We start from the raw sequence: 53,311 nt of genomic DNA, 5'->3' as shown, positions 1-53,311 counted from the left end.
GATGTATTACTCACCCGTTCGCCACTCGCCGCCAGGTTGCCCCGCGCTGCCGTTCGACTTGCATGTGTAAAGCATGCCGCCAGCGTTCAATCTGAGCCAGGATCAAACTCTTCAGTTTAATCTCTGTTTGTTGGCATTGCTGCCACCTTGATTTCTCAAGGGTCGCTCACTCAAAATACTGACCGTCACTCATTGCTGAGCAACGTTATACTTTTTGTGAACATTTGATAATTTAAGCATTCAGCAGCTACTTACGCAGCTGCTGGCACTTCATCAAACGCCCACACTTATCGACTGTTGATTGTTAAAGATCGTATTCGGTACTGCCTTGCTGCATTCTGCGAATCGTTTTGTTCGTCAGCAGCAGAGAAGTGAGATTATGCAGTGTTTCGCTTAACTCGTCAAATCCTTTTTTGTGTCGTATCGTTCAGACACAGCTCGATGAAACTGCCGTAAAGCTTTGAATCGGCAATCGTTTTCAACGAGGGAGCGAATCATATCAAAGCCGCCATGACCCCGCAAGGCCTGCACGCGCAAATGAAACCCAACGCGTACAATGCACCCTTTGCCGTCCAGCCGATCCGCACCGCCATGACCATCCTGCTCTCCACCCTCAACGCCCGCTATGCCCACGCTTCGCTGGGCTTGCGCTACCTGCTGGCCAATATGGGCGAACTGCAGGCGCAAACGGCGCTGATGGAATTCGTCATCGGCGCGAAGACGACCGAGGTGGTAGAGCGCCTGCTGGCAAAGCAGCCGCGCATCGTCGGTTTCGGTGTCTATATATGGAACGTCGAAGAGACGACCCGGGTTGTCGCCATGCTCAAGCGCGTCGCGCCCGAGGTGACGGTGGTGCTGGGCGGTCCCGAAGTCTCGTACGAGACCGACAAGCAGGAGATCGTCCGCCTGGCCGACTACACCGTCACCGGCTGGGGCGACGTCAGCTTCCCCAAGCTGTGCGGCGAAATCCTGCACGGCCCCAAGCCACTCATGAAAGTTCACGCCGGCGTCCAGCCACCCATGGCCGACATCGTCCTGCCTTACTCTCTATATAGTAACGAGGACATCGCGCACCGCACCCTGTATGTGGAAGCCTCGCGCGGCTGTCCCTTCAAATGTGAGTTCTGCCTGTCCTCGCTGGACAAGACGGCCTGGCCCTTCAATCTCGATACCTTCCTGGCCGAGATGGAAGGCTTGTACCAGCGCGGCGCCCGCCTGTTCAAGTTTGTCGACCGCACCTTCAACCTGAACGTCAAGACCAGCCAGCGCATCATGCAGTTCTTCCTCGATAAGCTGGCTTTGAGCCCGGACGACCCCGTGTATGCCCACTTCGAACTGGTCCCCGACCACCTGCCGGAAGGGCTGAAGGCGACCATCGCCCAGTTCCCGCCGGGCGCGCTGCAGTTCGAGATCGGCATCCAGAGCTTCAATCCCGAGGTGCAGGCCCTGGTGAGCCGGCGCCAGGACAATGCCAAGGCCGCGGACAACATCCGCTGGCTGCACGAGCACTCGCACGCCCACCTGCACGTCGACCTGATCGCCGGCCTGCCGGGCGAAGACGTGGCCAGCTTCGCGCGCGGCTTCGACCACCTGGTGTCGCTCGGCCCGCACGAGATCCAGTTCGGCATCCTGAAGCGCCTGCGCGGCACCCCGATCATCCGCCACACCGAGCCTTTCGGGATGGTGTTCGATCCCTATCCGCCTTACACCGTGCTGGCCACCGACCGCATCGACTTCGCCACCATGCAGCGCCTGGTGCGCTTTGCCCGCTACTGGGACCTGGTCGCCAACTCGGGCCGCTTCGCCCACACCGTCAATATGCTGCTGGGTGAGACACCCTTCGCGAATTTCATGGCTTTCAGCGACTGGATGTACACCCGCACGGACGCCACCCACCGCATCGCCCTCGAGCGCCTGGCGAAACTGGTGCAGGAGTGGCTGCAGCTGCAGGGCATGGGCGAGGATGCGGCAAAGGCGCTGCTGGCCAGCGACTATGCCGGCAATGTCGACAAGCCGGCGGCCAAGCCAAAAGAGAAGGCAGCCGCTCCCGAGCGCCAGGTCCGCCACCTGGCCGCGTAAAGAGCACGCTGCGGCACGCCACTGCCGCGCGTGTGGCAGCCGCTGCAAATCTCTTTTACACTGCCATAATGCGGATTGAAAATGCGCCAACATTAACTATCGAACACCCCAACGCCGGCGAGTCGGTGGTGGCGCGCGGCGTATGGCAGGTGCATGCGCTGGCAAAGCGCGGTGCGCTCAAGAGCATCAACAAGACCCTGACCGGGCTGGCCGACAAATCCTCCCTGGCCTGGGACCTGTCGGCAATCGACAGCCTCGATCACATCGGCGCCCAGATGTTCTGGAGTGCCTGGGGCAAGAAGCGTCCCGGCCAACTGACCCTCGATCCGAAGCAGGAAGAGCTGTTCGCGCGCCTCGAACAGGCCAGCGACATCGAGCTGCCGCGCGTGCGCACCAGTCCTTTCAACTGGATCATCAGGCTGGGCTCGGGCGTGCTGTCCTTCTTCGAGCACATGAAGGCCGTGGTGATCCTGATCGGCCAGGTGGTCCAGGACGTCGGCCGCTTCATCCGCCATCCGATGGCGGGCCCGTGGCGCGAGATCTCCGCCAACATTTATCACTCCGGCTTCCAGGCGCTGGGCATCACCGCGCTGGTCGGCTTCCTGATCGGGATCGTGCTGTCCTACCTGTCGGCGCAGCAGCTGCGCATGTTCGGCGGCGACATCTACCTGGTCAACATCCTCGGCATGTCCATCATCCGCGAACTGGGGCCGCTGCTGGCGGCGATCCTGGTGGCGGGCCGCTCCGGCTCCTCGATCACCGCGCAGCTGGGGGTGATGCGGGTGACCGAGGAACTCGATGCGATGCTGGTGATGGGCATCTCGCACGGCTTCCGCCTGATCATGCCGAAGGTGCTCGCGCTGGCGATCGCGATGCCCTTGCTGGTGATCTGGACCGACGCCATGGCCCTGCTGGGCGGGATGATCGCGGCCAAGGTCGAACTGCACCTGGCGATGCGCTACTTCATCCAGAAACTGCCGTCGGCGGTGCCGATCGTGAATTACATGATCGGTTTGGGCAAGGGTATCGTGTTCGGCATGCTGATCGCCTTGACCGCCTGCCATTTCGGCCTGCGCATCAAGCCGAACACCGAAAGCCTGGGCCGCCTGACCACGACCTCGGTGGTCACCGCGATCACCGTCGTCATCATGGCCAATGCCGTGTTCGCGATCGTCTTTTCCAGCGTGGGGTTCAACTGATGGCCAACACGATCACCGAACCGCTGAACCTGAAACCGGACGAAAAAGTCGGACCGCCGGTGGTCCAGATCCGCAACCTGTGGACCCGCTTCGGCCGCACCGTGGTGCACCAGGACCTGAACCTCGACATCTACGCCGGCGAGATCCTGTCCATCGTCGGCGGTTCGGGCACCGGCAAGACCGTGCTGCTGCGCCAGATGCTGGGCCTCGAGCATCCGTCGAGCGGCTCGGTGACGGTGTTCGGCGAAGACGTCAGCAACGCCAGCCCGGAACAGCTGCAGCGCATGCGCAACCACTGGGGCATGCTGTTCCAGCAGGGCGCCCTGTACTCGGCGCTGACGGTGTTCGACAACATCGCCCTGCCGCTGCGCGAGCTGCGCGCCTTGCCCGAGGACGTGATCCGCGACGCCGTGCTGCTGAAGATGAACATGGTGGGCCTGGGTCCGGGCGACGCCAACAAGATGCCGTCCGACCTGTCGGGCGGGATGATCAAGCGCGCCGCGCTGGCGCGCGCCCTTGCGCTCGAACCCCAGCTATTGTTCCTGGACGAGCCCACCGCCGGCCTGGACCCCGACCTGTCGGATACCTTCGTGGAGTTGATCCAGACCCTGCACAACGAGCTGCACCTGACCGTGGTGATGGTCACGCACGACCTGGACACGCTGTTCGCGCTGTCCTCGCGCATCGCGGTGCTGGCCGAGAAGCACGTGCTGGCGGTCGGCCCCGCGTGCGACGTGCTGCGCGTGGAGCATCCATTCATCAAACAATTTTTCCTCGGCCCGCGCGGCCAGCGTGCGCTGGAAGTGCTGGAAGAACGCTACGCAGGAAAGGAATCGGAAGACTGACATGGAAAACAGATCGTATGCCCTGATGACGGGCTTCTTCACGGTCGCGCTGCTGGTGGCGGCCGTCCTGATCGGCCTTTGGCTCAACCGCGACAGCACCAAGATGCGTCCGTACGAGATCGTCACCACCCAGACCATCCCCGGCCTGAACCCGCAAGCCGCGGTGCGCTACCGCGGCCTGGAGGTCGGGCGCGTCGACGACATCGTGTTCGACCCGCGCGTGACGGGCCAGATCCTGATCAAGCTGTCGATCGCGGAAGGCGCCCCGGTCACCACCACCACCTTCGCCTCGCTCGGCTACCAGGGCGTGACCGGCATCGCCTTCATCCAGCTCGACGACGACCGCACCGGCTCGCCGCTGCTGGCCAGCGACAAGGGCCACGTGGCGCGTATCCCGCTGCGCCCCGGCCTGCTGGACCAGCTGGAAAAGCGCGGCCTGTCCATCCTCGAGAAGACCGAGCAGATCACAAATAGCCTCAACAAGATCGTCAGCGAGGAAAACGCCGAGAAGATCACGAGCGCCGTCGACAACATCAGCAAGGCGGCCCAGGCCTACGGCGAGATCCCGAAACAGCTGCAGCCCACCCTGGCGCGCATGCCCGAGCTGACCGCCAAGCTGGATCGCACCATGACCTCGGTGAACGAGCTGTCGACCAGCGCTACCACCGCGGTGCGTAATTACGACCGCCTGGCCACCAGCCTGCAGGCGCCGGGCGGTCCGATCGACCGCGCCGCCGGCGCCATCGCCTCGCTCGAAGGCGTGACCTCCGACCTCGAGATGCGCACCCTCCCGCACCTGACCGACATGACCGACGAGGCCCGCATCTCGCTGCGCGCCGTGCGCCGCACCGTGACCAATATCGGCGACCGCCCGCAGAGCATCCTGTTCGGCGCGGCCAAGGCCCAACCCGGCCCCGGCGAGCCCGGCTTCGTCCCTCCGACCAAATGAATGAGGAAACCGTGACCCTACTTAGTGCAGACCTGCTCAAGCACCGCCTCATCGCCGTCCTGGCCGCCGCCACCCTGCTGCTCACCGGCTGCGCCTCGCAGAAGGGCGAGCCCACCACCCAGTTCGACTTCGGCCCGGCCATGCCCGCGCAGGCCGCCGCCCAGGCTTCCCCGGCCGCCGCACCCATCGGCGCGATCGTCGTCACCGACCTCACCGGCTCGAGCGCCCTCGACAGCGAGCGCATGTTCTACCGCCTGAGCTATGCCGATGCCTTGCAGGCGCGTACCTATGCCAACAGCCGCTGGACCGCCAACCCGCTGCAGATGATGACCCAGCGCCTGAAGACCCGGATCTCCCAGTCCGGTGCCAAGGTGCTGTCGGAAACCGATGCATCGAACGGCATTCCCATCCTGCGCGTCGACGTCGACGAATTCATCCACAACTTCACCGGCGTGGCGCAGAGCGAAGGCCAGGTTGCGCTGCGCGCTTCGGTGTTCCAGGGCCATACGCTGGTCGACCAGCGCAGCTTCGCCCGCACCACCCAGGCCACCAGCGCCGATGCGGCAGGTGGCGCGCGTGCGCTGGCGGCCAGCACCGACGCCATCGCCGCCGACATCGTGGCCTGGCTGGGCACCCTGAACATCAATCGCCGATGACCCTGACGGAAGACGAGGCGAGGCCGCGCGCATCCCCGGTGGCGCGCGCCGCCCTGCTGGCCTACCTGCTGCTGATCGTGTATGCGAGCTGGTTCCCGTTCTCTGGCTGGCGCAGCAGCGGGCTGTCGCCCTTCGCCTTCCTGAACCTGCAGCCGCAGCGCTACTGGACCGGCTTCGACGTGATGGTCAACGTGGTCGGCTACATGCCGCTCGGCGTGCTGTTCGTGCTCGCGCTGCACCCGCTGGTGCGCGGCGTGTGGGCGGCGCTGGTGGCTGGCATGTGCGGCGTGCTGGTGTCGGGCACCATGGAGGTGGTGCAGAACTACCTGCCGACGCGCGTGCCCTCCAACCTCGACCTGGTGACGAATGCCGGCGGCTGCCTGGCCGGCGCGGTGCTCGGGCTCCTGTTCGCGCCGCTGCTGCTGAACCAGAGCCGCCTGCAGCGCCTGCGCCAGCGCTGGTTTGCCGCGCATGCGAGCCAGGGCCTGGTGCTGGTGGCGCTATGGCCGCTGGCCCAGGTCTATCCACAAGGTTACCTGTTCGGCAATGGCCAGATCCTGCCGCTGCTGTCGGAGTGGCTGTCCGAATGGCTCGACACCGACATCGACCTGGTCACCCTGATCCGCGGCAGCGCCGGCATGACGGTCGAGCAGTACTGGCTGTCCGAGATCGTGATCACGGCCTGCGGCATGACCGGCGCCGCCCTGACCCTGCTGTGCCTGGCCCGCCGCACCGCGCCCCGCCTGGGGCTGATGCTGGCCCTGGTGTTCGCGGGCGTGCTGGTGAAGACCCTGGCCAGTTCTCTGTTCTTCTCGCCGGATAACGCCCTCACCTGGGTCACGCCCGGCGCCCAGGGCGGCTTCCTGATCGGCCTGATCATGCTGGCCGGCCTGGCCTTCGCGCCCCAGGTGGCGCAGCGCCGCCTGGCGGTGGTGACGCTGGTGCTGGCGCTGATTGTCGTGAACACGATCCCGGCGAATCCGTATTTCGTCGCCACCCTGCAGGCCTGGCAGCAGGGTAAATTCCTGAACTTCAATGGCGCGGCCCAGTTCATGGGCATGGCCTGGCCCTTCTTTGCCCTCTGGTTCCTGCTGCTGCCCTCGCACCGCCTGAACCGCCAGTGATAAGGGCGTATCATTAGAGAAAATGCGCGGACAGGCGCAGACCCTATCGAGACCGACATGAGCGACGAAAAACCCTTTTACGAACACCACGTGTTCTTCTGCATGAACGTGCGCGAAGGCGAAGGCTGCCGCCCCAGCTGCGGCAAGCACGGCGCCGAGACCGCCCAGAAGCACGCCAAGAAGCGCATCAAGGAACTCGGCCTGAACGGCCAGGGCAAGGTGCGCATCAACCAGTCCGGCTGCCTGGACCGCTGCGAAGAAGGCCCGGTGGTCGTGGTCTACCCGCAGGGCACCTGGTACACCTACGTGGACACCTCGGACATCGACGAGATCATCGACCGCCACCTGCTCAAGGGCGAAGTGGTCGAGCGTTTGAAAATCTGATCTTCTTTAGTACGTAATGAACAAGCATTCGCAAAAGTTTTACCTGACCGGCCACGCCGGCAAGATGGAGTGCCAGCTGGACGAGCCGGAAGGTCCTCCGCGCGGCATCGCCCTGGTCGCCCACCCGCACCCGCTGTACGGCGGCACCATGGACAACAAGGTCGCGCAGACGCTGGCGCGCGCCTTCGTCGGCCTGGGCTACGTGACGGCCCGCTTCAACTTCCGCGGCGTCGGCGAATCCGAGGGCACGTATGACGACGGCCGCGGCGAAGTCGACGACATGCAGGTGATGTATGAGCACATGGTCGAACAATATCCCGGCCTGCCGCTCGCGCTGACCGGCTTCTCCTTCGGCACCTTCGTCCAGGCCCAGCTGCAGCAGCGCCTGGAAGCCCAGGGCCGCCCGGCCGAGCGCCTGGTGCTGGTCGGGACCGCCGCCGGCAAATGGCCGATGCCGACGGTCCCCGCGGACACCATCCTGATCCACGGCGAACTTGACGATACGATCACATTGCAGCAGGTGTTCGACTGGGCGCGCCCGCTCGACATCCCGGTGACGGTGATCCCGGGCGCCGACCATTTCTTCCACCGCAAGCTCGTTCACATTAAAAATCTTGTCGCGCAAATGTGGCGGCGTGACATTTGAGGCGATCACTGGCCTATAATGGTCTGTCTTTTTTCTAGGCAATGCTTACGGGCATTGCCTTTGCGTCATCGTCCCTCTGATTTCCTCTTGCCTCCCATGAAAAAGCTAATCGCCGCCCTGGCCGCCAGTGCCCTCCTCATCTCGGCCGCCCATGCGCAACAAGTGCCGGCCCCGCAAATCGCCGCCCGTTCCTGGACCCTGCTGGATGTAACCAGCGGCCAGATCATCGCTTCGCAGGATGCGGACACCCGCATCGAGCCGGCTTCGCTCACCAAGGTCATGACCGCCTACGTGGTCTTCGGCGCCATCCGCGACAAGAAGATCACGCTGGACCAGAAGGTCAACGTGTCGGTGCACGCCTGGAAGGTCGACGGCAGCAGCTCGAAGATGTTCATCGACCCGGCCACCCCGGTCTCGATCAACGACCTGCTGTACGGCCTGATGGTCCAGTCGGGTAACGACGCCGCGGTGGCGCTGGCCGAAGCCGTGGCCGGCGACGAAGGCACCTTCGCGCACCTGATGAACGAACAGGCCCAGCGCATGGGCATGAAGAACACCAAGTTCGCCAATCCGCACGGCCTGCCCAGCCCGGACAACTACTCGACCGCGCGCGACCTGTCGATCCTGGCCTCGCACGTGATCAAGGACTTCCCCGAGTTTTACAAGATCGACTCGGTCAAGGAATTCACCTATAACAAGATCAAGCAGCAGAACCGCAACCGCCTGCTGTGGCTCGATCCGACCGTCGACGGCATGAAGACCGGCCACACCGAAGCCTCGGGCTATTCGATGATCGCCTCGGCCCACCGCCCGAACGGCACGTCCGGCGAGCGCCGCCTGATCTCGGTGCTGTCCGGCGCCAACTCGGACGGCGCCCGCACCGCCGAAAGCCAGAAGCTGCTGAACTGGGGCTTCCAGAACTTCGACACCGTCAGGCTGTACAAGAAGGGCCAGGCGATCGCCACCCCGGAAGTGTGGAAGGGCTCGAAGTCGACCGTGAAGATCGGCTTCCCGAACGACGTGCTGGTGACCGTGCCGAAGGGCGTGGCGCAGAAGATGAAGCCCGTCCTCGAACGCAAGGACCCGCTGGTCGCCCCACTGGCCCTGAACGGCCGCGTCGGCACCCTGAAGATGATGGTCGACGGGAAGCCGCTGCTGGCGCTGCCGGTGGTGTCGCTGGAAGAGGTGTCGGAAGCGTCGATGTTCGGACGTGCTTGGGATTCGATGCGCTTGTGGATGAAGTAATCGCGTCGTAGGGTGGGCACCCCGTGCCCACCATGCGCCGGCAACATGCAACATTTGGTGGGCACAGGGGTGCCCACCCTACGTTTACAAAGGACGACTCGCCATGACCCAAGCCCTCCCCCGCGACCTGCACTGCCCCCGCATCGCCACCCGCGCGAACGGACTCGAACTGTCCCGCATCGTCGCCGGCATGTGGCGCATGGTCGAGTGGAACATGACGGTCGGGCAGCGCATCGCCCTGATCGAGCAGTGCATCGCGATGGGCGTGACCTCCTTCGACCATGCCGACATCTACGGCAATTACGGCGTCGAAGGCCAGTTCGGCGAAGCCCTGCGCGCCCAGCCTTCGCTGCGCGACCGGATCCAGTTAATCAGCAAGTGCGGCATCAAGCTGCTGTCGAATAAACGCCCGGAGCACGCGATCCAGCACTACGACACCACCGCCGCGCACATCGTCGCGTCCGCGGAGGAATCGCTGCGCCAGCTGCATACCGACCGCCTCGACCTGCTGCTGATCCACCGTCCCGATCCGCTGATGGACTTCGACGAGATCGCCGAAGCCTTCACGCGCCTGAAGCAGGCCGGCAAGGTGCTGCATGTGGGCGTGTCGAACTTCAGCCGCCACCAGTTCGAGGCGCTGAACCGCCGCGTCGAACTGGCGACGAACCAGGTCGAGTTCTCGCCGCTGCACGTGGCGCCGATGTTCGACGAGACCTTCGACGGCCTGCAGGACCTGAAAGTGGCGCCGATGATCTGGTCGCCGCTGGCCGGCGGCCGCCTGTTCACCTCGAACGAGGCCAATGCCGAGAACCTGCGCCTGGTGGTCAAGGAGATCGCCGACCGCCTGCACCAGCCTTTCGCCAGCGTGATCTTCGCCTGGATCATGCAGCTGCCCTCGAATCCGATCCCGCTGACCGGCAGCGGCCGCATCGAAGCCATCGCCGTGGCGGTGGCCGGCACGAGCTTCAGGCTGTCGCGCACCGACTGGTTCGCGATCCTGCGCGCGGCGCGCGGCCACGAAGTCGCATGACGATCCCTATCGTCGAGGGCCGCGCCCTCAGCGCGCAGCAGAAGAAGGACCTGCTGAACCGCCTGGCGCGGGTCGAAGGCCAGCTGCGCGGCATCCAGAAGCTGGTGGCGCTGGCCGACGCGCCCGCCGACTGCGACGCCGTGGCCCAGCAGATGGCGGCGGCGAGAAAAGCGCTCGACCGGTCATTCGTGCAGCTGCTGACGGCGAGTATCGTCAACCAGACCGGGAATGCGGCGGATCTGGAGGAGGCGAAAAAAAGCGCCGCTCATCTGGCGGCGCTGTTGGATAAATTTGCGTAATCAATCCTCGTAAACCTTCGGCGGCGCGATTCCGCGCCACCCGCCCTGCCACGCGATATTCAGCAGCAGCGTCGCGCTGATATACAGCACGAAGAACAGCGCGAAGAAGCGCGTCTGCAGCAGCACCAGCAGCAGCACGCACACGCCCAGCGCCACGAACACCGCTTTCGATTTCGGCTGCTTCGAGCTCGGGAAGCGGATCGTCGACACCATCAGCGCGCCCACCGCCACCATCAGCAGCATCACCAGGAAGGCGCGGGCCATGTCGGTGGCGGCCACCGGGTCGGGCCAGGCCACCACCACCGATGCCACGCAGGCCGCGCCGGCGGTGATCGGCATGCCAACGAAGTAGCGCGGGTCGGTCCGGCCCACCATCACATTGAAGCGCGCCAGGCGCAGCGCGCCGCAAGCCACGAACACGAAGCAGGCCAGACCGCCCATGCGCACCAGGGTCGGATGCTCTAGCCCCATCTGCGCGAAGCCGTAGCAGTACAGCAGCAGGCCGGGGGCGCAGCCGAAGTTCATCACGTCGGCGATCGAATCGAGCTGCACGCCGAAGTCAGACTGGGTGTTGGTGGCGCGCGCGACAAAGCCGTCGAGCGCGTCGAAGACGCCGGCCAGCACCAGCAGGATGGCCGCCAGGCGGTAGTCGTCCGGGTTGCCCACCGGGGCGTTGTCGACCGAGATGACGATGCTGCCGAAGCCGCAGGCGATCGACAGCAGGGTCACGAAACTGGGCAGGGCGAACTTGGCGCGCGCGAGGCGCTGCTGGCGGCTAGGCTTCAAATTGACGACTCGATAAAAGGAAAGAATGGCTTATTTTACATGCACTTAGGGGGGCGCATGGATCGCGGAATTAGCCTAGAATGGGAGCTCTTTGACCCCGGTATTGACGGAAGTTGGGAGTATGACATGATGAGCAAAACGCATCCTGCGAAGAGCATGATCGCCGCCTTCATCGCCGCCCTGGCGCTGGCAGCCTGCGGCGGCGGCTCGGACAGCGGCAGCGCGAGCGGCGCGAATGGCGCTACCGGCTCGACCGGCGGGTCCACCGGATTCTCGGGGCAGGACGCCTCGGCGCCGGTCCTGACCAATAACGTCGCCACCGACGGTTTCAACTGGATCAACTACCGCCGCGCCCAGGCCGGCGTCGGCGCGCTGGCGCGCAACAGCCAGCTCGACCGTTCGTCGCAGGCCCACTCGGACTACCAGCGCCTGAACAACCTGGTCACCCACGACGAGCAATCCAACCGGGCCGGCTACACCGGCGCCACGGTGGAAGCCCGTGTGCAGGCCGCCGGCTATACGCTGGTGCCCAACTACGCCTCGGGCGAGATCATCGCCGCCACCACCAACAACACCGGCTTCTACATGGCCGAGGAACTGGTCACGGCGATCTACCACCGCTTCGTGATGTTCGAGCCGCTGTTCAAGGACATGGGCACCGGCGCGGCCACCGCCACCGCCAGCTACATTTACTTCACCACGAATCTGGGCGCCACCCGCGGCTACAGCCCGGGCCTGCCCAGCCACTCCATCGTGTCCTGGCCCTTCAACGGCCAGACCGGGGTGCAGCGCAACTTCTCCAGCGACTTCGAAGAGCCGGATCCGGTCCCTGACACCAACGAGGTCGGCTACCCGATCAGCGTGCACGCGAACCTGACCGAGCCGATCGCCGTGACGAGCTTCACGGTGCGCGTGCGCGGCGCCGCCAACAGCCTGGCGACGCGCCTGCTGGTGAAGGGCCAGGATCCCAACACGACCATGGCCTCGGTGGCGGCGATCGTTCCGCTGGCCCCGCTGGCGGCCAACACCACCTACGACGTGAGCTTCAACGGTACCGTAGGCGGCGCGGCGGTCAGCAAGACCTGGTCGTTCACGACCAAATGAGCGAGTCCGCCGACCAGCCAACGGCTTCCGCGCCCCTTCTTCCCGCCATCAACCGCGCCGATGGCATCGCCCGCCTGATGGGCGATGCCGCCCTCTTCGCGCGCGTGCTGGCGCGCTTCCGCAAGGACTACCGGCACGCGACCGAGCGCATCCGCGAGACCCTGGCCGCCGGCGACATCGAGGTGGCGCAGCGCCAGGCGCATACGCTCAAGGGCGCGGCCGGGATGATCGAGGCGGTGCCGCTGCGCGAGGCGGCGCAGGCGCTGGAACAGGCGCTGCGCCGCGGCGACGGCCATCTGGCGCCGCGCCTGGCGCGGCTGGAGCATGCGCTGGAACGGGTGCTGCTCGAACTGGACACGGACGAAGACATCGCGCCGGCGGCGCCCGTGCAGCAGATAGACGGCCGCGGCGCGGTCACGGCGCAGCTGCGCGCCCTGCTCGAGGACGGCAACGGCGACGCGGTCGACCTGGTGCAGGACGCCGCCGCGAGCTTGACGAGGGAATTGGGTGAGGAACGCTACCGCAGGATCGCGGCAGCGATCGAGGTCTTCGACTTCGAAGGCGCGCTGGCCTGGCTCAGCGCGTGAATTCGGCTTCTTCGTCGAAGGCGTCGGAACAGGATTTGCCGCAGAACCGGCGCACGCTGTCCAGGGGTTTGTCGCAGTACCAACACGCGCCTTTCGGCGGCAGGCTGAGACGCGTTGGCACCGGCGTGGCGCCGGTCTTGATCGTCGCGGCGACGAGCGGCTCGACGGCCAGCCCCTTCTCCGGAAAACTTTCCTGTATCGTTTCCAAGATCACCCCCTTACCGGCTGCGCTTCAGTAACGCAAAGATTACTTTAGTGGAACACCGTGTGCATGAGAAAGCGCAAGCGCGGCTTGTCCGTTGCATGCTGATGCGCACCGAAGTCGACTCAAGTTTGCGCCGATTGCGTTACCTCCGCAATGGCGAGCCTGCGACAGTCCTGGTGACGCAACAATTACGGCACTCCACGATTCATCGAAGCGAACGATGCCGGACTTCTAGCTGCGAGAAATAATAGCAGTATTAACAACAGCTGCTTGGGGCCGTTCAATCGTGCGCGTGGCGTGCTTGCGTCAGCGCTGGGGTTCGACGGTGACGACCAGTGCGCCGGGGATGGTATCGAGGCGGGTCGGCACGAACTGCGCGCCCGCATAGCGCAGGTCTTCCGGGCGGAAGCTGTAGATCGCGACGTCGCGCACCAGCTGGTTCATGAGGACATCCGCCGCGCGTCCGAGGTCCCTGGCGCGGGCGCCCTCCATGCCCTGGATGTCGAAGCGGTCGACGTGGGCGTCGGCCATGAACACGCCGCTGCGCGCGGCGTCCACGTACAGGTGACCGGACAGGGTCATGACGCCGGCCCAGGACTGCCGCAGGAAAGGCGGCGACACCGACACGTCCATCGTCAGCGCCACGCGGTCGCTCTCCGGCAGGATCGCCAGCTGCGGGCGGGTGAGCTGGACGTCGAACAGTTCGAGCAGGCGATTCCGCAACGGGAAGCGGCGCTCCAGGCCCGCCTGCAGTCTGGATTGCGAGATCTCGACGCGGCGCGGGCCGGTGAGGCTTGCGCAGGAAGCCAGCATGGCGCCGGCTGCCGCTACCGCCATCGTCACGCCGAAACGCCGCCGTGTGATCCCCTTTTCCATGCCCGCCTCGCCCGTGAACTGTTCAGTAAATTATAAGCCCATTCCACCGGAGGCTTCGATACGCTGCCCGGTGATCCACGCGCTGCCCTCGGCCAGCAGGCTGGCGGCGGCGCCGCCGATATCGTCCGCCAGGCCGGTGCGTCCCAGCGCGGTCTGCGATACGACCCAGGCGTTGATGGCGGCATCGTCGCGCACGCGGCCGCCGCCGAAATCGGTGGCGATGGCGCCCGGCGCCAGCGTGTTCACCGAGATCCTACGGTCCGCCAATTCGCGCGCCAGGTAGCGGGTCAGCACCTCGACGCCGCCCTTGGCCGCGGCATAGGCGCCGGCGCCGGCCACCGTGAAGCGGGTCAGGCCACTGGAGATGTTCAGGATACGCCCGCCGTCATTGAGGCGCGGCGCCAGCGCCTGGGTCAGGAACAGGGCCGATTTCAGGTGGATCGCGATCATGCCGTCGAACTGCTCTTCGCTCAGCGCCATCAGCGGCACGTGCAGGCCGCTGCCGGCGTTGTTGACCAGGATGTCGAAGCGCTCGCGGCCCCATGCGGCCAGGGTGGCATCGACCTGGGCGGCGAAGCCGGCGAAGGCGCGGCTGTCGGCGACGTCCAGTTTGAAAGCAGCTGCCTTGCGTCCCAGCGCTTCGATCTCGGCGACGGTGTCCCGCGCCGCCGCTTCGTTCTGCTGGTACGTGAGGATGATATCGGCGCCGTCGCGCGCCAGGTGCAGGGCCATGCTGCGGCCCAGGCCGCGGCTGCCGCCGGTGATGATCGCGATGCGGTTCGTGGTGGTATTCATGTCAGGCTCCTTTCGTAAGAGGAGTCCAGTGTATTCTTCCACTGTGCTGCAATAAACAGCCTGAAATCGAATTGACTTTGCAGGATTTACGAAGAATTATGGCTGCATGAACGAACTCGATACGATCCAGGTCTTCCTGAAAGTGGCCGAACTCGAAAGCTTCAGCGGCGCCGCGCGCCAGCTCGGGCTGCCGAATGCAACGGTGTCCGCAGCCGTGCGCCAGCTCGAGCAGCAGCTGGGCACGCGCCTGCTGCAACGGACCACGCGCCGGGTCCAGATGACGCAGGAGGGTGAGGCCTTCCACGCGCGCAGCCGCGAAGTGCTGGATGAAGTCGAGGCCCTGCGCGGCATGTTCCGCGGCGGCGCCGATGTCCTGAGCGGCCGGCTGCGGGTCGACATGTCGGTGGCGCTGGCCAGCGAACTGGTGCTGCCGCGCCTGGGCGAATTCATGGCCAGGCACCCGCAGCTGGCAATCGACCTCGGCACCGCCGACCGCCGCGTCGACCTGATCCGCGAGGGGTATGACTGCGTACTGCGGGCAGGCGTGCTGCTTGATTCGTCCCTGGTCGCGCGGCCGCTGGGCAGCTACAAACTGGTCAACTGCGCCAGCCCGGCCTACCTGGCGCAGTATGGCACGCCGCTTCGATTGGAAGACCTCGTGCGGCACCGCCTGATTCACTACGACGCCCAGCTGGGCGGCAGCACCGCAGCCTGGGAATGGTTCGACGGCGAGCATACCCACTACGCGCCGGTGGGCAGCATGCTGACGGTGAACGGCACCGCTTCGTATAAAGCCGCCTGCCTGGCCGGCCTGGGCATCATCCAGGTGCCGGGCGCCGGCCTGCGCGAGCTGATCGAGGCCGGCAAGCTGGTCGAGGTGCTGCCGGATTACCGGCCGGCGCCGATGCCGGTGGCCTTCGTGTATCCGACGCGGCGCCATGTGCCGGCGCGCGCGGTGGCCTTCATGGACTGGGTGGCGGGCTTGCTGAAGCCTTACCTGGACTGATCACTTACCGATACAGAAGCGGCTGAAAATCACCCCCAGCAGATCGTCCGGCGTGAACTGCCCGGTAATGCTGGACAGCTGGTCCTGCGCCAGCCGCAGCTCTTCCGCGAACAGGTCCAGCGACTGGTCGTCCTGCGCCGCATGCAGGCCCGCCATGTCGAGGTGCTCGCGCGCCGCGCGCAGGGCGATCAGGTGGCGTTCGCGCGCCAGGTAGAGCGACTCGCCGGTCTGCTGCCAGCCGGCGATGCGCAGCAGTTCCGCGCGCAGCAGCTCGATGCCGATCTTCTCGTGCGCCGACAGGTAGATGTGGGCTGCATCCGCGCTCTCGTCCCTTGATGCCTTGTGGCCCGACAGGTCGATCTTGTTCCAGATGCGGACCACCGGCACGCCGGCCGGAAAGGCAGCGACGATATCTTCGTCGGCCCTGGCCGGGCCCAGGTTCGCGTCCAGCAGGTGCAGGATCACGTCGGCCTTGCCGACTTCGCCCCAGGTGCGCTCGATGCCGATGCGCTCGACCACGTCGATACCCTCGTCCAGCGCGCGGATGCCGGCGGTGTCGATGATGTTCAGCGGGATGCCCTCGACCTGGATGGTCTCGCTGACCTTGTCGCGCGTCGTGCCGGCGATCGGCGTGACGATGGCGACGTCGGCGCCGGCCAGCGCGTTCAGCAGCGAGGACTTGCCGACGTTCGGCTGGCCCACCAGCACCACGTTCAGGCCCTCGCGCAGCAGCGCGCCTTGGGCCGCCTGGCGGAACACGTGGTCCAGCGCCTCGACGATGCCGGCCAGCTGGCCGCGCGCATTCGATTTTTCGAGGAAGTCGATCTCCTCTTCCGGGAAGTCGAGCGTGGCTTCGACCAGCATGCGCAGGTTGATGGTTTTATCGACCAGCTCATGCACGACCTTCGAGAAGGCTCCCGACAGTGATGCGGAGGCCGACTTGGCGGCGGCTTCCGTGGAGGCGTCGATCAGGTCGGCTACGGCCTCGGCCTGGGCCAGGTCCAGCTTGTCGTTCAGGAAGGCGCGGCGGGTGAATTCGCCCGGCTCGGCCAGGCGCAGGCCAAAGTCCGTTCCCGCTTCCAGCACGCGCGCCAGCAGCATGCGCAGCACCACCGGGCCGCCGTGGCCCTGCAGTTCCAGCACGTCTTCGCCGGTGTAAGAGTGCGGGCCCTTGAACCAGAGGGCCAGGCCTTCGTCGATGACGGTGCCATTTGCGTCCTTGAACGGGAGGTAGGTGGCGTGGCGCGGGGCCAGCTTCTGGCCCGGGAACAGGGCATCGATCAGCGACGCCAGCGATTTGCCGGACGCGCGCACGACGCCGATGCCGCCGCGGCCGGGGGCGGTGGCGATGGCGGCGATGGGGGAGGTGTCTAGTTTCATGGACGGAGATTGTAAACGTCATTCCCGCGCAGGCGGGAATCCAAGTTCGTGGCGAACCACCAAACTTGGGTCCCCGCCTGCGCGGGGACGACTGTCTTGGGGCTAACGAATAAAAAAAACCCGCGCAACGCACGGGCTTCTTGTCATCACAGCGAAAACTGCTTACTTCGCCGGCGCATACTTCTTGGTGATCACATACTGCTGCGCCATCGAGATCAGGTTGTTCACCACCCAGTACAGCACCAGGCCGGATGGGAAGAAGATGAAGATGACCGAGAACGCGATCGGCATGAACATCATCATCTTGGCCTGCATCGGATCGGCCGGCTGCGGGTTCAGGCGGGTGGTCACGATCATCGAGATGGCGTAGATGATCGGCAGGACGTAGAACGGGTCCGGCGCGGTCAGGTCGTGAATCCACAGGATCCACGGGGCGCCGCGCATTTCGACCGCAGCCTGCAGGGTCCAGTACAGCGCCAGGAACACCGGCATCTGGATCAGGATCGGCAGGCAGCCGCCCAGCGGGTTGATCTTCTCGGTCTTGTACAGCTCCATGGTGGCCTGCTGCATCTTGACCGGGTCGGCTTTATAACGCTCGCGGATCGCCTGCATCTTCGGCGTCACGGTCTTCATCTTGGCCATGCTGCGGTAGCCGGCTGCGGACAGCGGGAAGAACAGCAGCTTGATCAGGATGGTGAAGGCGACGATGGTCCAGCCCCAGTTACCGATCATCTGGTGCAGCTGGTCCATGGTCCAGAAAATCGGCTTGGCGATGATGGTCGCCCAGCCGTAGTCGCGCACCAGTTCCAGGCCAGGGGTGACCTTCTCCAGGATCTTCTCTTCCTGCGGGCCCGAATACAGGCGGGCTTCGTTCGACACGGTGGCGCCCGGCGCCACGGTCCCCAGCGGCATCACGGTGCCGATGGCGAACAGGTTGTTACCCAGGCTCTTGGTGTAGATATCGCGCTGCATCTTGTCGGCCGGGATGAAAGCCGAGACGAAGAAGTGCTGCGAGATCGCGATCCAGCCGTCGGTGGCCTTGTTCGTGTGCTCGGCGCTGCCCTTGGCGATCTTGTCGAAGGTCAGCTTCTGGTACTTGTCCTGCGAGGTGTACAGGGTCGGACCGGTGTAGCTGCTGTTGAAGTAGGTGTCGCCTTCCGGCTTGCTGCCGTCGTGCTGCAGCTGCAGGTACAGCGACGGTGCCACCGGCACGGTGCCGATGTTGGTCACGTCATGGCGCACGCCGATCACGTAGTCGCCCTGGTGGAAGGTGAAGGTCTTGGTCAGGCGCACGCCGCCCTGCTCCGCTTCGAGCACCAGCTGGATCTGGTTACCGTTGGTGACCAGCGGCTTTGCCACGAACGGGGTGTTGTGGTTCGGCAGAGGACCGGCCGGGCCGCCGGTCAGGCCGGTCTGCGGCAGGTAGAGGCGGCCCTTGGCAGGATCAGTGTGGAACAGCAGCTGGTTCTTGGTGTTGTCGACCTTGTCGCGGTACTTCAACAGTTCCAGGCGGCGGATCACGCCGCCGGCGGTGTCGATGTCGGCCTTGTAGACGTCGGTCGTGATGGTGATGATTTTGGTCTGGATCGGGGCCGGTGCCGCGGCAGTGCCGTCGGCCGGTGCGGCGCCGGGCACGGAGGCCGGCGTGGCCGCCGGGGTCGGCATGTCGTTCACCTTCGGCTGCGCAGCCGGAGCGGTTGCGACCTTGGCCGGCTGCTGCGGCGAGAACATCGACTGTTTTCCGTTGGCCACCATCCAGTCGTTCCAGAGGACGACCAGCGAGACGGCGAACACGATCCACAGGATGGTACGTTTATTGATTTCCATTGGGTCCTATTCAGGAATGGTTGCAACCGCAAGCGGTTGTTGGGGGTGGCACAGGGTCGTTGCCGCCGGCGTTCCACGGATGGCAGCGGCAGACGCGGCGCAAGGCCAGCCAGCCGCCGCGCGCGGCGCCATGCAGCCGCACCGCTTCGATCGCGTAGTTGGAACAGCTCGGATAGAAACGGCAGCTCGGCCCGAACATCGGGGACACCAGCAACTGGTAAGCGCGCAGCAGCCAGACGAGCAGCCTGTTCATGATGGCTGCTGTCCTGGCTGGTCCGGCACATCGGGAGCCGCAGCGGGTGGCGCGGCAACGGGCGCCGGCTTGCGCGGCCGCGGCGCCTGCGACGCGAACAGGCGCGCCAGCTCGGCGTGCAGCAGCGTCTTCAGGGCCTTGTTCGTGGCTGGTCCGCTCTTGGTATTGACCGGACGAGACAAACGCACGATGCAATCGAGCGCTGGCATCGCCGTGGTGCGGAACAGTTCGCGCGTGATGCGCTTGATGGTATTGCGCGTGACCGCGCGCGGCGCGAAACGCTTGGCCGCGACGACGCCCAGCCGCGCATGCGGCAGGGTAGTCGGTCGGGTATAGAGCACGAAATGCGCGGTTTTTTGTGCAGGGCGCAAACGAAAAACGGATGAAAACTCATCCGTTTTTACGATGCGCCGAACGCGCGCGAAGTCGTGCGAACCTTCGCCTGACATTGCTTAGGCGCGGTCGAAAGGCCTGTCGTGGCTTAGACAGCCAGACGCTTGCGGCCCTTGGCGCGGCGTGCGTTCAGGACTTGACGGCCACCACGGGTAGCCATACGTGCGCGGAAGCCGTGCGTGCGCTTGCGACGGACGACGGAAGGTTGGTAAGTACGTTTCATGGTGGTCTCGCTTAAAGCAAAAAGAATGCAAAATCGGAGCCGGCCTCTTGGGAACCCCGCAAACCTGCTGCGCGTTGCATTTTTGAACTGTGATGCTCGCTGTACTGTCGTACAGCTGCGCTTCTCGTTCAAAACTGCCGCCGCTCGCAACGGTTTTCGGCGCTCCCAGAGCCAGCCATACGCCAATGACATTTCGCAGTTGTTAAGCCAGCGTCACGCCTCAGCAAAGCTTGTCGCCCATGTGCTGAGTGCCTGAGTTGGCAATGCGTGTGGGCGGGGAACCCTGAATTAGACAGCATTTTCGGCCGAGCTGTCAAGGAAGCTGTTGCGCTGCAGCGCCGCCGCCATGCCAGCCTGGCATGGTTGCTCATGTGCATCACGCTGTTGAGATTCGGTGGAAAAAACCCGCTCCGCCTGTGGATAACTTTCGAGAAGACAGTTAAAATAGAGTGTTACGCTTTAACTTGGTCGATGTATGGAAAACTTTTGGCAGGCCTGTTCCACGCAGCTGGAACTCGAGCTGACGCCGCAGCAATATACCGCGTGGATCAAACCACTGGTCGCCCTCGACTATGAGGACGGCAAGCTGCGCATCGCGGCGCCCAACCGCTTCAAGCTCGACTGGGTAAAGTCGCAGTTCGCGAACCGCATCACCGCCCTCGCCTCCGATTTCTGGGAGCGCCCGGTGGAGGTGCAGTTCGTGCTCGACTCGAGGAATCTGCCGAAGAAGCCAGACGCGGTGAGCAATCGCCAGCCGACCACCTCGACCGCCGAAATGGCGGCGGGCGCGATGGGCATCAATGCCGCCGCCGACAACACCGTGCCGGCCACGCCGGTCGTCACGCCGGACAACGTCATCGCCAACAACCCGCGCCGTGAGCAGAGCCGCGTGAATCCCGAACTGACCTTCGAGAACTTCGTGACCGGTAAGGCCAACCAGCTGGCGCGCGCCGCCGCGATCCAGGTGGCGAACAACCCGGGCGTCTCGTACAACCCGCTGTTCTTCTACGGCGGCGTCGGCCTCGGTAAGACCCACCTGATCCATGCGATCGGCAACCAGGTGATGAAGGACCAGCCGGGCGCGCGCATCCGCTACATCCACGCCGAGCAGTACGTGCGCGACGTGGTGACCGCGTATCAGCGTAAAGGTTTCGACGACTTCAAGCATTACTACCACTCGCTGGACATGCTGCTGATTGACGATATCCAGTTCTTCGGCGGCAAGAGCCGCACGCAGGAAGAGTTCTTCTATGCCTTCGAAGCCCTGATCGCTGCCAAGAAGCAGATCATCATCACTTCGGATACCTATCCGAAAGAGATCACCGGCATGGACGATCGCCTGATCTCGCGTTTCGATTCCGGCCTGACGGTGGCGATCGAGCCGCCCGAGCTGGAAATGCGCGTGGCGATCCTGATGAAGAAGGCGGAATCGGAAGGCGTGGTGCTGAACGACGACGTCGCCTTCTTCGTGGCCAAGCACCTGCGCTCCAACGTGCGCGAGCTGGAAGGCGCGCTGCGCAAGATCCTGGCTTACTCCCGTTTCCATGGCAAGGAAATCACCATCGACGTGGTGAAGGAAGCGCTGAAGGACCTGCTGTCGGTGCAGAACCGCCAGATCTCCGTGGAAAACATCCAGAAGACGGTGGCGGACTTCTTCAACATCAAGGTCGCGGACATGTATTCGAAACGCCGTCCGGCCAACATCGCCCGTCCGCGCCAGATCGCGATGTACCTGGCGAAAGAGCTGACGCAGAAGAGCCTGCCGGAAATCGGCGAGCTGTTCGGCGGCCGCGACCACACGACGGTGCTGCATGCGGTACGCAAGATCGCCGCGGACCGCCAGAAAAACGCCGAGTGCAACCACGAGTTGCACGTCCTGGAACAGACACTGAAAGGCTGAGGTTTTTCTGGTGATTTCTGGCAAAATATTGCACAGACAACATTTTTTACCTTATAAAAACTGAGGGATATTTATGCAACTGGTCAAAACCACCCGAGACACGCTTCTCCGGCCACTGCAGATCGTGAGTGGTATTGTCGAGCGTCGGCACACCATGCCGATTCTGGCCAATATCCTCATCCGCAAGAACGGCGAAAGCGTCTCTTTCCTGTCGACCGACACCGAGGTGCAAATCACGACCCTGGCCAATATCGGTTCGGGTCCTGAAGAAACCGGCACCACCGTGGCGGCCCGCAAGCTGCTCGATATCCTGCGCGCCCTGCCGGAATCGGGCGACGTCACCATGACCCTGCTGAACAAGCGCCTGACCGTCCAGAGCGGCAAGTCGCGCTTTGCGCTGCAGACCCTGGCGGCCGAGGAATTCCCGACCGTCTCGGTGGCCGACAGCTACAACGCCTCCGTCACCCTGCCGCAAAAGACGCTGAAGCACCTGTTCAATATGGTGCACTTCGCGATGGCCCAGCAGGACATCCGCTACTACCTGAACGGCCTGCTGCTGGTGCTGGACGGTAACAAGGTGATCGCGGTCGCGACCGACGGCCACCGCCTGGCCTTTGCCCAGGTGGATACCGAGCAAACCTTCGAGCGCCAGGAAGTCATCATCCCGCGCAAGACCATCATCGAACTGCAGCGCCTGCTGGAAGAAAGCGACGAGACCGTCCGCCTGGACATCGCCGCCTCGCAGGTGAAACTGACCTTCGCCGACATCGAACTGGTGTCGAAGCTGGTCGAGGGCAAGTTCCCTGACTACACCCGCGTGATCCCGAAGGGCTACAAGAACGACTTCACGATCAGCCGCGACGAACTGCTGCGCTCGCTGCAGCGCGCCGCGATCATGACCAGCGACAAGTTCAAGGGCGTGCGCTGCCTGATCGCCCCGGGCTCGATGAAGATCAGCTCGACCAATGCCGACCAGGAAGAGGCGGTGGAAGAACTGGAAATCGACTACGGCGGCGATGCGATCGACATCGGTTTCAACGTCACCTATCTGCTGGACGTGCTGAACAACCTGAAGTGCGACCAGGTGAATATCTCGCTGGGCGATTCGAATTCGTCGGCGCTGATTTCGATTCCTGAAAATGGCGACTTCAAGTATGTCGTCATGCCGATGCGTATTTAAAAAGCGCTGAATCGCCCATATATGGTCTTGTTGGGCGAAACCGCGGATCATGAGTCCGCGGTCTGATTTACCCGTTATTTGAGAAAGCTGTCATGTCCGAGAACACTCAAGCAATTTTGGAATCCTCTTCTGCCAAGGCGGACGAGTACGGCGCCTCGTCGATTCAGATCCTCGAAGGCCTGGAGGCCGTGCGAAAGCGTCCGGGCATGTACATCGGCGACACCTCGGACGGCACCGGCCTGCACCACCTGGTGTTCGAAGTGCTGGACAACTCCATCGACGAAGCCCTGGCCGGCTATTGCACCGAGATCCACGTCACGATCCACTCCGACAACTCGATCTCGATCACCGACAACGGCCGCGGCATCCCGACCGGTGTCAAGATGGACGACAAGCACGAGCCGAAGCGCTCGGCGACCGAGATCGCCCTGACGGAACTGCACGCCGGCGGCAAGTTCAACCAGAACTCGTATAAAGTTTCCGGCGGCCTGCACGGCGTGGGCGTGTCCTGCGTGAACGCACTGTCGAAGCTGCTGCGCGTGACCGTGCGCCAAAAAGGCAAGGTGCACCAGCTGGAATTCTCGCGCGGCGTGCCGATGGACCGCATCATCGAAGTCGTCGACGGCGTCGAAGTCTCGCCGATGAAGATCCTCGGCGACACCGACAAACGCGGCACCGAAGTCCACTTCTGGGCCGACGAGGAAATCTTCACCCACGTCGAGTTCCACTACGAGATCCTGAGCAAGCGTATCCGCGAACTCTCCTTCCTGAACAACGGCGTCAACATCAAGCTGACCGACCAGCGCAACGGCAAGGAAGAAATTTTCGCGTTCGAAGGCGGCACCCGAGGTTTCGTCGAGTACATCAACAAGGCCAAGAGCGTCCTGCACCCGACCGTGTTCCAGGCCACCGGCGACCGCCAGTCGGACCAGGGCACCAACATCTCGGTGGACGTGTCGATGCAATGGAACGATTCGTACAACGAGCAGGTGCTGTGCTTCACCAACAACATCCCGCAGCGCGACGGCGGCACCCACCTGACCGGCCTGCGCGCGGCGATGACGCGCGTGATCAACAAGTACATCGACGAAAACGAATTCGCCAAGAAGGCCAAGGTCGAAATCTCGGGCGACGACATGCGCGAGGGCCTGACCTGCGTGCTGTCCGTCAAAGTGCCGGAGCCGAAGTTCTCGTCGCAGACCAAGGACAAGCTCGTGTCGTCGGAAGTGCGCGGCCCGGTCGAAGAGATCGTGGCGAAAACGCTCACCGACTTCCTGAACGAAAAGCCGAACGACGCCAAGATCATCTGCGGCAAAATCGTCGAAGCAGCACGCGCCCGTGAAGCGGCCCGTAAAGCCCGCGACCTGACCCGCCGCAAGGGCGTGATGGACGGGCTGGGCTTATCGTCCAAACTGGCCGACTGCCAGGAACGCGACCCGGCGCTGGCCGAGCTGTATATCGTCGAGGGTGACTCCGCAGGCGGTTCCGCCAAACAGGGCCGTGACCGCAAGTTCCAGGCCATCCTGCCGCTGCGCGGCAAGGTGCTGAACGTGGAAAAGGCGCGCTTCGAGAAGATGCTGTCGTCGGAGCAGATCACGACCCTGATCGCGACCCTCGGCACCTCGATCGGCCCGGACGAGTTCAACGTCGACAAGCTGCGCTACCACCGCATCATCATCATGACCGACGCGGACGTCGACGGCGCCCACATCCGCACCCTGCTGCTGACGCTGTTCTACCGCCAGATGCCGCAGCTGGTCGAACGTGGCCACATCTACATTGCCCAGCCGCCGCTGTACAAGGTCAAGGCCGGCCGCGACGAGCGCTACCTGAAGGACGACGTCGAAGAAGCCAGCTACATGATGCGCGTGGCGCTGAACACCGCCGCCCTGATCCCGCAGGACGGCGCGGCGCCGATCGTCGACGGCGACCTGGGCAACCTGGTCGAGAAGTACAACCGCGCCAACGCCATCATGATGCGACTGACACGCGTGATCGACCGCGCCGCCCTGTCCGCCATCATGACCGGCGTGACGCTGGACCTGAGCAGCCAGGAAGCCGCCGAGAAATCGGCCCAGGCCATGATGGATGCCATCAAGGATCCAAGCGTGAAGGTTGGCGTGCGCTCCGACGACCTGTCGGACAAGCACGCGCTGCGCATCGAGCGCATCCACCACGGCAACGTGCAGGTGACCTCGATCGACGCGGACTTCGTGGCCAGCGCCGACTACGCCACCTTGGCCAGCTCGGCCGCCACCTTCCAGGGCCTGATGGGCGAAGGCGCCATCATCCGCCGCGGCGAAGGCGAGAAGATGAAGGAATGCGCCGTGCGCGACTTCCAGCAGGCCATGGAATGGCTGCGCGAGGAAGCGGAACGTGGCGTTTCGAAGCAGCGTTATAAAGGTCTGGGTGAGATGAATCCCGAGCAGCTGTGGGAAACCACGATGGATCCTACCGTTCGCCGCCTGCTCAAGGTGCAGATCGAGGATGCGATTGCTGCGGACCAGATCTTTACGACCTTGATGGGCGATGAGGTCGAGCCGCGTCGTAACTTTATTGAGTCGAATGCGCTGCAGGCGGGGAATATTGACGTTTGATCCCTGCTTGATCGTCGCTTGATGCGAGAAGCCAGCCTTTCGGGGCTGGCTTTTTTATTTCGCGCGCACCCGGCGCGTTTGCGCTTTCTTTTTTTTCGGCGCCGGTGCAGGTGCGGGCGTTTCGACAATGTCGGCCGTGTCGGTACCGATGTCGAACTGGTTCAGGATCTGCATGATTGTTGAATTGGCCGCGTATTTCCGCTTCAGCTGAACCAATTCTTTTCCAGTCGTAGCGCATGATCCGTGCGGTTCGCAGCCTGCACGGAGGTCGATGAGGCGCTGGACGTCGCGCGGCAGGTAGTCCTGGCCCGATACGGAGAACGGCAACAGCATCGCAAAGCAGATGAGGAATCGTTTCACGATGGATGCTCCCTTGGCTGGCGAAGCGATTATTGAAATACGAAATCGACGTGGCAATGTTGAGGAAGAACAGGACAAAAAACCCACGCTTTCTTTGTTTTATATCAATAGCTGCTCTCTGCTGTGATAGGCTATTCTGATGTTTCCGACAGCCAGCACCGGGCGCCTTCATGGCCTTTTCATCCAGACCGATCAGCGGCGCATGAGCACCGCCTTGCTGGTCGCCGTGCTGCTGCACGCCATACTGCTCAGTATCACTTTCGGCGGCCAGACCTTCGGCTTGCCCGGCTTCAAGCTGCCCTGGAAACAAAAGCGGCTCGGCGCCGATGAGCTCCAGGTCATGCTCGCGCCCTTGCCAAGGCCGCCGGCCAAAGAAGCCAATCCCGTGCTCGCCTCCGAGGACGTCTCGACGATAGGCAGCACGGTGTCAGCCGTGTCGATTTCCCCCATTGCAACGCCAGCGCCCATGCCCAAGCCGGCGGCGGCCGCGGCGCCGGCATCCGCCGTCGAGCCCGTCGTGACCGCGAACAGGCAAGCTGTCGCATCGCTACCGATCGCCCCCGTGGCGCAACGGTCCCCGCCTCACCTCGATGACACGCCAACTCAAAGCACGACGCGCGATGTCGCCCAGCCCGCGCTCGAACAGGCGACGAATGACCGCGTGGCGCTCGACCAGGCGGGCGTCGAACGGGAAAAGCAACTCGCGGAAAACCTGAAGCAGGCCGAGTTGATGGCCGCCGCGCAGCGTGAAGCAGCACGCCAGGAGCTGCTTCGCGCAGAGGCTGCGCGCGCCGAGCAAGCCGCAAAGGACGAGGCTGCCCGACTGGCCGCCGCGAAGCAGGAACAGGAAAAAGCCGAGCTCCTTCGACAGGAAGCTGCGCGCAACGAAGCCATCCAGCGGGAACAGGCAAAGCAGGCGCAGCTGGAATTGCAGCGCCAGGAACGGCTCCGCCAGGAGGCTGTGCGGGAAGAACAGGCTAAACAGGCGCAACTGGAAGCGCAACGCCAGGAAGCAGCGCGTCAGGAGCAGGCCAGGCAAGCCGAGAAGGCACGCCAGGCGACAGAAAAGCAGGAGCAGGAGCGCACCGCCGACGCTGCACGTCAGGAAGCGGCAAGACTGGAGCAGGCCAAGAAGGATCAAGTCCTGCGCGACAAGGCCAAGTACGAAGCCGAGCGAGAGGAACGCCTCAAAGCCATCGGCAGGCAACTGAATCTGGAAGCGGCCCAACGCGATGCGGCATCCCGCGCGCCCCTCCCCTCGGCGAGCGCCCTGCGCCGCGGCTGGTTATTTGGCCGCGCCGATCCGAATGGCGATCTCGTTCTCTACGCGGAGACGATGAGCCGGAAGATCGAAAAGAACATGACTTTCGAGATGATCCGCGAGCTCGTCAAGCAGCCGCACAATCGCCCGACGGTGACGGTCGCGGTGCGGGCCGACGGCACTGTCGAGAAAGTGAGCTTCGTGACCTCGAGCGGCGTTCCCGCCATCGATGAAGCGATACGAAAAATCATCGCCAGCCAGGCGCCCTTTGGCGCTTTTCCGCCGTCGCTGGCGCGCCAGTACGACGTGATCGAAATCCGCCGCACCTGGATATTCGACGTTGCTGTCCGGCTGGAATAAAACATCCGCTCGGATTAACGAGATGCCCTCAGCTTTGCCACTGCCCGGCTTTGCATGCGCGGCTGGCTGAGCGTAAAACCCGTCAGCATCCGTCCCAGCGGCGTTTCCACCCAACGGTAAAAGGCTGCCCCGGCCGCCAGGCTGGCAAGCCACGCAATCACCATTCCGAAGGCCTGCTCGTGCGGCTGCTCCGACACGAAGCGGCTAAAGGCGGCATTCACGACCAGACAAACGGGAAAGTGGACGAGAAATACCGAAAACGAGATCGCCGCCAGGCGATTCACCAGTGTCCAGGCCTGGCTGCGGTAGTCCGCAAGCTTGATACGGCCGAACAGGAACAATACGCAAGCCACGACCAGCGCCACCGCGATCCGGCTACGGAATTCAAGGTTCAGTGCAATCAGGGTCGGCAGCACCGTTATCGCCAGCAGCAGCGCGACTTCACCGGGCTTGCGCGCCGGATCGCTCGCCCACCAGGCCAGCATGCCGAGTCCATAACTGCCGAAGAAATACGGCGCCCATACGTCCCAATCGGCGTCGCGATTGAAGTAGAACAGCGAAACGCCGACGCATAGCGCGACCAGCACCGGCATCAGCCAAGCTTGGCGCTGCTGTCCCGCAAAACTGCCGGCGCCCCATAGCAGCAAAGTCGTCAGCGCATACAGCTGAAAATCGATTGCGACATACCAGGCGCCGGCGGACAAGGCTTCGTAACCGAGTACGTCATGCATCAGCAGCAGATGCGCGCTCAATTGGGACAAGGTCGGCGGCGCCGAAATCGAATCGTGGGTCATCCATCCTCTCGCCACGGCGGAGGCGCCGATTGCCAGCAGCATCGCCGCCATGAAAGGCAGCGCCAACCTGATATAGCGGCGCCAGATCGTCGCGCCGGGATGGGCGATTGTTGGATGGGCCTGCGGAGAAAGGGATTTCGCGGCCAGGAAGCCGCCGACGACGAGGAATACCTGCACGGCGATGCGGCCGTATTCGTCGAGCCAGTCGATCAGCGCCGGCATCAGGGGACGCGCCTCGTCCGCCATTGGTCCATAGAAGGCCAGGTGGTGCAGGACGATCAGCTGTGCGGCGCCCGCCTTGAGCAGATTAATCAGGCCAAATTGTGTCGATCCCTTCTTTACCGTCATCAGCAATATCCTCAACAATGCGTTGCCCGACTCTCATCGAGCAACGCATTGCCGTCGATATTGCCGAACGGGCGCATGATAAAGGACGCTCAGCCTTTATGCCCACCCGTTACATTCAGTAACTTCCGTCAATACATATTCATTTCCTGCGATTTCCGCCGTTCTGTTGAGAGAAGCGCTCAGCCCCGCTTCAAGGACAGCACCATCCCCCGCTTGCTCAACACCTGCACCACCAGCGCCGCTCCCGCCGCCAGGCAGAACGCCAGCGCAATCGGCTGCCCGCGCAGCATCAGCGACAGCACCACGCAGAAGGTCGCGAATGCGTAATACCCCCGCGCCATGCCGAGCAGGATGTTGACCGCATAGGCGCGTCCCGAGGCTGCATGCGAGAAACCGACGATGATCGTGCCCATCACCGGGAACATCGCGAAGAAGCCGCTCAGGCGCGGGCCGATGCCGGCGGCAGCCCAGGTCACCACAAAACATAGCACCGCGCCGGCCAGCATCCGCAGCGGCAGGTCGTTCGGCTGCACAGCGCTACGTTCGGCAGCGCCGGACAGGCGCGGGAACAACCGCGGCGCCAGCGCCAGCACGCACAGGACCAGCAGGAAACCCGGCAGCAGCGGCAGTTCGACCAGCTGCAGGCCCGCCACCGCCGCGGCATACGCAGCCAGCGCCGTGCACAGAGAGCCAGACACGCCGAAGCGCCCCGAAGCCCAGGCATACGCAATGCAGAACACCAGCACCGCAATCACGGCGATCAGGGTGTGCGCGGCAGCCGTCGCCACGAAGCCCGGTCCCTGCTCGATCGCCATCGTCAGCAGGATCGGTCCGGCGACGATGGGCAGCGCGGAAAACCAGCCGGCCGCATTCGGTCCCCAGCGGCGGCCGATCAGGGTCACGAGGTAGATCAGGGAAGGAACGAGGCACAGCTTCAGCAGGAGGACGGTGGTCAAGGCGGGGCTCGGGATCATGTATAGTCGAGCCGACAATTATCCCACGCTGCTGTGCCCATGACTTACCGACTCGCCATCTTCGACTTCGACGGCACCCTGGCCGATTCCTTCCCCTTCTTCCTCAGCGTCTTCAACACCATCGCCGACCGCCATGGCTTCAGGCGCATCGACACGGCCAGGGCCGGCGAGCTGCGGCACTACGGCGTGCGGCAGATGATGGAGCACGTCGGCATGCCGGCCTGGAAGCTGCCGGCGGCCTCCCGTACTTTCATGGCGATGATGAAGGAGAACGCCGGCGCGATATCTCTCTTCGACGGCATCGCCGATGCCTTGCGCTTCCTGCATGCGCAGGGGGTGCTGGTGACGGTGGTGTCCTCGAACTCCGAGCACAACGTGCGCACAGTGCTGGGACCGGAGCTGGCGGCGCTGGTGGCGCAGTTCGACTGCGGCATGTCGATCTTCGGCAAGACCAGCCGCATCCGGGCGGTGCTGAAGCGCTGCGGCGTAGCGCCGCGGGATGCCATCTATATTGGCGACCAGGGGACGGATGCGGAGGCTTCGCGCAAGGCGGGGGTGGACTTCGGGGCGGTGCATTGGGGGTATGCCACCATCGAGGCGCTGCGGCAGCACGGCTGCGCCGATGAATTCACCACGCCGCAGGATCTACACCGTATCGCGTAGGGTGGGCGCCACGTGCCCACCTACTTGAACGAAAATACTTCGCATGCTAAACTTTCGTACTCAAAAGGTATCTACGCGAACTAAAACATGCGCCTATCGGACCAGACCCTCAGCAGTCTCACCGCCGCCCTCACCCTCTCCTCGCGCGTCTACCGCGCCGCCGCCGACAAGGTCGCGGCCGACTATGGCCTGTCGCAGGCGACCGGCCTGCCGGTGCTGGTCATCAGCCGCTTCGGCGAGAACGGCGTGCGTCCGGGCGTGCTGGCCGAGACGCTCAGCCTGGAGCCTTCGTCGCTGGTGCGCGTGGTCGATCATCTGCTCGAATCCGGCCTGCTCGAGCGCCATGAGGACCCGAACGACCGCCGCGCCAAGATCCTGCGCCTGACCGCGGAAGGCCAGAAGACGGCCGACCTGATGGATTCCGCGCTGCGTCCCTTCCGCCGCAAGCTGTTCGGCGCCTTCGACCCAAGCGACGTCGAAGCCTGCCTGCGCGTGCTGGCCGGCCTGCCGGACGTGATTGCGAGCATGGCCAGCGAATGAAGTTGGCCAGCAAGACGGAGATCCTGTTCTCCGTGAAGTCGTTCGCGGCAGCGATGCTTGCGGTGTACATCTCGATGCGCATCGGACTGCCGCGCCCTTTCTGGGCGATGATGACCGCCTATATCGTCAGCGCGCCCTTCGCCGGTCCGACCCGCTCCAAAGGGTTCTACCGTGCGGGCGGCACGCTGCTGGGCGCCATCGCCGTCACCTTCCTGGTGCCGCGGCTGGCGAATTCGCCCGAGCTGCTGTCGCTCGCGCTGGCGCTGTGGATCGGCGGCTGCCTGTACTTCTCGCTGCTCGACCGCACCCCGCGCTCCTACCTGCTGATGCTGGCCGGGTACACGGCCGGCCTGATCGCCTTCCCCGCGGTCGGCGAACCCGGCGCCATCTTCGACATCGCCCTCGCCCGGGTGGAGGAGATCACGCTCGGCATGACCTGCGCCACCGTGATCCACAGCCTGGTGCTGCCCCAGCCTTTCGGCCCGGTGCTGCTGGCGCGCCTCGACCATGCGGTGCAGGACGCCCAGCACTGGATCCGCGATGCGCTGAATCCGGCCGGCGACACCCGCTCGGCCTCGGACCGCCGCAAGCTGGCCGGCGACATCACCGAGCTGCGCGTGATGAGCACCCACCTGCCCTTCGACACCTCGCATCTGCGCTGGACCGGGACGGCCGTCAACGCCCTGCAGGAACGCCTGGCGCAGTTCGTGCCGGTGGTGTCCGGCATCGAAGACCGCCTGACCGCCCTGCGCGAGATGGGCGCGGCCGAATCCTCGGAACGCTGGCACACCCTGCTGCATGACGTGACGGCACTGGTCGATACGCCAAAGGACACCGCGCTCGATGCCCCCGGCCGCGAACTGCATGCCCGCATCGACGCGCTGGCACCCAGGGCCAGCCGCGCGCTTGGCTGGAGCGGCCTGATCGAACTGAACCTGGCCGCGCGCCTGCACCGCCTGGTCGACCTGTGCGTCGAGACCCGCACCCTGCGCCAGCACATCGACGCCGGCGTGCACGGCAAGCTGCCGGAAGCGGTGCGCCGCCTGCCCGGCGTGCCGCCGAGCGCCCTGCACCAGGACCGCGGCATGGCCCTGCTGTCGGCCTTTGCCGCCGTCGTCGCCACGCTGGCCTGCTGCGCCTTCTGGATCATGACCGGCTGGCCCTCGGGCGCCGCGGCGCCGATGATGGCGGCGGTGCTGTGCTGCTTCTTCTCGACCCAGGACGACCCGGTCCCCTTCATCAAGGGCTTCCTGGTTTATACGGTTTATTCGATTCCGGTGTCGGCCCTGTACCTGCTTGGCATCCTGCCTGCCGTGCACGGCTTCGAGATGCTGGTACTGGTATGCGCACCGACCTTCCTGCTGATGGGCGTGTGGATTGCGCGCCCCTCCACGTTCGGACGCGCCATGCCCTTCCTGTTCGGCCTGTGCGGCACGCTGGCCCTGATCGATACGCATACGGCGGACGTCGTCTCGTTCACCAACGGCATGCTGTCGCAGATCCTGGGCCTGGTGGCGGCCGCGGTGGCGACTGGCGTGCTGCGCACCGTCGGCGCCGGCTGGACCGCGCGCCGCCTGCTGAAGGCCGGCTGGAGCGAGCTGGCGCGCCTCGGCAGTGGCGAACGCGTGACCTCGCTGGCCGAATTCTCGGCGCGCATGGTCGACCGCGTCGGCCTGCTGACGCCGCGCCTTGCACTGGCGGGCGCGCAGCAGGACCTGCAGGCGGCCGACGCGCTGCGCGACCTGCGCATCGGCCTGAACATGACCATCCTGCAGGACGTGCGCGGCCAGCTGGGCCGCGGCGAGGCCGCGGTCAAGCCGCTGATGGCGCAACTGTCGCGTCACTTCGCGTTGCGTCCAGGCCTCGACCAGGACTGCGAATCGCGCCTGCTCGGCACCCTCGACAACGCCCTGCGCGCCATTTGCGCCGGCGCCCGCGACGCCTCCCAGCTTGAAGCCCTGGCCGCGCTCACCGGCATGCGCCGCGACCTGTTCCCGCAAGCCGCCCCTTTCAGTATGGAGATCCGATGATCGGCGAAGTCAGCATCTACGGCCTCTACCTTCCTCCGCTCCTGCTGCTCACGCTGGCGGCGCTGGTGGTGTCGAGGCTGCTCAACCTGGTCCTGGCACGGACCAGTTTCTACCGCCTGGTGTGGCACCCGGCGCTGTTCGATTTTTCCCTGTTCGTCATCGTGCTCGGCGCGCTGACCTACTTCACACGCAACTGGTCCTGAACATGGCTATGAAAATTTCGTTCCCGGCAGTCGGCCGGATGGGTATCACATTGGCCTTCGCCGCCGGCGCGGTCTATGCGGGCTGGCAGATGTGGCGCCACTACGAGGTCGAGCCCTGGACCCGCGACGGCCGCGTCAAGGCCTATGTGGTGCAGGTGGCGCCGGACGTCACCGGCCAGGTCACCAAGGTCTACGTGCACGACAACGAGCATGTGGCTGCCGGTGCGCCGCTGTTCGAGATCGACCGTGCGCGCTTCGAACTGGCCCTGCGCCAGGCCGAGGCCCAGGTGATCGCTGCCAGGGCCGCGCTGGCCCAGGCGCAGCGCGAGAACAAGCGTAACACCCAGCTCGACGACCTCGTCTCGCAGGAGACCCGCGAGCAGGGCCAGACCCGCAGCGACCAGGCGCGCGCTGCGCTGGCCCAGGCCGAAGTCAACCGCGACACCGCGAAGCTGAACCTGGAGCGCTCGCACGTGGTGTCGGCGGTGGACGGCATCGTCACCAACCTCGACCTGCGCGAAGGCGCCTACGCCACCGCGGCCCGCCCGGTGATGGCGCTGGTCGACCGCAGCACCTTCTATGTCGAAGGCTATTTCGAAGAGACCAAGCTGCCCGGCATCCAGGTCGGCGACAAGGTCGAAGTGACCCTGATGGGCACGCGCCAACCGATCGCCGGCCACGTCGAGAGCTTCGCGGAAGGCATCGCCGACCGCGACCGCTCTACCGGCGCCAACATGCTGCCGAACGTGAACCCGACCTTCAACTGGGTCCGCCTGGCGCAGCGCATCCCGGTGCGCATTGCCCTCGACCCGCTGCCGGCCAGCGTGCGCCTGGTGGCTGGCCAGACTGCGACCGTGAAGGTGCTGCCCGGCGCGCCCTCAGTTGCACCCGCGGCTGCACCCGCTGCAGCTCCCGCCGCCGCACCCAAGGCAGTCGCCGCCGCGACGAACACGAAGAAACGATCATGAGCCTCACGTATAGAACCCTTACGCTGACGGTGCTGGCAAGCGCGCTGGCCGCCTGCACGACCGTCGGCCCCGACTACCATGTGCCCAAGGAGGCCGTGGTCAAGCGCGACGCCGCGAATGCGAAATTCATGGGCGCGGCCGAGCAGCCTTATCAATCCGAGCCGCTGCCCGCCGACTGGTGGCGCCTGTACCAGGACCCGGTGCTCGACAAGCTGGTGGCGAAAGCCTTCGCCGCCAACGCCGACCTGCGCGTGGCCGCCGCCAACCTGTCGCGCACGCACGCGGTGCTGGAAGAAGTCGAAGAGAAGAAGCGTCCGGAAGTCGAGATGGCGGCAGCGCCGCTGTATGGCCGCATCGCCGGCGCCTCGATCGGCCTGCCGGAGCAGCTGCCGCGAACCGGCATCTACGATGGCGACATCAAGGTGGCCTACCAGCTCGACATGTTCGGCCGCATCCGCCGCGCCATCGAAGCCGCCGAGGCCGACCTGGATGCCGCGCAGGCCGCCGCCGACGTCGCCCACGTGATGGTCGCCGCCGACACCACCCGCGCCTACGCGGAAGCCTGCTCGGCCGGCTACCAGCTGAAGGTGGCCCAGCAGTCGGTGGACCTGCAGCAGAAGTTCGTCAAGCTGACCGGCGAGCGCGTGCAGCGCGGCCGCGGCATCGCCATCGACAACAGCCGCGCCCAGGCCCAGCTCGACCAGTTGCGCGCCAACCTGCCGCCGCTGATGGCGCGCCAGCGCACCGCCCTGTACCGCCTGGCGGTGCTGACCGGCGAAGTGCCGAGCGCCTTCCCGGCCGAGGTGGCAAAGTGCACGACCCCGCCGCGCGTGGCCAGCGCGATCCCGGTCGGCGACGGCGCCGCCCTGCTGCGCCGCCGCCCGGACGTGCGCCAGGCCGAGCGCCTGCTGGCCGGCGCCACCGCGCGCATCGGCGTCGCCACCGCGGAGCTGTACCCGAACATCACGCTGGGCGCCTCCTTCGGCGGCGTCGGCTTCATGGACCAGTTTGGCGATGCGAACACCTGGAAGTTCACGCTCGGCCCGCTGATCTCCTGGAACCTGCCTTCGACCAGCTCGGCGCGCGTGCACATCGCCCAGGCCAAGGCGGGGACCGAAGGTGCGCTGGCACGCTTCGATTCGGTGGTGCTGAATGCGCTGCGCGAAACGGAATCGGCGCTGACGGTGTATGCGCGTGAACTCGACCGCAATGCGATGCTGCGCGCGGCGCGCGACCAGAGTGCGCTGGCTTCCCGCCAGACCGGCAAGCTGTACCAGTTCGGGCGTACCGATTTCCTGGCGGCGCTGGATGCGGATCGTACGCTGGCGACGGCGGAGAATATGCTGGCGGCGTCGGATGCGCAGTTGGCGGCGGATCAGGTGCAGCTTTTCCTGGCTTTAGGCGGCGGGTGGGAGAATACCCACGCGAAGCATGGTGAAGAGAAGGCCGAGCACGGGGCGGTTGCGCACCAGGCGGCGAATACTCACCACTAACGCTCGTCGTTCCCGCGAAGGCGGGAACCCAAGTTCGTCGCGGACTGGCGGCGTTTGCTTTGGCTACTCACGCAAACTTGGATTCCCGCCTGCGCGGGAATGACGTGCAAAGGGTGCGGGCTCGCGGCGGCTAGAGCAGCTTATCCAGCGTCACCGGCAAATCCCTTACCCGCTTCCCAGTCGCGTGAAACACCGCATTCGCAATCGCCGCCCCGACCCCGGTAATCCCGATCTCGCCTATCCCCTTCGCCCCCAGCGGATTCACATGTGGATCGTCCTCATCGACGATCTGCACATCGATCCCCTGCACATCCGCATTGACCGGCACGTGGTACTCGGCCAGGTTGCCGTTCACCGCGCGACCGTTGCGTTTGTCGATGACGGTTTCCTCGAGCAGCGCCAGCCCGATGCCCCAGACGATGCCGCCCATCAGCTGGCTGTAGCCCGTCTTCTCGTTCATCAGCTTGCCCACCCCATAGACGCCGACCACGCGCGGTACGCGGATCTCGCCCAGGTCCTCATCGACGGTGACCTCGACGAACACGGCGCCGAAGGCGTGCATCGAGTACTTCTTCTTTTCGTCGCCGGGTTCGGCCTTGGCCGTGACCTCGACCGGCGCGCCGTGGCGGGCGACGATGGCGGCCATGGCTTCGCGCCGCGCCGGTTTCGCCAGCAGATACAGCTCGCCATTCTCGAAGCCGATCTGCTCGGCGGTGCTGCCGAACAACGGCGATGCCTGGTCAGCCAAGGCGATGCCGATCAGCTTCAGCCGCAGCGCATGGCCGGCCGCCTGCACCGCCGGGCCGACGCTGGCCACGGTGGTCGAGCCGCCGGACACCGGCGCTTCCGGCATCTGCGAATCGCCGAGTTCGAAGCGCACCTGCTCCACCTTCAGGCCGATCGAATGCGCCGCAATCTGGGTCATCACGGTATAGGTGCCGGTGCCCAGGTCCTGGGTGGCGGAACGGAACAGCGCCGTGCCGTCCGCGTTCAGGGTGGCCGAGCACTCACCCGCAGAACGGTTGGTGGGATAAGTGGCGGTCGCCATGCCCCAGCCCACCAGCTTGTTCCCCTGCTTCATGGAGCGTGGCTGCGGTTTGCGGTCTTTCCAGCCGAAGCGCTCGGCGCCGATCTCGTAGCACTGGCGCAGCGACTTGCTCGACCACGGCAAGTCCTTGCCCGGGTCCTTCTCCGTGTAGTTCTTCAGGCGCAGCGCCAGCGGGTCCATGTTCAGTTCATACGCCAGTTCATCCATCGCCGATTCGAGCGCGAAGGAGCCGCTGGCCTCGCCGGGCGCGCGCATGAAGGTCGGTGTGCCCAGGTTCATGCTGGCCAGGCGGTGCGTGGTCTCCTGGTTCGGGCTCTCGTACATCATGCGCGAGACGATGCCGCAGGGTTCGATCCAGTCTTCGATGGTCGAGGTGTAGGCGATGGTGTCGTGGCTGGACGCCAGCAGGCGCCCGTCCTCCATCGCGCCCAGCCGGTAGCGCTGTTCGGTGTTGGGCCGCTGGCCCACCGGGCCGAACATCTGGCTGCGGTCCAGTGACAGCTTGACCGGGCGTCCCAGCATCCTGGCCGCCATCGCCGTCAGCGGACCGTGCGACCAGATCGAGCCCTTCGAGCCGAAGCCGCCGCCGGTGTAGGGGCAGATCGCGGTCACGTTCTCGGGCGGGATGCCGAAGATCGCGGCGACGATGCGCTGCACGCCCTTCATGTACTGGGTCGATTCGTGGATGGTGAGTTTATCGCCATCCCACTCTGCGATGGTGGCGTGGGTCTCGAGCGGATTGTGGTTCTCGATCGGCGTCGTATAGGTTTCGTCGATGCGTACGCTGGATGCCAGCAGGCCGTCGGCCAGGTCGCCGCGCCTGGTGTCCGTCTCTTCGGTCAGCACCTTTTCGGGCGCGTGGAGCTTCTGCCTGGCCTGCTCGAAGTCGAGCACCGCTTCCTTGCGCTCGTACTCGATCGTCAAGCGGGCCGCGGCCTCGCGCGCGTGCTCGAAGGTGTCGGCCACGACCACCGCGATCGGCTGGTTGTTGTAATAGACCTCGTCTTCCTGCAGCAGCGTGAGGCGGCGGCCGATGGGCGGCTGCAGCTTGCCGTCCCTGGTGTCCTTCGGCAGGCGCATGGCGTTCTGCGGGGTCATCACCAGCAGCAGGCCGGGCACTTCGCGCGCCGCGCTGTCGTCGATGCGGACTACTCGGCCGCTGGGAATCGTGCTGGTGACCAGCACAGCATGGGTCAAGCCCTCGATCTGGTGCTCGGCCGTGTAGTGGGCCGCGCCGCTGACCTTGGCCCAGGCGTCGGTACGGTTGATGGGTGCGCCGATGCCGTTCATGCCTGACCTCCCGATTTGCGGATCACGGTTTGCAGCGCACGCACGACCGCACGCTGCGCCAGTTCGACCTTGAAGGCATTGCCCGGATAAGGCCTGGCGCCGCTCACTACGGCTTCGCCTGCGCGCGCCAGCAGCTCTGCGCTGACCGCCTGGCCGCGCAGCAGCGTCTCCGCCTCGGCCGCGCGCCAGGGTTTATGGGCCACGCCGCCGAGCGCGATGCGCACGTCGCGGATGTTCCCGTTTTCGAGGTCGACGGCGGCCGCCACCGACACCAGCGCGAACGCGTAGCTGGCGCGGTCGCGCACCTTCAGATAATGCGAGTGCCGCGCGAAGGGCATCGGCGGCAGCTCGACCGCCACGATCAGCTCTCCGGGCCGGATCACGGTGTCGATTTCCGGATGGTCTTCCGGCAGGCGATGAAAGTCGACCAGCGGCACCTGGCGTTCGCCGTCCGGTCCCTGCAGATGCACCACCGCGTCGAGCGCGGCCAGCGCCACCGCCATGTCCGAGGGATGGGTCGCGATGCAGTGTTCGCTGGTGCCGAGGATGGCGTGGATGCGCTGGTGGCCGTCGAGGGCGTCACAGCCCGAGCCCGGATCGCGCTTGTTACAGTGGCTGAAGGCCGGGTCGGTGAAGTAATAGCAGCGGGTGCGCTGCAGCAGGTTGCCGCCGACCGTCGCCATGTTCCGCAGCTGGGTAGTGGCGCCATTCAGCAGGGCCTCGGACAGCATGCGGTAGCGCTGGCGCACCAGCGGGTCGGTGCCGACCGCGGTATTGCTCGCCATCGCGCCGATGCGCAGCCCGCCGCCGGGCAGCTCCTCGATGCGGGAGAGCGAAAGGCGGCTCACGTCGACCAGGCGCACCGGCTTCTCGATGCCGCTCTTGTACAGGTCCAGCAGATTGGTGCCGCCGCCGATGAATTTCGCGCCGGGTTCGCGCGCCAGCTCGATCGCGTGGTTCACGTCGCGGGCGCGGTCGTAGAAGATCGATTGCATAAGCTCCCTTTCTCAGGCCTGGCGCAGCACGACGCTGTGGATCGCCTTGACGATGTTCGGGTAGGCGCCGCAACGGCACAGGTTGCCGCTCATGCGCTCGCGGATCTCGTCCTCGCTGAGGGAGGCCGGCTCCAGCTGCTCGCCCTCGGTGACGGCGCTGGCCTGGCGCTGCTTGATCTCGTCGAGCAGGGCCACCGCCGAACAGACCTGGCCCGGCGTGCAGTAGCCGCATTGAAAACCGTCGCAGTCCATGAAGGCCTGCTGCATCGGGTGCGGCTGGTCTTGCCGGCCGAGACCCTCCACCGTCGTGATCTCGCGGCCGTCGTGCATCACCGCCAGGGTCAGGCAGGAATTGATGCGCTGGCCGTCCACCAGCACGGTGCAGGCGCCGCACTGGCCGCGGTCGCAGCCCTTCTTGGTGCCGGTCAGGTGCAGCACTTCGCGCAACGCATCGAGCAGGGAGACGCGCGGTTCGATCGTCAGCTGGTGCTCGGCGCCGTTGATGCGCAACGTGAGCGGCTGCGGCGGCGCATAGGAAGCCTGGGGCGCGGCCATCTGCCCGCCCAGGCGCTGTTCATCTTGTGGCATGGTTTCGCTCGCTTTCCAAAAATCGCCGGAACTTCCGTCGATAAATGATGGCGGAAATCGCAAAACCACGGAGCGCGCATCGATATCGTTCCGTCAAGAAATCAATCGCTCAGGACGAGTTGTTTTATACTTCGGCCATGACCAAACGCGCCCTTTCGCTCCTGCTCCCGCTGCTGCTGGCCGGCTGCGTCAACGAAACCGCCAGCTATGCCATCGACGGCAGCGATCACGCCCTGACCGTGATCGTCACGCAGGATTATTTCTGGAGCAAGCAGGCCGGCCTGCGCCTGATCGCGTCGCGGCTGCCGGATTGCCAGCGCCAGTTCGACCTCGGCAAGACCCCGATGGCCGACCTGAACATCGAGTTGTTCTCGACCGGCGAGGACAGTTTCCTGCTGCGCTCCGGCGACGATATGTGGCAGGTCGAGACCCAGAATTGCACCAAGCTGCCTTCAGTATCCGAGAATGTGCAGGCCCAGCCGATCGGCGTGTTCCATCTGGACGGCTCGAAGAAACTGGTGTTCGAACCCGCGGAAGGCGCGGTCGCGTCCTCGCAATAGGTTCTTAGGGGCGCAGCCAGCCGCGCGCGATCGGACCCGCCAGCAGGCGCCGGTACAGCGCGCCCAGCGAGACGGTGAGCGCCCCGCACAGCGACTCCAGCAGGCGCGCATGGAACAGCCAGGTAACGCCCAGCGCCATGACCAGCGCGCCCAGCATGTCCATTGGCCAATGCACCCCAAGGAAGACACGCGCCCACGCGACGACGAAGGCCAGCGGCAGTATCGAGCGGCCGAAGCGCTTCGCCGCCGGCACGCTGGAGGTCGCCAGCACCAGCGCCACGGTGAACATGATGGTGCCATGGTCGCTCGGGAAGGAACTGTCCGGCGCATGGTGCAGGAAGCTGTGGCCGACGCCGGCGGCGAAGGGACGCGCGTGGTACCACAGCAGGCCGATCACCAGATTGAGCCCCAGCGCGCAGCCGGTCGCGGCCAGCGCTTTCACCGCCGCCGCGCGCTGGGCGCCGGCCCCGCTCATCCACAGGCCGGTCAAGCCGATCGGCACCAGCAAGACCAGCCATTCGGCACAGAACAGGGCCAGCTCCAGACGCCAGCCCTGCAGACCGGCGTTGGCGTTGAGCATGGCAAACCACAGCTGATTGATGTTCTCTAGCATGATGAAGCGACATTTGATGACTTGTTTCGACTTTATCAGCTCAGCCGTGGGAACTTAAACACGACTTCTCAACTTAAGGCTCGGTTAACCTAACTCGCTGTCGAGATGGGCCATCTGTGCCGGGTTATAGCGTTGGCCGGCAGCCGCATCGGGCGGCACGACGGCTTCCAGCGACGCCAGATCTTCCGGCCGCAGCTCGACTGAGAGGGCGCCCAACGCTTCCTGCAAGCGGTCGCGGCGGCGCGCGCCGACCAGCGGCACGATGTCGGCGCCCTGCGCGGCCACCCAGGCGATCGCCAGTTGCGCCACGCTCGCGCCCCGCTCCTGCGCCAGCGTACGCAGGCGCTCGACCAGGGCCAGGTTGGCGTCCAGGTTCTGGCCCTGGAAGCGCGGGCTCGCCATGCCACGGAAATCTTTTTCTCCCTGCCTGTCCTTCGACCAATGTCCACTGATCAGGCCGCGCGACAGCACGCCATAGGCCGTGATGCCGATGCCGAGCTCGCGCGCCACCGGCAGGATCGCGCGTTCGATGCCGCGCGAGATCATCGAGTACTCGATCTGCAGGTCGCTGATCGGATGCACGCTGCTGGCGCGGCGCAGGGTGTCGGCGCCGACCTCGGACAGGCCGATGTGGCGCACATAGCCGGCCTTGACCAGGTCGGCGATGGCGCCCACGGTGTCTTCGATCGGTACGACAGGATCCAGGCGCGCGGGACGGTAGATGTCGATGTAGTCGGTGCCCAGGCGCTTGAGGCTGTAGGCAAGAAAATTGCGCACCGCCTGCGGCCGGCAGTCGTAGCCGCTCCAGGCGCCGTCCGGGCCGCGCAGGGCGCCGAACTTGACGCTGATCTGCACGCTATCGCGCGGGCGGCCGCCGAGGGCCTCGCGGATCAGCATCTCGTTGTGGCCCATGCCGTAGAAGTCGCCGGTGTCCAGCAGGGTGATGCCGGCGTCGAGGGCCGCGTGGATGGTGGCGATGCTTTCGGCACGGTCGGCCGGTCCGTACAGATCCGACATGCCCATGCAGCCCAGGCCGAGGCGCGACGTACCCGGACCGGCCCGGCCCAATTGCGTGCTTTCCATATTGTCTTTCAGCGTTGTCCGGTCAGCTGGCGCAGCCGCGCGATCTCGGCGCTGCGGCCGAGGCGGTCGAGAGCGCTCTCGAGCAGGGTGCGGTCGCCATCGCGCAGCATAGTCCATTGCGTAAAATATTCGTGCACGGTACGCCAGGGAGGGAATTCGGGCGGCATGCTGCGCCAGGCGCTGCCTGTATGCAGGAAGTACAGGACCGCGCAGAAGACATCGTACAGGTCGTGCTTGCGCGGCCTCGTCTTGCGACGCGCCGCTTCCAGCATCTCACGGACGGAATCGAACTGCTCGCGCGTTACATCGCTTGGGAAGGTTGGCCTGTTCATGTCGTTCGCCTCAAAGTCAATTGGAGACGCGTGATCCGGAACGGTTCCCGACCAGGACATGATGGCTTCGTGGTTCCGACCTGTTTGGCCGGGTAGCGAGCTCCGTAAATACAGTGTAGCAGTGATTCAGAACACTGCTCGGTTTTTACGCGCTCGCGGCGGGGAACGGGCGGCGCGTGGCCGCCCGGGAGACTCAGTCTCTTGCCAAGGAGAGGAACTCGGTGCGCAGCCCCAGGTTCGGCTGCAGTTCGCCCAGCATGGCCGAGGTGATGGTTTCCTCGCCCGGCGTGCGGATGCCGCGGCTTTCCATGCACATGTGGCGGCACTTGATGACCACGCCGACCGCCTTCGGTTCCAGCACTTCCATCAGCGTGTTGGCGATCTGGACCGTCAGACGCTCCTGCACCTGCAGGCGCTTGGCGAACACGTCGACCAGGCGGGTCAGCTTCGACAGGCCGACGATTTTGCCATTCGGCAAATATCCGACGGTAGCCTTGCCGAAGAACGGGGCCAGGTGGTGTTCGCAATGGCTGTAGACAGGGATGCCGCGCACCACGATCAGCTCGTTGTACTCCTCGGCGCCATCTTCGAAGGCCTTGAGGATCTCGACCGGGTCCTGCTCGTAGCCGGAAGTCCAGTGCTTCCAGGCTTTGGCGACGCGCGCCGGGGTCTCGTGCAGGCCGGGACGGTTGGGATCTTCGCCGAGGCTGGCCAGCAGGCGACGCCAGTCGTTTTCGGTGAAGACTTCTTTGTCAGACATGGTTAACCCTAAAATTGAAGACTGCCGAGAGTATATAGAAAATGCTGACGATCCACAGGTTGCAGGCCATTTCTTTGACTAAATCGGAGGCAGCTGTGGCGCCGTTGCGCTAGCGTGGTTGACGTCCTTTTCACTGCTAGGAGAACCGCCATGCTCGGCAGCACTGTCCTGGAAGTCGCCATCGGCCTGAGCTTTTGCTACGGCACGGTAGCCCTGATCGTCACAACCCTGCAGGAAGCGCTGGCGTCGCTGTTCCGCCTGCGCGCCAACACCCTGCTGGCCGGCATCAAGAGCATGCTCAACGACCCGCGCTTCGATGGCCTGGCGCGCGCCGTGTACGCCCATCCGCTGGTCAACCCGCACACGGACGGCACCGCGATGGACGAGCGCTCGCTGCGCTCGAAACCATCCTACATCGAACCGGCGCATTTTGCGATTGCCCTGGTGGACAGCCTGTGGAAGGTCCCGGGCGACCTGGTCCAGCTGCGCAGCGCCATCGAAACGATTCCCGATCCGCAAGTGCGGACGGCGATGCTGAGCATGCTCAGCCGCGCGCGCGACCTGCAGCAGTTCCAGGACATGCTGGCCGGCTGGTTCGACAATGCGATGGCGCGCATGTCGGGCACCTATAAACGCAACCAGATGCTGATCTCGCTGCTGATCGCGCTGTTGCTGTCCATCCTGTTCAATATCGACAGCATCCACCTGTTCCGCACCCTGTGGCAGCAGCCGGGCCTGGCCGCCCACATCAAAGAGGTGCCGGCCGCGCTCGACCCGGCCGTGATCGACGCCCTGATGGCCCTGCCCATCGGCTGGACCAGATTCCCGCCGGTCCTGAACGCCGACTTCGCGCTGCAGGTGGCGGGCTGGTTCATCACCGCCACCACAGCGCTGTTCGGCGCGCCCTTCTGGTTCGACCTGATGCAACGGGTGGTGCGCATGCGCGCGACCGGCGCCAAGCCGGAAGAGGTGCCGGTGGCGATGCGGATCGAAGGTAAAGTGGCGGCGACGCCGGTGCCGCTGCCCTGAGCCTACTCACGTCGTCCCCGCGCAGGCGGGGACCCAAGTTAACGTCCTGCCGGCCGGTGCGCGTCGACCAGCACGCTCGATACCGAGACGTGCGGCACGCGCTCCGGCCACTCATCGTCCGGGCCGAACCAGCGCGCCTCCAGGATCTCCTTGGGATCGGTGCGGATCTCGCCCTCCAGATAATCCGCCGTGAAGGCGATCATCAGCGAATGCGGGAAGGGCCATGACTGGCTGCCGAAATAGCGCAGGTTGTGCACGCGCAGGCCGACTTCCTCGAACACCTCGCGGTGCACCGCCTCCTCGATCGACTCGCCGGCCTCCAGGAAACCGGCCAGCGGCACGAAGCGCTTCACCGCGCCCAGCGTATGCATGGCCAGCAGCACCGAATCCCCCTTGCGGATCAACACCATCATCGCCGGCGAGATGCGCGGATAGGCCATGTGGCCGCAGTTCGTGCACTTGAAACAGCGCTCGCCGCTCATGCGCGCGGTACCGCTGCCGCAGGCGCCGCAGAAGCGGTGCGTGCGCGCCCATTCGGCCACCTGGGCCGCGCGCCCGGCCACGCCCAGCACCGCCTCGTCGAACTCCCCGAACAGCGAACGCAGGCCGCGCCAGGCATAGCCCGCAGGCGCCCGGGCTTCATCCTCGACCCAGCCGGCCTGGCAATAGCGGCCGTCCAGCAGGCCGACCGGCTGCAGCGCTTGCGGATCGAGTCCGAGGCCGGTCACCGCCGCCTGGTCGGGCAGCGCCAGGTCGGCTTCGCGCACCAGCAGGCGGCCGCCGTGGAAGATGAAGGACAGTGCGTCATCCGCTTGCTGCGGGTCCTGCAGGGGCGTGAACGAGGCGGGCGTCTGGAGCATGGCGGTATCCGTTATCGAGTTATCCCGATGATACCGCGACACGCAAAGTTCCGATGAGCGCAGAACTATTCGCAAGCTATTGAGCTTTAAGCCTTCAACGCTTCACGATCTACATCGACGAATTCATCCGTTCTTCTAGACTTACGCAAAGCTAACGGTCGTTAACTTCGCCGCTGGATTCCTGCTTCGCCGGGGCTGGTTTCGCCAGATGCTCGCGCACCGGGCCAGAGCCGTCCCCTCCACAGGCTGTCGCGGTCGAACTGACCGCCAAATTCTTCAGGTTGACAGCCGCGTTGAGGTCACGGTCGTGCTCTTCGCCGCAGCCCGGACAACGCCACCGGCGTACGCCCAGCGGTAGTGTCTCCAGCCGGTATTCACAGCACGAGCAAGTCTTGCTGCTCGGGTACCACCGGTCGGCAACGACTATCTTGGCGCCACGCCAGGCGGCCTTATATTCGAGCTGGTGGCGCAGCGCATGAAAGCCCATGTCGGCGATGGCGCGCGCCAGGTGGCGATTGCCCAGCATGCCCTTGACGTTCAGGTCTTCGATGCCGATCGTGTGAAAGCGCCGCGTGATGCTCGAGCTTAGCTGGTGCAGGCTGTCGCGGCGCATGTCACCGATCCTCGCGTGCAGCTTCGCCAGCTGCGCTTTCGCCTTTGCCCGGTTGCGCGAGCCTTTGACCTTGCGAGATAGCGCGCGCGACAGGCGGCGCAGCCGGTCCAGCAGGGAGCGCAAGGCTTTCGGTCCCGTCCACGTTTCGCCGGTCGATAGGGTAGCCAGCCTCGATACCCCGAGATCCACGCCCACCGCGCCTTGGGTTTCGGCTTGCGGCAAAATTGGATCGGCAGTGTCGACAGTGATGCTGGCATGCCATCGTCCGGCCCTGCGCGAGACGGTGGCCGAGACGATGCGGCCGGAAAAACGTAATTGCTCACGCATCTTCACCCACCCGAGCTTCGGGATGTGAATGCGCTTGCCTTCGACGCAGAACTGGTCGTTGGTCAAACTAAAGCGGTCGTCACGACCTTTCTTGCGAAACTTTGGATAACGCGCGCGATGGGCGAAAAAATTTTTGAAGGCCTCACCCAGCTGGATGATCGCCATCTGCGGTGCATTCTTCGTCACCTCGAGCATCCACGGAAACGCTTCGCGCTTGATGGCGTTGAGGTGGCGCCGCAACGACAGCTGCGATGGGGGCGGTTGCGACGGGTCGGCCTGGTGCGCCGCATACTGGCGCTGCCACTCGGCCAGCGCCCAGTTATAGGCAAAGCGGGCGGTGCCTGCCGTCCGCGCCAGGTAGGTCGCCTGTACATTGTTCGGATCGAGCGCGATCTTATGGGCGGTCAGCATCGTCTTTCCTGCACGGTCTGGCAAACGGCGCCGAGCCGGCAGCGGAGCGTCGGCATGTGGCCCTATTGGTGAGCACCGCCTCACTTGATGGGCAGGACATAGGGCGCATCGACAGAGCGCGCGGTGACGGTAGTCGGCAGCTCCATGTGGTAGGCGCCCGAAGGCAGGATGGCGCAGCCGCCGTAGCGGGCCATCACGCGCTGCTGGGCCAGCACGTCCTCGCCGCAATGCTGTTCCGGCAGCTCGCGCCAGAAATCGTAGCCGCCGGCGGCGCGCAGGCAGGCGGTGTCGAACAGCACGCAGCCGCCGACCCAGGCAACTTTATATGTGCGGGTGGCGTCCACGCCGACGCCGAGCCGCGACTGCAGATGGAACAGGTTGGCGGCGCTGTGCAGGTGGTGCCGCGCCCAGGAACTCGCGCCGGGGCGCACGGTTTCGGGCGTCACCGGCCCTTCCCAGAACTCGATGCTTTCCTGGGCCGGCCGCTCCTGCCCAAGATGACTGAGGCCGTGCAGTGCGCTGCCGACGAAGCCGCAGCCTTCGGCCTCGATCACCGCATGCAGGCGCCTGACCAGGTCGGGCTCGAGGATGACGTCGTCGTCGACGAACAGGCAATAGTGGGCCTGCACCTGTTCGAGCAGGAAGGCGCGCTGCTGGGCCATGCCGCGGCGCGGCAGGTTGCGCCAGGTCTCGACCTGCCGCCCGGTGGCGCGCAGGTAACGCAGCACGGCCTGCACCTCGCCGCGCGCGTAGGCGCCTTCTCCGCCGGACTGGTCGGCGATGACGATGCGCAGCGATGGCCAGGTCTGGAAGCCCAGCGCCGACAGCGTTACCGCCAGCGCCGCCGGCCGGTTACAGGTGGGCACCAGCACGTCGATCTGCTGATGCGAGGGTGCATGCGTGGCTTCGCTCATGGTGCCTGCCCGTACAGGTAGGGATTCAGGCTCGGATCGTTGTACATCTTGAACTGGCGGTAGACCTTGAAGAAGGCGCGCCCCGCCCGTGCTTCGAGCAGCAGATTGTCGAGGCAGGACGTCAGGTCCTGCCGCTGGGCCACGAGGCGCTCGAGCTTGCAGGCGCAGGCGTGCATGTGGTCGGCGCCCGCTTCGTGGCGCTGGGCCTGGACGCGCATGTGGTGGATCTTCAGTGCCAGGATCGACAGGCGGTCGATCATCGCGCCTGCGGTTTCGCTCGACAGGCGCGCGCCGGGTTCGGGGCTCACGCGGCCGAGTTCGCCCAGCAGGCGCTCGTCGAGGGCTTCGACGGCGTCGTTGCGCTTCTGGTTGTAGCGGTCGATCAGGCGCTTGCTGGCCGCGATCTCCGTCGGCGGCACGTCGAGCCGGCGCGCGCGGTCTTCCTCGCGCCACAGCAGCCCGTTGTAGCGATGGTTGGCGGCGATCCAGGTCCAGGCGCCGGACTGTGGTTCGTCAAAGATCGGCCAGTCCGGATTGCGCACTGCCCGGTCGTGGAAGGCCACGACCGCCGCCGCGTCGATTTTGCTGTGCATGAAAACTCCAGCGCTGTAAAGGTAGAGACAGCGTTTGGAGTTTTCAGGACGGCCGAGGTTCGTGCCGCGGCGCAGGGATTTGGGGCGGCGCAAACTGCGCCGTGAGGGCAAAGCCGGCTCAGGCCGACTTCCACTCTCCTGTCAGTCGTGGCGCCATGGAGCCGGCAGCTGGTCTGGCGGCTTGCCGGAGCGCCTTGTCGCTGCCCAGGCGGAACACGCTGACCAGTTCAGCCAGACCGGTGGCGCGGTCCTGCAGCGACTGGGCGGCCCCGGCCGCCTCCTCCACCATGGCCGCGTTGTGCTGCGTCACCTGGTCCATCTGGCTGATCGCGTCATGGATCTGCTCGATACCGAGTTTCTGCTCCTGGCTGGCCGCCGTGATCTCGCTCATGATGCCGGCGACGCGGCGGATGCTGTCTACCACCTCGTGCATGGTAGCGCCGGCCTGGTCGACCAGCTGGCTGCCGCTGTCGACCTTCTGGACCGAGTCGGTGATCAGTTCCTTGATCTCCTTGGCCGCCGCCGCCGAGCGCTGTGCCAGCGAACGGACTTCGCCGGCCACCACGGCAAAGCCGCGGCCCTGCTCGCCGGCGCGCGCCGCTTCCACGGCCGCGTTCAAGGCAAGGATATTGGTCTGGAAGGCGATACCGTCGATCACGGCAATAATGTCGACGATCTTGCGCGCCGAGGCGTCGATCGCGCCCATGGTCTGGACCACTTCGGCGACCGCCCTGCCGCCCTTGACCGCCACTTCCGAGGCGGTCGCTGCCAGCACGTTGGCTTGCTGCGCATTCTCCGCGTTCTGCTTGACGGTGGAGCTCAGCTCTTCGACCGACGCCGCGGTTTCCTCGAGCGTGCTGGCCTGCTGCTCGGTACGGGAGGACAGGTCCATGTTGCCGGCCGTGATCTGGGTCGAGGCCTCGGCAATGGTATCGGTGCCGGCGCGTACTTCGCCGACGATCTTCGCCAGGCCCAGGTTCATGTCGCGCAGCGCCCTCAGCAGCTGGCCGAATTCATTCTCCGAGGTCGAGCGGATCTCGGTGCTCAGGTCGCCCTGGGCCACCCGGCGGGCAATGGCGACAGCTTCCTGCAGCGGCCTGCCGATGCTGCGGCGGAGGAACACGGCGGCGGCGATGCCGGCAAGGCAACCGGCCAGCATGGCGCAAGCCATCATGATGGCGCGCGACCGCGCTTCCGCATGGGCCAGTTCGGTATTGGCGACGCTGCGCTTGTTCAGGAAGCCCTGCAGCGCATCGTAGGCAGGCTGGGCTTTCTTGTAGGTCGGGTTGACTTCCTTGATCAGGATCCGCTCGGCCTCGTCCCACTGCTCGGCTTCGATGGCCCTGGCGGCGGCGCTCACCTGCTTGATCGCGAGGTCGCTGCTTTGTTCGTACCACTGACGCACCAGTTCTTTCACTTCAGCGGTATGCAGCGAGGCGTTGAAGTTGTCGCGGGCCTGTTCGAGCGCCTGGGTGTTTTCGACGATCGCCTTGAAATGCACGGACAGCGGATGGTCGTGCATCTTTGCGTAGTCGGTGGTCGGATTATGCTGGAGCGCCTGCAGCAGCTGGCTACGGTTGGTTTCCATACGCAGCATGAGCTTGGTGATCATGTCCAACTGGCGTGCGTCGTGCAGGACACTTTCTTCAAGTACGGCAACGGCTTGCTGCGTTGAATAATAACCCAGTCCGCCGACTGCGAGCATCATGACGATGAGCAGGGCGACAGCGGACGTGATGACGTGTCTGATACTAAGATGTCTCATTGCTTGCTTGTTCCGAATAATGCGTCGCGAAGATAGGAAGAGCGGGCGACGTCGCTCATGCGCAGCAGGTATGATTCCCAAGGCATCAATACGGCTGAGAGGCGGTATTCTCTACCAAATTGCGCAGTTTTTCCTTGTGGAAACAATGCAGATCGTCCAGATTTGATGACGATTTGTCGATGGATGGCCTATTTCGTGGACAAACTTTCAAGCTTGCTAGGCCGATATACGTTCAATGCACGCGTGTTCTTCAACGGCGACTTTTGCGAAACGAACGAATTCGTGGAAGACAGGCAGACTGGCCATTTGCATCTGGTCCGCAAAGGGCCCGTGGTGTTCGTTCACGACGAACAAGAGGCCATCCGTATCGATGAGCCGAGCATGGTTTTTTATCCGAGGGGCATGCGGCACATGCTGGAAGTGCCTCCCGGGGCAAGGGCCAGCCTGCTGTGCGCCACGATCACCTTCGACAAAGGTGGTGCCAATCCGCTGGCGGGGGCACTGCCGGACTGCATCCGGATTCCGCTCAGCGACATGCAGCCGATGCGGCATACGCTGGAACTGCTGTTTACCGAAGCGGCCCAGTCGGGACAAGGCCACCAGTTGATCCTGGACCGCCTGTGCGACGTTCTGATGACACAGGTGCTCCGCCATGAATTCGAGGCCGGGCGCCTGAACAGCGGCTTGCTGGCCGGCCTGGCGGATCCGAAACTGGCGGCAGTGCTGGCGGCCATGCATGCACGGCCTCAGGAATCCTGGCAATTGCCATCGCTCGCCGCGCTGGCCGGCATGTCGCGCGCCAGTTTCAGCGAACATTTCAGGCGCGTGATGGGGATACCGCCGGTCGAGTACCTGGCGCACTGGCGCGTCGCACTGGCTTGTAAACTGTTGCGCAAAGGCTTGTCGGTCAAGGCTGTCAGCGGCCAGGTCGGCTATACCAGCGCGGCGGCGTTCACGCGCGCCTTTACCGAACACCTCGGGATATCGCCCAGCCTGTGGATACGGGACGAAAAAAAGGGCGGCGCCTCGCGGCAACCGCCCTGACAAAGGCAAACCGGGAATTACTTCAGCATGCGTGCGCGGCTTGCCACGAAGGCGATCAGCGCTGCCAGGCCGCCGACGTAGGCGATGGCGATCTGCATGCCGCAGCCCTGGGCGATGGCGCCGATTACCGGCGGGCCCATCAGGCTGCCGCTGTAGGCCATGCTGGCCACGCCGGCCAGTGCTGCCGGGCCCTGGCCGCCGGCGGCGCTGAACACGAAGGGGAACACCAGCGACAGGCCGAGGCCGGCGACAGCGAAGCCGAACAGGGCGAAGTAGGCGTCCGGCGACAGCACGGCGAAGAACAGGCCGGCGGCGCCCAGCATCGAGCCGCTGGTGACCAGGGGACGCGCGCCGTAGCGTGCCTTCAGCTTGTCGCCGACCAGGCGCGACAGCAGCATCATGACCGAGAAACAGGACAGGGCCAGCGGCGCCAGGCCGTCCGACGCGCCGAAGTGCTCTTTCAGGAACACGCCGCTCCAGTCGGCGATGCTGCCTTCGGCCATCGAGCCCAGAAAGCCCAGGGTGCCCAGCACCAGCAGCTGGCCGCGCGGCAGCGAGAACTTCTTCTTTTCGACGGCTGCCGGGGCGTCGTCGGCGTCCAGCATGGTGTAGGCGTAGTACAGGACGAAGGCCAGCGGACCGGCCAGCATCAGGAAATGGGTGACCGGCATGATGTGCAGGCTGGCCATCAGGCTGCCCAGGGTCGCCCCCACCAGGCCGCCGGCGCAACCGAGGCCGTGCAGTTTCGACAGTTCCGACTTGCCGGTCGCCTTTTCACGGGCGGTCGCGGCCGAGTTGATGGCGACGTCGAAGGTGCTGGCAGTGATGCCCAGGCTCAGCACAGCCATCATCAGCAGCGGCACGGTCGGGGCCGCGCCGATGGCGATCAGCACGCACAGCAGGGCCATGCCCGAAAACAGCAGGGTCTTGCGCGCGCCCAGCGAGGCCATCATGCGCGAGGAGATCGGGTAGGACAGGACGGCACCCAGGCCGCCCATCAGCAGCACCATCGACAGCGCCGAGTGCGACACGTGCACGCGCGCGGCCATCGCCGGAATACGGCCGGCCCACGAACCCATGATCACGCCGAACACGGTGAACAGGATAGGCAGTGCATATTGCTGTGCCTGTGCGAACGACAGGGTGCGTGCAATGGTGCGGGCAGTGCTGTTGGTGCGAGAAGGAGTTGGCATTTGCAGTGTTGTGTTCTTGGGGTTCAAAGCAAAACGCCAACCATAAGTAGTTGGCGTGCGGAAACTGATGGAATCGAATTCTACGCGTATCGCCGTAGTTTTGCTTTGCCGTCCGGAAAAAAATTTCTTTCAGTTTGTAAGCGCCGGGCTAAGCGTTGCGCGATATAGACAGAATGAAGGAATTGATAAGAAAAATTTCTTCTTGAACTGAGAAATAAGGTGTATTTAGCGACCGAATACGTGAAAAAGACGCGTGATAACAGCCATACGCAAAACCAATATCACGTCAAAGACATGCTGTTTGGATCACATTTTTGACTGGAAATCAAAAATTGAACAGCCAACCCAAGCGTCGAAAAGCCAAACCAAACTGGTTCGATATCGGCGCTTTCGACCGGTAGGTGAAACGTCGGCATTTTGTAACTGAATGCAACGCGGAATGTTTATTAGCGTTGCAAATGCATACCGACTGACTTCTCTCAACGCCTACCGAGATCTTGTCGCTTCGCCATCTGGCAAGCCAGACAGCTGCCTATGATGTTTTTTTATAACATGTAAAAACGTCATTCCTCGTTGCCTTGCGGCAGCGATCTTGCCCAAGCTTGTCCTGCCTATTGGAGATCATTCTCATGAAGCACACGCATATCCTGACAGCCCTGTTCCTGTCCTGCGCCGCCATCTCGGCCGTCGCGGCCGCCCCCTGCTGTACCTATGGCGACGCCGGTCGCATGACCGGCGGCGGTTCCATCATCTGTACCGGGCCGGCCTACCGCTACACCTTCGGCTACGAGCTGCACTGCGCGCGCGAAGGCCAGCCGATTTCCGGCCCCAACAACCTGGAAGTGAACTTTAACACCGGCGATCACTTTCACCTGACCAATCTCACCCGCGGCTTTTGCACCGGTCCCGATGCCAGCACGCCGAACGCGCCTTTCAACACTTACTATGGCACCGGCACCGGCACGCTGAACGGCCAGCCCGCCGAGATCTGGTTCAACCTCCTCGACCGCGGCGAGCCCGGTGCGGGCGTCGACATTGCCGCCTTCACGATCCAGACCGCCTCCGGCAACCTCCTGCAATGCAGTAACACGCTGGAGGGTGGCAACAACCAGGCGCACAGGGCGACCGGCAACAAGCCTTGACCTTGACTGCGGATTTTTCTACTGTGCTTGAGGTCTACAGCGACACTCAATCACAGGAGATCAGTCATGGCCTATGTCGATGGTTTTGTGGTTCCGGTTCAACGCGCCAAGCTCGAGGCGTATCAGGAGATGTCGAGAAAGTGCGGCGCGATCTGGCGCGAGTTCGGCGCCCAGGAATTTCGCGAATGCGTCGGCGACGACGTCAAACCCGGCAAGCTGACCTCGTTTCCGCAGAGCGTGATGCTGGAAGAAGGCGAAGTGGTGGTGTTCTCGTGGATCGTTTACGAATCGCGGGCCAAGCGCGACGAGGTCAACGACAAGGTGATGAAGGATCCGCGCATGGACGAGTACATGAAGCCTGAAAACATGCCTTTCGACGGCAAGCGCATGATCTACGGCGGCTTCGAGATGCTGGTGGATCTGTAAAGAAAAAGCCCGCCGGCTTTGCTGCCGGCGGGCTTTCGTTTACCTGGTACTACCGAAATCTCAGAACGGAATGTCGTCATCCATATCCGAGAAGTTCGGCGCCGGTTTCGGCTGCGGACGGGCGGCCGGTGCCGGCGGGGCCTGGCGCGGGGCCGGACGGCTC

The 53,311-nt window shown here is 64.7% G+C and carries 54 protein-coding genes, 1 rRNA gene and 1 pseudogene (1 of these 56 only partly in view); 29 read left to right on the top strand and 27 right to left on the bottom strand.

Going from position 1 to position 53,311, the window contains the following annotated elements; translation table 11 throughout:
* A 16S ribosomal RNA gene (locus tag LQV39_RS15725) occupies nucleotides 1–118 on the bottom strand; the annotation flags it as partial.
* A gap of 473 nt (nucleotides 119–591) precedes the next feature.
* On the opposite strand from LQV39_RS15725, the gene LQV39_RS15720 reads away from it, so the two are divergent.
* The 11 genes from LQV39_RS15720 to LQV39_RS15670 all read left to right on the top strand — a co-directional run bounded on the left by LQV39_RS15720 (nucleotide 592) and on the right by LQV39_RS15670 (nucleotide 10,456).
* On the top strand, nucleotides 592–2,079 hold the full coding sequence (locus LQV39_RS15720; protein WP_230027075.1) for a B12-binding domain-containing radical SAM protein: 1,488 nt from the start codon (nucleotides 592–594) through the stop codon (nucleotides 2,077–2,079).
* Between the two features lie 68 nt (nucleotides 2,080–2,147).
* A complete protein-coding gene (locus tag LQV39_RS15715; protein ID WP_230027066.1) occupies nucleotides 2,148–3,278 on the top strand; it encodes an ABC transporter permease in 1,131 nt (376 codons plus the stop codon).
* Complete coding sequence (locus LQV39_RS15710) at nucleotides 3,278–4,123, top strand: ABC transporter ATP-binding protein (RefSeq protein ID WP_230027065.1); 846 nt, start codon at nucleotides 3,278–3,280, stop codon at nucleotides 4,121–4,123. The genes LQV39_RS15715 and LQV39_RS15710 overlap by 1 nt, the downstream gene beginning before the upstream one ends.
* Nucleotide 4,124: 1 nt before the next feature.
* Nucleotides 4,125–5,072, top strand: a complete 948-nt coding sequence (locus LQV39_RS15705; protein ID WP_230027064.1) for an MlaD family protein — start codon at nucleotides 4,125–4,127, stop codon at nucleotides 5,070–5,072.
* Between the two features lie 11 nt (nucleotides 5,073–5,083).
* Complete coding sequence (locus LQV39_RS15700) at nucleotides 5,084–5,728, top strand: ABC-type transport auxiliary lipoprotein family protein (RefSeq protein WP_230027063.1); 645 nt, start codon at nucleotides 5,084–5,086, stop codon at nucleotides 5,726–5,728.
* Complete coding sequence (locus LQV39_RS15695; protein WP_230027062.1) at nucleotides 5,725–6,852, top strand: VanZ family protein; 1,128 nt, start codon at nucleotides 5,725–5,727, stop codon at nucleotides 6,850–6,852. The genes LQV39_RS15700 and LQV39_RS15695 overlap by 4 nt, the downstream gene beginning before the upstream one ends.
* A gap of 57 nt (nucleotides 6,853–6,909) precedes the next feature.
* Nucleotides 6,910–7,236: a ferredoxin gene (locus tag LQV39_RS15690; protein WP_230027061.1), complete on the top strand. Its 327-nt coding sequence runs from the start codon at nucleotides 6,910–6,912 to the stop codon at nucleotides 7,234–7,236.
* 16 nt (nucleotides 7,237–7,252) lie between these two features.
* The gene (locus LQV39_RS15685; RefSeq protein WP_230027060.1) at nucleotides 7,253–7,882 is read left to right on the top strand and encodes an alpha/beta hydrolase; all 630 of its coding nucleotides are present in this window, start codon (nucleotides 7,253–7,255) and stop codon (nucleotides 7,880–7,882) included.
* 96 nt (nucleotides 7,883–7,978) lie between these two features.
* Nucleotides 7,979–9,127: a D-alanyl-D-alanine carboxypeptidase family protein gene (locus LQV39_RS15680; RefSeq protein ID WP_230027059.1), complete on the top strand. Its 1,149-nt coding sequence runs from the start codon at nucleotides 7,979–7,981 to the stop codon at nucleotides 9,125–9,127.
* Between the two features lie 103 nt (nucleotides 9,128–9,230).
* On the top strand, nucleotides 9,231–10,157 hold the full coding sequence (locus LQV39_RS15675; RefSeq protein WP_230027058.1) for an aldo/keto reductase family oxidoreductase: 927 nt from the start codon (nucleotides 9,231–9,233) through the stop codon (nucleotides 10,155–10,157).
* On the top strand, nucleotides 10,154–10,456 hold the full coding sequence (locus tag LQV39_RS15670) for a metal-sensitive transcriptional regulator (protein WP_230027057.1): 303 nt from the start codon (nucleotides 10,154–10,156) through the stop codon (nucleotides 10,454–10,456). The genes LQV39_RS15675 and LQV39_RS15670 overlap by 4 nt, the downstream gene beginning before the upstream one ends.
* Here LQV39_RS15670 and pssA read toward each other — a convergent pair whose 3' ends face one another.
* Nucleotides 10,457–11,242 (bottom strand): CDP-diacylglycerol--serine O-phosphatidyltransferase, encoded by a 786-nt coding sequence (pssA, locus tag LQV39_RS15665; protein WP_230027056.1) that lies wholly within the window; start codon nucleotides 11,240–11,242, stop codon nucleotides 10,457–10,459. It abuts the gene before it with no gap.
* Between the two features lie 126 nt (nucleotides 11,243–11,368).
* Here pssA and LQV39_RS15660 point away from each other — a divergent pair, with 126 nt between their 5' ends.
* Both LQV39_RS15660 and LQV39_RS15655 read left to right on the top strand, forming a co-directional pair.
* On the top strand, nucleotides 11,369–12,346 hold the full coding sequence (locus tag LQV39_RS15660; protein ID WP_307727854.1) for a CAP domain-containing protein: 978 nt from the start codon (nucleotides 11,369–11,371) through the stop codon (nucleotides 12,344–12,346).
* Complete coding sequence (locus LQV39_RS15655; RefSeq protein WP_230027055.1) at nucleotides 12,343–12,933, top strand: Hpt domain-containing protein; 591 nt, start codon at nucleotides 12,343–12,345, stop codon at nucleotides 12,931–12,933. Before LQV39_RS15660 ends, LQV39_RS15655 begins: the two co-directional genes overlap by 4 nt.
* On the opposite strand, the gene LQV39_RS15650 is transcribed toward LQV39_RS15655, so the two are convergent.
* The 3 genes from LQV39_RS15650 to LQV39_RS15640 form a co-directional block, all read right to left on the bottom strand.
* Nucleotides 12,923–13,147 carry a hypothetical protein gene (locus LQV39_RS15650; protein WP_230027054.1) on the bottom strand — a complete coding sequence of 75 codons (225 nt, stop codon included), beginning with the start codon at nucleotides 13,145–13,147 and terminating at the stop codon, nucleotides 12,923–12,925. The genes LQV39_RS15655 and LQV39_RS15650 overlap by 11 nt on opposite strands.
* Nucleotides 13,148–13,444: 297 nt before the next feature.
* The gene (locus LQV39_RS15645; RefSeq protein ID WP_230027053.1) at nucleotides 13,445–14,014 is read right to left on the bottom strand and encodes a DUF1439 domain-containing protein; all 570 of its coding nucleotides are present in this window, start codon (nucleotides 14,012–14,014) and stop codon (nucleotides 13,445–13,447) included.
* A 30-nt stretch (nucleotides 14,015–14,044) separates the two neighbouring features.
* Nucleotides 14,045–14,809 (bottom strand): SDR family NAD(P)-dependent oxidoreductase, encoded by a 765-nt coding sequence (locus LQV39_RS15640; protein ID WP_230027052.1) that lies wholly within the window; start codon nucleotides 14,807–14,809, stop codon nucleotides 14,045–14,047.
* A gap of 106 nt (nucleotides 14,810–14,915) precedes the next feature.
* Between LQV39_RS15640 and LQV39_RS15635 the strand changes: the two genes are divergently transcribed.
* The gene (locus tag LQV39_RS15635; RefSeq protein ID WP_230027051.1) at nucleotides 14,916–15,815 is read left to right on the top strand and encodes a LysR family transcriptional regulator; all 900 of its coding nucleotides are present in this window, start codon (nucleotides 14,916–14,918) and stop codon (nucleotides 15,813–15,815) included.
* Here the strand turns inward: LQV39_RS15635 and mnmE are convergent, their stop codons facing one another.
* From mnmE to rpmH, 5 genes are all read right to left on the bottom strand, one after another.
* Complete coding sequence (gene mnmE, locus LQV39_RS15630) at nucleotides 15,816–17,195, bottom strand: tRNA uridine-5-carboxymethylaminomethyl(34) synthesis GTPase MnmE (protein ID WP_230027050.1); 1,380 nt, start codon at nucleotides 17,193–17,195, stop codon at nucleotides 15,816–15,818.
* Between the two features lie 162 nt (nucleotides 17,196–17,357).
* Nucleotides 17,358–19,022 carry a membrane protein insertase YidC gene (gene yidC / locus LQV39_RS15625; protein ID WP_230027049.1) on the bottom strand — a complete coding sequence of 555 codons (1,665 nt, stop codon included), beginning with the start codon at nucleotides 19,020–19,022 and terminating at the stop codon, nucleotides 17,358–17,360.
* Nucleotides 19,023–19,032: 10 nt separating this feature from the next.
* Nucleotides 19,033–19,275, bottom strand: a complete 243-nt coding sequence (gene yidD, locus LQV39_RS15620) for a membrane protein insertion efficiency factor YidD (protein WP_230027048.1) — start codon at nucleotides 19,273–19,275, stop codon at nucleotides 19,033–19,035.
* Nucleotides 19,272–19,724 carry a ribonuclease P protein component gene (rnpA, locus tag LQV39_RS15615; protein WP_230027047.1) on the bottom strand — a complete coding sequence of 151 codons (453 nt, stop codon included), beginning with the start codon at nucleotides 19,722–19,724 and terminating at the stop codon, nucleotides 19,272–19,274. The genes yidD and rnpA overlap by 4 nt, the downstream gene beginning before the upstream one ends.
* A gap of 32 nt (nucleotides 19,725–19,756) precedes the next feature.
* Nucleotides 19,757–19,891 (bottom strand): 50S ribosomal protein L34, encoded by a 135-nt coding sequence (gene rpmH, locus LQV39_RS15610; protein WP_040378179.1) that lies wholly within the window; start codon nucleotides 19,889–19,891, stop codon nucleotides 19,757–19,759.
* A 475-nt stretch (nucleotides 19,892–20,366) separates the two neighbouring features.
* Between rpmH and dnaA the strand changes: the two genes are divergently transcribed.
* From dnaA to gyrB, 3 genes are all read left to right on the top strand, one after another.
* Nucleotides 20,367–21,791 carry a chromosomal replication initiator protein DnaA gene (dnaA, locus tag LQV39_RS15605; RefSeq protein ID WP_230027046.1) on the top strand — a complete coding sequence of 475 codons (1,425 nt, stop codon included), beginning with the start codon at nucleotides 20,367–20,369 and terminating at the stop codon, nucleotides 21,789–21,791.
* Nucleotides 21,792–21,864: 73 nt separating this feature from the next.
* The gene (dnaN, locus tag LQV39_RS15600; RefSeq protein WP_230027045.1) at nucleotides 21,865–22,971 is read left to right on the top strand and encodes a DNA polymerase III subunit beta; all 1,107 of its coding nucleotides are present in this window, start codon (nucleotides 21,865–21,867) and stop codon (nucleotides 22,969–22,971) included.
* 92 nt (nucleotides 22,972–23,063) lie between these two features.
* Nucleotides 23,064–25,568, top strand: coding sequence for a DNA topoisomerase (ATP-hydrolyzing) subunit B (gene gyrB, locus LQV39_RS15595; RefSeq protein ID WP_230027044.1), 2,505 nt, complete (start codon nucleotides 23,064–23,066; stop codon nucleotides 25,566–25,568).
* Between the two features lie 54 nt (nucleotides 25,569–25,622).
* On the opposite strand, the gene LQV39_RS15590 is transcribed toward gyrB, so the two are convergent.
* Nucleotides 25,623–25,928 carry a hypothetical protein gene (locus tag LQV39_RS15590; protein ID WP_230027043.1) on the bottom strand — a complete coding sequence of 102 codons (306 nt, stop codon included), beginning with the start codon at nucleotides 25,926–25,928 and terminating at the stop codon, nucleotides 25,623–25,625.
* 139 nt (nucleotides 25,929–26,067) lie between these two features.
* Between LQV39_RS15590 and LQV39_RS15585 the strand changes: the two genes are divergently transcribed.
* Entirely contained in the window at nucleotides 26,068–27,549 is a 1,482-nt protein-coding gene (locus LQV39_RS15585; protein ID WP_230027042.1) for a TonB C-terminal domain-containing protein, read from the top strand.
* A gap of 14 nt (nucleotides 27,550–27,563) precedes the next feature.
* Here the strand turns inward: LQV39_RS15585 and LQV39_RS15580 are convergent, their stop codons facing one another.
* Complete coding sequence (locus tag LQV39_RS15580; protein ID WP_230027041.1) at nucleotides 27,564–28,691, bottom strand: acyltransferase; 1,128 nt, start codon at nucleotides 28,689–28,691, stop codon at nucleotides 27,564–27,566.
* Between the two features lie 179 nt (nucleotides 28,692–28,870).
* Nucleotides 28,871–29,647, bottom strand: coding sequence for a hypothetical protein (locus tag LQV39_RS15575; RefSeq protein ID WP_230027040.1), 777 nt, complete (start codon nucleotides 29,645–29,647; stop codon nucleotides 28,871–28,873).
* A gap of 57 nt (nucleotides 29,648–29,704) precedes the next feature.
* On the opposite strand from LQV39_RS15575, the gene LQV39_RS15570 reads away from it, so the two are divergent.
* The 6 genes from LQV39_RS15570 (at nucleotide 29,705) to LQV39_RS15545 (ending at nucleotide 35,562) form a co-directional block, all read left to right on the top strand.
* Complete coding sequence (locus tag LQV39_RS15570) at nucleotides 29,705–30,328, top strand: HAD hydrolase-like protein (RefSeq protein WP_230027039.1); 624 nt, start codon at nucleotides 29,705–29,707, stop codon at nucleotides 30,326–30,328.
* Nucleotides 30,329–30,415: 87 nt separating this feature from the next.
* Nucleotides 30,416–30,868 (top strand): MarR family winged helix-turn-helix transcriptional regulator, encoded by a 453-nt coding sequence (locus LQV39_RS15565; protein ID WP_230027038.1) that lies wholly within the window; start codon nucleotides 30,416–30,418, stop codon nucleotides 30,866–30,868.
* Nucleotides 30,865–32,898, top strand: coding sequence for an FUSC family protein (locus LQV39_RS15560; protein WP_230027037.1), 2,034 nt, complete (start codon nucleotides 30,865–30,867; stop codon nucleotides 32,896–32,898). Before LQV39_RS15565 ends, LQV39_RS15560 begins: the two co-directional genes overlap by 4 nt.
* Complete coding sequence (locus LQV39_RS15555) at nucleotides 32,895–33,101, top strand: DUF1656 domain-containing protein (RefSeq protein WP_230027036.1); 207 nt, start codon at nucleotides 32,895–32,897, stop codon at nucleotides 33,099–33,101. Before LQV39_RS15560 ends, LQV39_RS15555 begins: the two co-directional genes overlap by 4 nt.
* Before the next feature lie 8 nt (nucleotides 33,102–33,109).
* Nucleotides 33,110–34,069 (top strand): HlyD family secretion protein, encoded by a 960-nt coding sequence (locus tag LQV39_RS15550; RefSeq protein WP_230027035.1) that lies wholly within the window; start codon nucleotides 33,110–33,112, stop codon nucleotides 34,067–34,069.
* Nucleotides 34,066–35,562 (top strand): efflux transporter outer membrane subunit, encoded by a 1,497-nt coding sequence (locus LQV39_RS15545; RefSeq protein ID WP_230027034.1) that lies wholly within the window; start codon nucleotides 34,066–34,068, stop codon nucleotides 35,560–35,562. Before LQV39_RS15550 ends, LQV39_RS15545 begins: the two co-directional genes overlap by 4 nt.
* Nucleotides 35,563–35,692: 130 nt before the next feature.
* On the opposite strand, the gene LQV39_RS15540 is transcribed toward LQV39_RS15545, so the two are convergent.
* The 3 genes from LQV39_RS15540 to LQV39_RS15530 are packed head-to-tail and all read right to left on the bottom strand — an operon-like array spanning nucleotide 35,693 to nucleotide 39,552.
* Nucleotides 35,693–37,900: a xanthine dehydrogenase family protein molybdopterin-binding subunit gene (locus tag LQV39_RS15540; RefSeq protein WP_230027033.1), complete on the bottom strand. Its 2,208-nt coding sequence runs from the start codon at nucleotides 37,898–37,900 to the stop codon at nucleotides 35,693–35,695.
* Complete coding sequence (locus LQV39_RS15535; protein ID WP_230027032.1) at nucleotides 37,897–38,895, bottom strand: xanthine dehydrogenase family protein subunit M; 999 nt, start codon at nucleotides 38,893–38,895, stop codon at nucleotides 37,897–37,899. Before LQV39_RS15535 ends, LQV39_RS15540 begins: the two co-directional genes overlap by 4 nt.
* Before the next feature lie 12 nt (nucleotides 38,896–38,907).
* On the bottom strand, nucleotides 38,908–39,552 hold the full coding sequence (locus LQV39_RS15530) for a (2Fe-2S)-binding protein (RefSeq protein ID WP_374199437.1): 645 nt from the start codon (nucleotides 39,550–39,552) through the stop codon (nucleotides 38,908–38,910).
* 68 nt (nucleotides 39,553–39,620) lie between these two features.
* Between LQV39_RS15530 and LQV39_RS15525 the strand changes: the two genes are divergently transcribed.
* A complete protein-coding gene (locus LQV39_RS15525) occupies nucleotides 39,621–40,043 on the top strand; it encodes a hypothetical protein (RefSeq protein WP_230027031.1) in 423 nt (140 codons plus the stop codon).
* Nucleotides 40,044–40,047: 4 nt separating this feature from the next.
* Here the strand turns inward: LQV39_RS15525 and LQV39_RS15520 are convergent, their stop codons facing one another.
* The 4 genes and pseudogenes from LQV39_RS15520 to folE all read right to left on the bottom strand — a co-directional run bounded on the left by LQV39_RS15520 (nucleotide 40,048) and on the right by folE (nucleotide 42,831).
* A complete protein-coding gene (locus LQV39_RS15520; protein ID WP_230027030.1) occupies nucleotides 40,048–40,656 on the bottom strand; it encodes a phosphatase PAP2 family protein in 609 nt (202 codons plus the stop codon).
* Between the two features lie 84 nt (nucleotides 40,657–40,740).
* Entirely contained in the window at nucleotides 40,741–41,739 is a 999-nt protein-coding gene (locus tag LQV39_RS15515) for an aldo/keto reductase (RefSeq protein WP_230027029.1), read from the bottom strand.
* A 56-nt stretch (nucleotides 41,740–41,795) separates the two neighbouring features.
* A pseudogene (locus LQV39_RS15510) lies at nucleotides 41,796–42,071 on the bottom strand (transposase); the annotation flags it as partial.
* Between the two features lie 193 nt (nucleotides 42,072–42,264).
* Complete coding sequence (gene folE, locus LQV39_RS15505) at nucleotides 42,265–42,831, bottom strand: GTP cyclohydrolase I FolE (protein WP_230027028.1); 567 nt, start codon at nucleotides 42,829–42,831, stop codon at nucleotides 42,265–42,267.
* Between the two features lie 150 nt (nucleotides 42,832–42,981).
* On the opposite strand from folE, the gene LQV39_RS15500 reads away from it, so the two are divergent.
* Nucleotides 42,982–43,860 carry a hypothetical protein gene (locus tag LQV39_RS15500; RefSeq protein WP_230027027.1) on the top strand — a complete coding sequence of 293 codons (879 nt, stop codon included), beginning with the start codon at nucleotides 42,982–42,984 and terminating at the stop codon, nucleotides 43,858–43,860.
* 38 nt (nucleotides 43,861–43,898) lie between these two features.
* Here LQV39_RS15500 and nudC read toward each other — a convergent pair whose 3' ends face one another.
* From nudC to LQV39_RS26415, 5 genes are all read right to left on the bottom strand, one after another.
* Entirely contained in the window at nucleotides 43,899–44,720 is an 822-nt protein-coding gene (nudC, locus tag LQV39_RS15495) for an NAD(+) diphosphatase (RefSeq protein ID WP_230027026.1), read from the bottom strand.
* A 151-nt stretch (nucleotides 44,721–44,871) separates the two neighbouring features.
* Nucleotides 44,872–46,071: a transposase gene (locus LQV39_RS15490; protein WP_230027025.1), complete on the bottom strand. Its 1,200-nt coding sequence runs from the start codon at nucleotides 46,069–46,071 to the stop codon at nucleotides 44,872–44,874.
* 80 nt (nucleotides 46,072–46,151) lie between these two features.
* The gene (locus tag LQV39_RS15485; protein ID WP_230027024.1) at nucleotides 46,152–46,985 is read right to left on the bottom strand and encodes a glycosyltransferase family 2 protein; all 834 of its coding nucleotides are present in this window, start codon (nucleotides 46,983–46,985) and stop codon (nucleotides 46,152–46,154) included.
* The gene (locus tag LQV39_RS15480; protein WP_230027023.1) at nucleotides 46,982–47,578 is read right to left on the bottom strand and encodes a DUF4254 domain-containing protein; all 597 of its coding nucleotides are present in this window, start codon (nucleotides 47,576–47,578) and stop codon (nucleotides 46,982–46,984) included. Before LQV39_RS15480 ends, LQV39_RS15485 begins: the two co-directional genes overlap by 4 nt.
* A gap of 118 nt (nucleotides 47,579–47,696) precedes the next feature.
* The gene (locus tag LQV39_RS26415; protein WP_290368592.1) at nucleotides 47,697–49,343 is read right to left on the bottom strand and encodes a methyl-accepting chemotaxis protein; all 1,647 of its coding nucleotides are present in this window, start codon (nucleotides 49,341–49,343) and stop codon (nucleotides 47,697–47,699) included.
* Between the two features lie 183 nt (nucleotides 49,344–49,526).
* Here LQV39_RS26415 and LQV39_RS15465 point away from each other — a divergent pair, with 183 nt between their 5' ends.
* Nucleotides 49,527–50,387, top strand: coding sequence for an AraC family transcriptional regulator (locus tag LQV39_RS15465; protein ID WP_230027022.1), 861 nt, complete (start codon nucleotides 49,527–49,529; stop codon nucleotides 50,385–50,387).
* 17 nt (nucleotides 50,388–50,404) lie between these two features.
* On the opposite strand, the gene LQV39_RS15460 is transcribed toward LQV39_RS15465, so the two are convergent.
* Nucleotides 50,405–51,580, bottom strand: a complete 1,176-nt coding sequence (locus LQV39_RS15460) for an MFS transporter (protein WP_230027021.1) — start codon at nucleotides 51,578–51,580, stop codon at nucleotides 50,405–50,407.
* A 629-nt stretch (nucleotides 51,581–52,209) separates the two neighbouring features.
* Here LQV39_RS15460 and LQV39_RS15455 point away from each other — a divergent pair.
* Nucleotides 52,210–52,722, top strand: coding sequence for a hypothetical protein (locus LQV39_RS15455; protein WP_230027020.1), 513 nt, complete (start codon nucleotides 52,210–52,212; stop codon nucleotides 52,720–52,722).
* A 66-nt stretch (nucleotides 52,723–52,788) separates the two neighbouring features.
* On the top strand, nucleotides 52,789–53,148 hold the full coding sequence (locus tag LQV39_RS15450; RefSeq protein WP_230027019.1) for a DUF1428 domain-containing protein: 360 nt from the start codon (nucleotides 52,789–52,791) through the stop codon (nucleotides 53,146–53,148).
* Nucleotides 53,149–53,208: 60 nt separating this feature from the next.
* Here the strand turns inward: LQV39_RS15450 and ssb are convergent, their stop codons facing one another.
* On the bottom strand, nucleotides 53,209–53,311 hold the end of the coding sequence (gene ssb / locus LQV39_RS15445) for a single-stranded DNA-binding protein (protein ID WP_230027018.1). 413 nt of this gene lie beyond the right edge of the window; the window shows 103 of its 516 coding nt (coding positions 414–516); the start codon falls outside the window, past its right edge; its stop codon occupies nucleotides 53,209–53,211.

The sequence above is a fragment of the Massilia sp. Bi118 genome (genome assembly GCF_918697865.1).
In the GTDB taxonomy this organism is placed as follows: Bacteria; Pseudomonadota; Gammaproteobacteria; order Burkholderiales; family Burkholderiaceae_D; genus Telluria.
This window is presented reverse-complemented; position numbering and strand designations above follow the sequence as displayed.

What these genes read in the sequence shown, in the direction of transcription:
- LQV39_RS15515 (WP_230027029.1), bottom strand. Translation starts at nt 41,739, where the DNA reads ATGGAAAGCACGCAATTGGGCCGGGCCGGTCCGGGTACGTCGCGCCTC.
- LQV39_RS15655 (WP_230027055.1), top strand. Translation starts at nt 12,343, where the DNA reads ATGAGCGAGTCCGCCGACCAGCCAACGGCTTCCGCGCCCCTTCTTCCC.
- rnpA (WP_230027047.1), bottom strand. Translation starts at nt 19,724, where the DNA reads ATGTCAGGCGAAGGTTCGCACGACTTCGCGCGCGTTCGGCGCATCGTA.
- LQV39_RS15660 (WP_307727854.1), top strand. Translation starts at nt 11,369, where the DNA reads ATGATGAGCAAAACGCATCCTGCGAAGAGCATGATCGCCGCCTTCATC.
- LQV39_RS15465 (WP_230027022.1), top strand. Translation starts at nt 49,527, where the DNA reads ATGGCCTATTTCGTGGACAAACTTTCAAGCTTGCTAGGCCGATATACG.
- mnmE (WP_230027050.1), bottom strand. Translation starts at nt 17,195, where the DNA reads ATGAAACTAGACACCTCCCCCATCGCCGCCATCGCCACCGCCCCCGGC.
- LQV39_RS15545 (WP_230027034.1), top strand. Translation starts at nt 34,066, where the DNA reads ATGAGCCTCACGTATAGAACCCTTACGCTGACGGTGCTGGCAAGCGCG.
- LQV39_RS15560 (WP_230027037.1), top strand. Translation starts at nt 30,865, where the DNA reads ATGAAGTTGGCCAGCAAGACGGAGATCCTGTTCTCCGTGAAGTCGTTC.
- LQV39_RS15480 (WP_230027023.1), bottom strand. Translation starts at nt 47,578, where the DNA reads ATGCACAGCAAAATCGACGCGGCGGCGGTCGTGGCCTTCCACGACCGG.
- LQV39_RS15690 (WP_230027061.1), top strand. Translation starts at nt 6,910, where the DNA reads ATGAGCGACGAAAAACCCTTTTACGAACACCACGTGTTCTTCTGCATG.
- LQV39_RS15710 (WP_230027065.1), top strand. Translation starts at nt 3,278, where the DNA reads ATGGCCAACACGATCACCGAACCGCTGAACCTGAAACCGGACGAAAAA.
- LQV39_RS15490 (WP_230027025.1), bottom strand. Translation starts at nt 46,071, where the DNA reads ATGCTGACCGCCCATAAGATCGCGCTCGATCCGAACAATGTACAGGCG.
- LQV39_RS15715 (WP_230027066.1), top strand. Translation starts at nt 2,148, where the DNA reads ATGCGGATTGAAAATGCGCCAACATTAACTATCGAACACCCCAACGCC.
- LQV39_RS15460 (WP_230027021.1), bottom strand. Translation starts at nt 51,580, where the DNA reads ATGCCAACTCCTTCTCGCACCAACAGCACTGCCCGCACCATTGCACGC.
- LQV39_RS26415 (WP_290368592.1), bottom strand. Translation starts at nt 49,343, where the DNA reads ATGAGACATCTTAGTATCAGACACGTCATCACGTCCGCTGTCGCCCTG.
- LQV39_RS15525 (WP_230027031.1), top strand. Translation starts at nt 39,621, where the DNA reads ATGACCAAACGCGCCCTTTCGCTCCTGCTCCCGCTGCTGCTGGCCGGC.
- LQV39_RS15675 (WP_230027058.1), top strand. Translation starts at nt 9,231, where the DNA reads ATGACCCAAGCCCTCCCCCGCGACCTGCACTGCCCCCGCATCGCCACC.
- LQV39_RS15550 (WP_230027035.1), top strand. Translation starts at nt 33,110, where the DNA reads ATGAAAATTTCGTTCCCGGCAGTCGGCCGGATGGGTATCACATTGGCC.
- LQV39_RS15520 (WP_230027030.1), bottom strand. Translation starts at nt 40,656, where the DNA reads ATGCTAGAGAACATCAATCAGCTGTGGTTTGCCATGCTCAACGCCAAC.
- LQV39_RS15680 (WP_230027059.1), top strand. Translation starts at nt 7,979, where the DNA reads ATGAAAAAGCTAATCGCCGCCCTGGCCGCCAGTGCCCTCCTCATCTCG.
- LQV39_RS15540 (WP_230027033.1), bottom strand. Translation starts at nt 37,900, where the DNA reads ATGAACGGCATCGGCGCACCCATCAACCGTACCGACGCCTGGGCCAAG.
- LQV39_RS15485 (WP_230027024.1), bottom strand. Translation starts at nt 46,985, where the DNA reads ATGAGCGAAGCCACGCATGCACCCTCGCATCAGCAGATCGACGTGCTG.
- LQV39_RS15670 (WP_230027057.1), top strand. Translation starts at nt 10,154, where the DNA reads ATGACGATCCCTATCGTCGAGGGCCGCGCCCTCAGCGCGCAGCAGAAG.
- LQV39_RS15580 (WP_230027041.1), bottom strand. Translation starts at nt 28,691, where the DNA reads ATGACGGTAAAGAAGGGATCGACACAATTTGGCCTGATTAATCTGCTC.
- folE (WP_230027028.1), bottom strand. Translation starts at nt 42,831, where the DNA reads ATGTCTGACAAAGAAGTCTTCACCGAAAACGACTGGCGTCGCCTGCTG.
- LQV39_RS15450 (WP_230027019.1), top strand. Translation starts at nt 52,789, where the DNA reads ATGGCCTATGTCGATGGTTTTGTGGTTCCGGTTCAACGCGCCAAGCTC.
- gyrB (WP_230027044.1), top strand. Translation starts at nt 23,064, where the DNA reads ATGTCCGAGAACACTCAAGCAATTTTGGAATCCTCTTCTGCCAAGGCG.
- LQV39_RS15500 (WP_230027027.1), top strand. Translation starts at nt 42,982, where the DNA reads ATGCTCGGCAGCACTGTCCTGGAAGTCGCCATCGGCCTGAGCTTTTGC.
- LQV39_RS15565 (WP_230027038.1), top strand. Translation starts at nt 30,416, where the DNA reads ATGCGCCTATCGGACCAGACCCTCAGCAGTCTCACCGCCGCCCTCACC.
- nudC (WP_230027026.1), bottom strand. Translation starts at nt 44,720, where the DNA reads ATGCTCCAGACGCCCGCCTCGTTCACGCCCCTGCAGGACCCGCAGCAA.
- LQV39_RS15535 (WP_230027032.1), bottom strand. Translation starts at nt 38,895, where the DNA reads ATGCAATCGATCTTCTACGACCGCGCCCGCGACGTGAACCACGCGATC.
- yidC (WP_230027049.1), bottom strand. Translation starts at nt 19,022, where the DNA reads ATGGAAATCAATAAACGTACCATCCTGTGGATCGTGTTCGCCGTCTCG.
- LQV39_RS15695 (WP_230027062.1), top strand. Translation starts at nt 5,725, where the DNA reads ATGACCCTGACGGAAGACGAGGCGAGGCCGCGCGCATCCCCGGTGGCG.
- LQV39_RS15635 (WP_230027051.1), top strand. Translation starts at nt 14,916, where the DNA reads ATGAACGAACTCGATACGATCCAGGTCTTCCTGAAAGTGGCCGAACTC.
- LQV39_RS15720 (WP_230027075.1), top strand. Translation starts at nt 592, where the DNA reads ATGACCATCCTGCTCTCCACCCTCAACGCCCGCTATGCCCACGCTTCG.
- dnaA (WP_230027046.1), top strand. Translation starts at nt 20,367, where the DNA reads ATGGAAAACTTTTGGCAGGCCTGTTCCACGCAGCTGGAACTCGAGCTG.
- LQV39_RS15685 (WP_230027060.1), top strand. Translation starts at nt 7,253, where the DNA reads ATGAACAAGCATTCGCAAAAGTTTTACCTGACCGGCCACGCCGGCAAG.
- LQV39_RS15585 (WP_230027042.1), top strand. Translation starts at nt 26,068, where the DNA reads ATGTTTCCGACAGCCAGCACCGGGCGCCTTCATGGCCTTTTCATCCAG.
- yidD (WP_230027048.1), bottom strand. Translation starts at nt 19,275, where the DNA reads ATGAACAGGCTGCTCGTCTGGCTGCTGCGCGCTTACCAGTTGCTGGTG.
- LQV39_RS15640 (WP_230027052.1), bottom strand. Translation starts at nt 14,809, where the DNA reads ATGAATACCACCACGAACCGCATCGCGATCATCACCGGCGGCAGCCGC.
- LQV39_RS15455 (WP_230027020.1), top strand. Translation starts at nt 52,210, where the DNA reads ATGAAGCACACGCATATCCTGACAGCCCTGTTCCTGTCCTGCGCCGCC.
- dnaN (WP_230027045.1), top strand. Translation starts at nt 21,865, where the DNA reads ATGCAACTGGTCAAAACCACCCGAGACACGCTTCTCCGGCCACTGCAG.
- LQV39_RS15555 (WP_230027036.1), top strand. Translation starts at nt 32,895, where the DNA reads ATGATCGGCGAAGTCAGCATCTACGGCCTCTACCTTCCTCCGCTCCTG.
- LQV39_RS15570 (WP_230027039.1), top strand. Translation starts at nt 29,705, where the DNA reads ATGACTTACCGACTCGCCATCTTCGACTTCGACGGCACCCTGGCCGAT.
- LQV39_RS15645 (WP_230027053.1), bottom strand. Translation starts at nt 14,014, where the DNA reads ATGGAAAAGGGGATCACACGGCGGCGTTTCGGCGTGACGATGGCGGTA.
- rpmH (WP_040378179.1), bottom strand. Translation starts at nt 19,891, where the DNA reads ATGAAACGTACTTACCAACCTTCCGTCGTCCGTCGCAAGCGCACGCAC.
- LQV39_RS15705 (WP_230027064.1), top strand. Translation starts at nt 4,125, where the DNA reads ATGGAAAACAGATCGTATGCCCTGATGACGGGCTTCTTCACGGTCGCG.